Raw genomic sequence first — 55525 nt, 5'->3', positions numbered from 1 at the left:
GACGGTCACCGACACCGCGGCGCCATGCCTCTTCCGGCGGCGCCCAGCGCCGGTCGGGGTCGTCGGAACTCGGAGCACGGGAGTCGGGCGCGTCCGGAACGTGGTCGGAGGGCCGACTCGGGGCCATCGGCTGAGGTGCCGATCGTTCGCCGCTTGCGCCGTCGGACGTCGGGCGCAGGAGGGAATCGAAGTCGGGACGGGTCGACTCGTGCACCTGGCGTCTCGCTGCCTCGGCTCGCTGCTCCGCTTCATAGGCTTCGATCCGGGTGGGCTCGGGCCGGCGTTGCTCCGTCGCCGGTGCGACGGCATCGGACTGCGGCTTCCTGCGTTGGAACCAGCCGCGTCCACCGTTCGCCATGCCGTACTCCTGACCCATCCGAGACCGCACGACGAGCCCTGCGGTCGCTCCGAGTCCCCAGCCTAATCGCCGTCGCGGGTGCCGGCTGAGAGCCGTCGCCGCGGACGGTCGAACTGGTCGAATGCACCTCCGCGAGGTCCACGATCCGGCAGGTTTCTCGTGGAACGTCGACCTGGCCGAACCTCGACCCTTCGGCCGCGACGGAGCTTGAGATGGGGGAGACGGGCCCGATCTCCCTGCGGCGTCATGTCGTGACTCACCGAATGTCCGATGCCGCTCCGCCCGTCCCGGTTCGCCAACCTCAGCGGGACGACGTTCCACGTGAAACGCTTGCGAGCGCCCCGAACGATCGGCTCCGACGCCACGCGAGCGAGGATGCGGCGGCCATTCACTCCGCACGTTCAGCCGATCCTCCCTGGCACGGACCACCATCCGGATCATGTGCCCCCGGAGGTGGACGGGGAGCGAAGCCGCTACGGCTCGCGTGGTGCCGGCCGAGGACGCGCACGCGACGTCTCCGTCCAGTCGGCCGGTGGGAGGCGACCTGCGTGGCTCCCGTGGCGCACGCCACGCACGCTCGGTGCGCGGGACTGAATGGCAGAGCGTCGCCGGACGATCGATACAGCTTGCCGTGCGCACCGCCCGGGTCGACGCGCCTTCGGTGCGACCATCGCGAGCTCGTCGGCTCCGTCTGAAGGGGAGGCCGCGGCGCCATCAGCCGAATCCGGACCGCCCGCCGCGTTTCACGTGGAACCACCGTTGAGCGAAACGTCACGCACGACAGTCGAGGACAGCGCGAACGGCGGCGGTTCGTCGGATGCGGAGACGCGCCGATGCGAGTGTGCGGCCAGTACCTACTCGAGTCGTCCTTGGACGAAGCAGCAGAACCGCCCCGGCGATCGTTCAGTCCACAGCGCCCCGGACGGGCGTTCCGACGGATGACGCGTCGGACAGCACGGCGGAACCGAGACCTGATTGGCCGCATCGGAGACCTCGCGATGAGCGAACCCGACCGGCACGCCCCACCGCCGGCGTCCACGCTGCGGCGCGCTGCCTCCTCGAACTGGGCGTCGCCCGTCACCGCGCCTGAGCCGCCGCCCGCGTTTCACGTGAAACGGTGGCTGTGCAGTGCGGCGGCCCAGGATTGCCTCACCGCCCTGAGCACTCGACCGTCCGGATGGGCGGAACGTGTCGCCGGGGGCGCACGTGGCGGGCCCACCCAGTTCCGCCCGGCGCCGACCTCGCTCCATTCGATGCAGACGTCGGTAGGCGACGTCCCCAAGCCGCGTCCGCGGCGTACGGTCAAGACCGCAATCCCAGCCTCTGCACGAGGAGCCCGCGCGCGACGGACGTCCATCCCAGACAGACGACCGGGATGGCCGTCGTGCCTCAGGGCGACACTGAGGCGGTCCGGAACGCCCGCGCAGTTCCTGTCGCGCCGGGACACCGGCCCGTTTCACGTGAAACACGCACACCGCCGTCATCAGCTCACCGGGCCGTAGTCCGCCCTGATCGATCCGTCGGCCGCGTCCAGCGCAACGACGCCGCCGTACGGCAGGATCCACTGCGGCCGGGTGTGGCCGAACGGCGGCCCGACGCACACGACGGCATCCGGGTTGTACCGCGTGACCTCCGTGATGATCGCATCGCGCTGCGCAACGCGATGCGCGGCGCGGTCCTCCGAGGAGCGCATCACCTCGAGTGAGCTCGCCGGCGGCCGGGCCGCGACCACCCCGCTGAGCGGCTGCAGCAGGCCCCGCTCGCCCATGGCGCGCAGGATCCGTGTCACCCAGTCCGCGGGCGGCAGCAACTCACTCGTCTCGATCAGCAGGATCGAGCCCTCGAGCACCTCGGGGGAGAACGGGAACCGCCCGGCGACGAGCAGCTCGTCGAGGACCTCGAGGCATCCGCCCCACGTGGGGCCGCTGCGCGCACCGGTGCCACCGGCCCACGCCCACGGCTCGGTGCGCTCGCGCGCCCCGAATTCCGACAGCGAACGTGGGTCCGTCCACGGCACGCCGAAGTCCTCGGACTCGCCCGGTTCGACCACTTCGAGGATCCCGCCCTCCAGCAGCGCAGCGCGCAGCGAACGGGCATGCACGTCATCGACCCGTGCGCCCGCCCCCAGGTGGACCTGGGTGCTGCCGCCGTAGAAGCTCGCGACGCCGTTCGTCCAGAGCCAGTTGTGGAGATTCGTGTTGTCGCTGTAGCCGACGAACGGCTTCGGATCGCGCCGGACGGCAGCGGAATCCAGGTGGGGGATGACGAGGATCTCATCGTCCCCGCCGATCGTCGCCAGGACGGCCCGGATCGACGGGTCGGAGAACGCCGCCATCAGGTCCGCGGCTCGGTCGGCCGGACTCGCGTCCGGCCGACGGGTGGTCGGGTACTCGACGGGAACGAGTCCGGTCAGGTCCTCGAGCCTGCGCATCCCCTGCTCGTGGATCGCGGGGAAGTGGGCGGGCGCGGCCCACGCCGGCGAGAGGGCGGCGACGCGATCGCCCGCGCGTGCCTTGGGTGGCTGGACGACGCGATGACCGGGCATGTCGAGATCATCTCGCACAACGGGGCTCGGCGCATGGCCGCCGGCCGCTGGGAGGAACGTTCGAGACGCCGGATCCGGCAGGCGAAGCGCGCGCTACTCGGAGGGGACTCGGGCCCTGAACACCCTCGTCACATCGTCGACGACGCCCTCGCCGAGGACCATCACCTCGACGTCGGTCAATCGATACTTGCGGATCGCCTTCTCCGCCGCACCGATCTCGCCGTCGACGCCAGTGCCCTTCATGAGCACGAGTTCGCCACCGGGACGGAGCAGGGGAGCCGTGATCGGGATGAGCGTGCGGAGCGCGCTCACGGCGCGGGCCGTGACCTGGTCCAGTCGACCCGTGAGCTTGGCCTCCTCGGCACGGGCCCGGACCACGTCGACGTTCTCGAGGCCGAGTTCACCCACCTGCCGTTCGAGCCAGGCGACTCGGCGCTCCATCGGTTCGATGAGGGTCAGGTGCACGTCGGGACGGGCGATGGCGAGGACGAGGCCCGGAAGTCCTGCGCCGGACCCGACGTCCCCGACGCGACCCGGTCGGAGGAGTGGAGCCACCAGGCCCGAGTTCACGACATGGCGCGTCCACAGTCGAGGGAGTTCGAGCGGTCCGATCAGGCCGAGTTCCTCGCCGTGCGCCGCAAGGTTCTCGGTGAAGGCGCGTGCGACGTCGAGTCGGTCGCCGAACACCACGGCCGCAGCGGCCGGCTCGGGCTCGACGCCGGTCGGCTGGGCGGACTCCGCGTCAGTCATGTTCCACGTGAAACGTCGGCGGGTCAGCCGACGCGCGTGATGACGGTGTGACGGTCGGAGCCCTCGCCGCGCGATTCCGAGTGCAGGCCGCGCTCGGCGACGAGGTCGTGCACGAGCTTCCGCTCGTACGACGACATCGGCGGGAGCGCCGCCTCGGACGCACCGGCCTCGATGCGCTCCGCAGCGCGGGCGACCAGGCGTCCGAGCTCGTCGCGTCGCGCGTCGCGCGATCCGCCGACATCGAGGATGAGACGCGAGAAGGCGCCGGTCTTCGTCTGCACCGCGAGTCGCGTGAGTTCCTGCAGCGCGGCGACGGTCTCGGGACGGGAGAGCACAGCCAGGCTCGCGGGCTCGGCCGCGTGAACCGAGACGTAGGCGCGGCCGTTGCGCGCATCGATGTCGATGTCGCCGTCGAGGTCGCAGATGTCGAGGAGCTCCTCGATGTAGTCGGCGGCGATGTCGCCCTCCTCCTCGAGCTGCTCGAGGGTTCGGGTCGCGGTGTCGTGCTGGACGTCCGTCATCGCGGTCACTTCCTGTTCTGCTTCTTCGAGCGGTTCTTGCTCATGGGCTGCTGCCGCTGCGTCGTCGTCGGCTTCTGCGGCTCCGCCTCGTCGCCGTCCGACTTCGTCTCCACGACGAGCTTGCCCTTGCGGGCCAGCCGGGCCTCGCGGGCCTTGGCGGCATCGCTGCCGGGGGTCGGCATGTTCCGGATGACGATGAACTGCTGACCCATCGTCCAGAAGTTCGAGACGAGCCAGTAGAACATCACGCCGAGCGGGAAGGCCACACCCGAGAACGCGAAGACCAGCGGAAGCAGGTAGAGCAGGATGCGCTGCTGGCGGAACATCGGGCTCGCCTTGGTCTCGGGCGACATGTTCTTCGAGACGATCTGCAGCTGCGTGATGAACTGCGACGCCGTCATCAGGATGATCATCGTGACGGCCACGAACATGGTCGAGGCGCTGAACGGGTCGCCGGCGATCATCGCGTTCCACTCGCCGATGAAGGTCGAGTTCAGCGGGGCCCCGAGGAACGTCGCGTTCGAGAACTGCTCGGCGAGCTGCGGCGTCATCGCGCCGACTCCGCCCCGCTCGGCGTGGATGGACGCGTCGTTCAGCACCGAGAAGAGGCCGAAGAAGATCGGCATCTGGAGCAGGAGGGGCAGGCACGAGGAGAGCGGGTTCGTACCGGTCCGCTTGTAGAGCTCCATGGTCTCGCGCGACATCGCCTCGCGCGAGAACTGGTCCTTCTTGCCCTTGTACTTGTCCTGGATCTTCTTCAGCTGCGGCGCGACCTCGAGCATCCGCCGCTGGCTCTTGATCTGGCGGACGAAGATCGGGATGAGTGCCGCACGCACGACGACGACGAGGCCGACGATCGCGAGCACCCAGGTGAGGCCCGCGTCCGGGTCCATCCCGAGGAAGGTCCACAGCGAGTGGAATGCGACGAGGATCAGCTCGATGGCCCACTTGATGGGCCATAGGAGGATGCTGAAGATGTCCATGGGGGTGGGTCAGTCCTTCCGGGACGTGATGGGGGAGCGTTCGGGTGCGGCGGTGCTCGCCGCGACGGATGCCGCGCCGGCACCGTTCGACGCGTGGTCGTGGGCGCCGGCGGAGTGGTCGGATGCCTCGCGGCCGTGCCCGTGGCCGTGGCCGGCGTGCGCCTCAGCGGCCGAGGCGATGGCGGGGACGCCGGCACGCCGACGTCGGCTGTGGTCGACGTGCCGCCCCCGCGGGCCGGCCCAGTCGGCCGGGATGACGAGGCCGACGCGGGTGACGTGGAACCGACGGACACGCGGCAGGGGGACGTCGTCGATGCCGCCGGCGGTCCAGGGGTTGCACCGCACGATGCGCCAGGCGGTGAGCGCGGATCCGATCACCAGGCCGCGATGCTGCACCGCGCCGAGGCCGTACGCCGAGCAGGAGGGGTAGTAGCGGCAGACGTCGCCGTAGAGGGGGGAGACCACCGCCCGGTACGCGCGGATGAGCAGTACGCCCGCGTTGCGGGGCAGGAGCCAGACGAACCAGGCGAGGTTCTTCACGTCAGAGGTCTTCCACTGGGGCCGCCGTGGGCCGGGACGCGACGCGACGACCGGTGCGTGCGGCGAGCGCCGCGCCGAGCTCGTCGCGGAGTTCGGCGAACGCGGCCTCCGAGGCTGCGGGAAGTGCACGTACGACGACGTCGACGGCGGTGACTCCGCCGTCGACGAATTCGCGGCCGGCTGCCTTCAACCGCCGCCGCACCAGGTTGCGGCGGACGGCCGTGCCGACCTTCTTGGACACGATGAAGCCGAAGCGTGCGTCGGAGCCCGACTCCCGTGAGCGGATGTAGCTCACGGTGTGGGCACCGGCGACCTTCGCACCACGGCGCACGATGAACCGGTAGTCATCGGCGCTCGTGATGCGGTTGGCTTTGGCGAGCACCGAGGAACTTACGCGGAGAGCTCGGTGCGGCCCTTGGAGCGGCGGGCCGAGAGGATCGCGCGGCCGGCACGCGTGCGCATGCGGGCGCGGAAGCCGTGCTTCTTGGCGCGACGACGGTTGTTGGGCTGGAACGTACGCTTGCTCATCTTCTTCTCCGGCTGGGAAATTCCGCGCACGGACGCGTCACAGGTGCGCCGGCGGGGAGAACTCGGTGCCCGAAAGGGCTGCGGTCAACTGATTAAAACTACGGCTTGCGGATGCCACGGTCAAACCGAGCGCACTGCTGGACGAACATTCTCCACCGATCCACAGGTTGCCTCGCGGAACGACACGCCGAGCCCGGCCGGGATCCCCCGACCGGCATTTGTCGCAACAGGTCCGATTCGCTAGCGTGTGACTCCAGTTATCCCCAGCCTGTGCGGCGGAATCCCGCGGTTCTCGCAAGTCTGCCCACAGGCGGTGGACAACGTTGTGAACAGACGCCTTCGGGCCGCTCCGCCGAATCGCTCGGGGGAGCGACGAGCGGTCGCCGAACGGTGCGAGAGATTGCGGGGAGCGATGACGGAACAGCCCATCAGCGAGACGTGGGCGACGGTCCTCGAGCGACTCTCGGACGACGACGCGATCACGCCGATGCTGCAGGGGTTCCTCAGCCTGGTCGAACCCAAGGGCATCGCGGCGGGCACCTTCTACCTCGAGGTGCCGAACGACTTCACCGCGAGCATGTTGAACCAGCGCATGCGGGTGTCGCTCCTCTCGGCGATGACCGCGATCGAGGCACCCTCGCCGGTCACGTCCTTCTACGTGGTCGTCAACCCGGAACTCGAGGATCTGCGCCCGGCGGAGCCGGCCGCGAGCGGTCCGATGGGGCAGGTGCCATCCGTCGGCCCGGGCGGGCCGGGCATGGGCGGAGTCGTACCCCCGACGCTCGGCATGGACGGCGCGGACGAGGTCGCCGTCGGACCCCAGCCGATCTTCGACAGCGGAAGCGGCAACATCGACCGTCCCCGCGACGCGCGGCTGAACCCGAAGTACTCGTTCGACAGCTTCGTCATCGGCCAGTCCAACCGCTTCGCGCACGCGGCGGCCGTGGCCGTGGCCGAGGCGCCCGCGAAGGCCTACAACCCGCTGTTCATCTACGGCGACTCGGGCCTGGGCAAGACCCACCTCCTGCACGCCATCGGCCACTACGCCATGAGCCTGTACCCGGGCATCCGCGTCCGGTACGTGAGCTCCGAGGAGTTCACGAACGACTTCATCAACTCGATCGCCAACAACCGCGGCTCGCTCTTCCAGCAGCGCTACCGCAACATCGACATCCTGCTGATCGACGACATCCAGTTCCTGCAGGGCAAGGCCGAGACGCAGGAGGCCTTCTTCCACACCTTCAACACGCTGCACGACCACAACAAGCAGGTCGTGATCACGAGCGACGTCCCGCCGAAGCACCTGACCGGCTTCGAGGACCGCATGCGCAGCCGGTTCGAGTGGGGCCTCATCACCGACGTCCAGGCGCCCGACCTCGAGACCCGCATCGCGATCCTCCGCAAGAAGGCGCAGAACGAGCACCTCCAGGTGCCCGACGACATCCTCGAGTACATGGCGTCGAAGGTCTCGAGCAACATCCGCGAGCTCGAGGGAACCCTCATCCGCGTCACGGCGTTCGCGAGCCTGAACCGCACGCCGGTCGACATGCCGCTCGTGCAGACGGTCCTGAAGGACCTCATCACGGACGACACGGACAACGTCGTCGCGCCGGTCGACATCATCACGGCGACGGCCGACTACTTCAAGCTCACGGTCGACGACCTGTACGGGTCGAGCCGCTCGCAGGCGGTCGCGACGGCCCGCCAGATCGCGATGTACCTCTGCCGCGAACTGACGAGCCTCAGCCTGCCGAAGATCGGCCAGCTGTTCGGCAACCGCGACCACACGACGGTGATGTACGCGAACAAGAAGATCTCGGAGCTCATGAAGGAGCGACGCTCGATCTACAACCAGGTCACCGAGCTGACCGCGCGCATCAAGCAGAACGCCCGCTACCGCTGACCCGATCCGGTGACGGATGCCGCGCCCTCGCGCGGCTCGCCGGCGCGCCTCGCGACGGCTCGCGACGGCTCGCGCGCCGTCTCCGAGAGCCCGCCGACACGATTCCGCACAGGTGTGGAAAATCTGTGGATTGTTGACGAGCAACCGCGCCACGACTGTTGAGACGGCCCGTCGGCCTGTGCACAACTCAGTACACCGCTCGTCGACGACGGATGCCGCGACGACGTGTTTCCACACACCGTGCACAGGCTCGAGGGCCTCAGATCGGCACCAGTTCGCGGATCTCCGAACGCCATCCACAGTTTCCACACCGGTTAACACCGTTAAGAGATAGATGGATTAACCCACGGCGTTCGGCAACCTGGGATCGGGCGGGTCCAGCGCGCGGCGACGCCGCGTCCCGGCGCGCGAAATCACCCCGCCGGAATCGGGCGTCCGGATAGCATGGGAGCCACCCAGCACCTCCACGACGGGAGAACCGTGAAGTTCCAGGTCAATCGCGACGTCTTCAGTGAGGCCGTGTCGTTCGCCGTCAAGCTGCTGCCGCAGCGCACGACCCTCCCGATCCTCTCCGGGGTGCTGATCCAGGCCGAGGGCGACGGACTCGTCCTCTCCTCCTTCGACTACGAGGTCTCCTCGCGCACCGAGATCCAGGCCGACGTCGAGGAGCCGGGCACCGTGCTCGTGTCCGGCCGCCTGCTCGCCGAGATCGCCGGCCGCCTGCCCAACGCCCCGGTGCGCGTCTCGACCGAGGAGTCGCGCATCTCGGTCACCTGCGGATCCGCGAGCTTCACCCTGCTGTCCATGCCCGTCGAGGAGTACCCGTCGATCCCCGAGATCGGCGAGCAGACCGGCGTCGTGCCGGCCGAGGAGTTCGCGTCGGCCGTCGCACAGGTCGCGGTCGCGGCATCCCGCGACGACGTCACCCCCGTCATCACCGGCGTGCAGCTCGAGGTGCGCGAGACGAACCTGAGCCTCGTCGCGACCGACCGCTACCGTGTCGCGATCCGAGAGATCGACTGGGACGGCGGCGGCGTCGCCGGCGAGGGCGACGCCGCGACGACCGCGCTCGTCCCGGCCCGCACGCTGCAGGAGGTCGGGAAGACCTTCGGCCACTCGGGCACGATCTCGGTGGCGATCACGAGTCGCGACGACCGCGAGCTCATCGCGTTCTCGGCCGACCGCAAGACGGTCACGAGCCTGCTCATCAAGGGCAACTTCCCGCCCGTCCGCCGGCTGTTCCCCGAGACGGTCGACAACCACGCCGTCATGAACACGGCCGAGCTCATCGAGGCGACCCGTCGTGTCGCGCTCGTGCTCGAGCGCGAGGCGGCGCTCCGCTACTCGTTCACCGCCGACGGGCTCACGCTCGAGGCCATCGGCAGCGAGCAGGCCCAGGCGTCCGAGTCGATCGACGCGATCCTCACCGGCGACGACACGGTCGTCTCGCTGAAGCCGCAGTTCCTCCTCGACGGACTGCAGGCGGTGCCGAGCGAGTTCGTCCGGATCTCGTTCACCAAGACCGAGAACCCGAACAAGCCGGGTCCCGTGCTCATCACGAGCCAGACCTCGCGCGAGCAGGCCGGCGCCGACACCTACCGCTACCTCCTGCAGCCGAACCTGCTGCTCCGGTAGGCCGATCGCGCCGCGATGTCGGCGCGGGCGGGTACCGTGGTGGTTCGCGAGAAGGGAGCCGCACCGTGCACGTCGCGAGGCTCTCGCTCACCGACTTCCGCAACTACCGATCGGCCGAGCTGGCGTTCGAGCCCGGCGCCACGGTCATCGTCGGGCGCAACGGGCAGGGCAAGACCAACCTCGTCGAGGCGATCGGCTACCTCGCCACGCTGGGCTCGCATCGGGTCTCGAGCGATCAGGCGCTCATCCGATCCGGGGCGGATGCCGCGATCGTCCGCGCGCTCCTGTCGGCCGGGGGGCGCGAGGTGCTGCTCGAACTGCAGCTCAACCGGCAGGGCGCGAACCGCGCCCAGGTCAACCGGGGCACGGCGAAGCCCCGCGACCTGCCGCGCTACGCGCACACGGTGCTGTTCGCGCCGGAAGACCTGGCGATCGTGCGGGGCGAGCCGTCGGTCCGACGGCGCATGCTCGACGGGCTGCTCGTGCAGCGAGTCCCGCGGCTCGCGGGGGTCATGGCCGACTACGACCGGGTGCTCAAGCAGCGCAACTCGCTCCTGAAGAGCGCCCGCGCGCGCGGGATCGCCGCGTCCCAACTCACCACGCTCGACATCTGGGACGAACGGCTCGTCGAACTCGGCGCCGAACTCATCGACCGGCGCGAGGAGCTCGTGGCCGAACTCCGCGAGCCGCTCGCGGCCGCGTACCGCTCGATCGTCGACGACGACCATCGCCCCGAGCTGCAGTCGGTGCTCTCGATCGACGGAGCCGACCCCGACGCCGAGCCGGCGGATGCCGCGTCCGCGGCGCCCGACGGCGCGACCGACGCCGAGGCGTCCGTCCGGGCCCCCACGGCAGAACGGTTCGCCGCGGCGCTCGCGTCGATGCGACGGAGGGAACTCGAGCGCGGCGTCACCCTCGCCGGGCCGCATCGGGACGACGTGCTCCTCCTCCTCAACGGCCTCCCCGCGAAGGGCTACGCCAGCCACGGCGAATCCTGGTCGTTCGCGCTCGCGCTCCGGCTTGCGTCGGCCGAGCTGCTCCGCCGCGACTCGACCACCGGCGACCCGGTGCTCGTGCTCGACGACGTCTTCGCCGAGCTCGACCGGATGCGCAGGCAGCGGCTGGCCGCTGCGGTCGGCGGGTACGAGCAGGTCCTCATCACCGCGGCGGTGCTCGAGGACGTGCCCGAGCCGCTGTCCGACCGGGTGATCCGGATCGCGGGCGGCGAGGTCGTCGAGTCGCCGTCGACCGGGGGGCAGCCGTCGCACGACGAGCCCGCGCCATCCGCCCGACGCATGCCGTCGGAGGCATCCGGTGTCTGAGGCGGCGCGCACCTACCAGCACTTCCGCGAGATCTTCGGGGGCGAACCGCGGACCCGGCCCGGTCGGGCGCGCGTGCGCGCCCGCGAGGTCGAGGGCAGCGAGCCATTCACGCCGGGCCGCGACCCGAAGCCGCTCGGCGCGGCCATCGACGCACTGACGGCGCAGCTCGGCTGGACCGGCGCGCTCTCGCAGCAGGAGCTGCTCTCGGCGTGGCCCGAGATCGCCGGCGAGGACATCGCCCGGCACTCGGAGCCCATCGCGATCGAGGGCGGCGTCCTCCAGGTCCGGTGCGAGTCCACGGCCTGGGCGACGCAGCTCCGGATGATGCGCGAGGAGCTCATCCGCGCGATCCTCGAGCGGCACCCCCGGGCGGGCGTCGACACCATCCGTTTCCAAGGGCCGGATGCCCCCACCTGGAAAAGGGGTCCCAGATCGGTTCCAGGGCGCGGTCCACGCGACACCTACGGCTGAGAAGGCAAAATCGGTCACTTCGCCTCTCTCGAGCCCGCAGATCGGCGCGGAGCGGCTCGGGTGACGACCGGATCTTGATAGGATCGAGAGTCGCCAGAACGACGGTTTGGAGCCCGATTCACCCATGACAGCGGAACCGACGAAGGCCCAGGGTGCGCCTGAATACGGCGCGGACGCGATCCAGGTTCTCGAGGGCCTCGAAGCGGTTCGGAAGCGTCCCGGCATGTACATCGGCTCGACCGGGCCACGCGGACTCCACCACCTCGTCTACGAGATCGTCGACAACTCGGTCGACGAGGCGCTCGCCGGCTTCGCCGACGACATCGACGTGACGATCCTGCCCGACGGCGGCGTCCGGGTCGTCGACAACGGTCGCGGCATCCCGGTCGACACGCACAAGACCGAGGGTCGCTCCACGGTCGAGGTCGTGCTCACCGTGCTGCACGCCGGCGGCAAGTTCGGCGGCGGCGGCTACGCGGTGTCGGGCGGCCTGCACGGCGTCGGATCCTCCGTGGTGAACGCGCTCTCGAGCCGCCTCGAGGTCGAGGTGAAGCGGCAGGGGCACGTGTGGCGGCAGTCCTTCGCCGTCGGCGTGCCGACGGCCCCGCTGTCGCAGGACGAGGCGAGCAGCGAGACGGGCACAACGATCACGTTCTGGCCGAGCGCCGACATCTTCGAGACCGTCGAGTTCGACTACGAGACGCTCCGCACCCGGTTCCAGCAGATGGCGTTCCTCAACAAGGGGCTCCGCATCACGCTGACCGACATGCGGGCCGGCCACGTCGAGATCGACCCGGAGGACACCCCGACGACCGGTGCGATCACGATCCCCGTGCAGCGCACCGACACCTTCCTCTACGAGCGCGGGCTCGTCGACTACGTGGAGTACCTCAACAAGTCGAAGAAGGCCGAGCTCGTCAACGACGAGATCATCTCCTTCGAGGCGGAGGACACCGAGCGGCACATCGCGCTCGAGGTCGCGATGCAGTGGACGACGGCGTACACCGAGTCGGTGCACACGTACGCGAACACCATCAACACCCACGAGGGCGGCACCCACGAGGAGGGGTTCCGTGCGGCGCTCACGACGCTCGTGAACCGGTACGCGCGCGAGAAGGGCATCCTCAAGGAGAAGGACGACAACCTCTCGGGCGACGACGTTCGCGAGGGCCTGACGGCCGTCATCTCGGTCAAGCTGTCCGAACCGCAGTTCGAGGGCCAGACGAAGACCAAGCTCGGCAACACCGAGGCGAAGTCCTTCGTGCAGCGCGTCGTCGGCGACCAGCTCGGCGACTGGTTCGACCGGAACCCGAACCAGGCCCGAGACGTCATCCGCAAGGCGCAGCAGGCCGCCACCGCACGCATCGCAGCGCGCAAGGCGCGCGAGGCCACCCGCCGCAAGGGATTCCTCGAGACCAGCGGCATGCCCGGCAAGCTCAGCGACTGCACGAGCAAGGACCCGACCGTCTCGGAGATCTTCCTCGTGGAGGGCGACTCGGCCGGCGGGTCGGCGAAGACGGGGCGCAACCCCGAGACGCAGGCCATCCTCCCGCTGCGCGGCAAGATCCTGAACGTCGAGAAGGCGCGACTCGACCGGGCGCTCGGCAACGCCGAGATCCAGGCCATGATCACGGCGTTCGGCACGGGCATCGGCGAGGACTTCAACCCCGACAAGGCCCGGTACCACAAGATCGTCCTCATGGCCGACGCCGACGTCGACGGCCAGCACATCACCACGCTGCTGCTCACGCTGCTGTTCCGCTACATGCGTCCGCTCATCGAGATGGGCTACGTCTACCTCGCCCAGCCGCCGCTGTACCGCATCAAGTGGTCGAACGCCGACCACGACTACGTCTACTCCGATCGCGAGCGCGACGCGGTCATCGCCGACGGCCAGACGGCCGGCCGGCGCCTGCCCAAGGAGAACGGCGTCCAGCGCTACAAGGGCCTCGGCGAGATGAACCACCAGGAACTGTGGGACACGACGATGAACCCCGAGACCCGCACCCTGCTGCAGGTCACCATGGACGACGCGGCGGCGGCCGACGAGATCTTCTCGACGCTGATGGGCGACGACGTCGAGTCGCGCCGCGCATTCATCCAGAAGAACGCGAAGGACGTGCGTTTCCTTGACATCTGATCGCACGAGCCGCGTCAGCGGCGACTCGATCGAGGTCGAGTAGCCGGCCCTTCCGGCCGGCGCATCGAGACCCACACAGGCAGAAACGAGACACACGAGAATGACGGACGAGATCGACAACGGCGAGGGCTTCGGCGTCCACGGTCGCATCGACCAGGTCGACCTGCACCTCGAGATGCAGCGCTCGTACCTCGACTACGCGATGAGCGTCATCATCGGGCGCGCGCTGCCCGACGTCCGCGACGGGCTGAAGCCGGTGCACCGACGCGTGATCTACACGATGTACGACGGCGGGTACCGCCCCGACCGCGCCTTCTCCAAGTGCACGCGCGTCATCGGCGACGTCATGGGCCAGTTCCACCCGCACGGCGACAGCGCCGTGTACGACTCGCTCGTGCGGCTCGTGCAGCCGTGGGCGATGCGCTACCCGCTCGCGCTCGGCCAGGGCAACTTCGGTTCCCCGGGCAACGACGGCGCGGCCGCGCACCGGTACACCGAGACCAAGATGTCGCCGCTCGCCATGGAGATGGTGCGGGACATCGAGGAAGACACCGTCGACTTCCAGGACAACTACGACGGTCGCACGCAGGAGCCGACGGTCCTGCCGAGCCGCTTCCCGAACCTGCTCGTCAACGGCTCGGTCGGCATCGCGGTCGGCATGGCGACGAACATCCCGCCGCACAACCTGCGCGAGGTCGCCGACGGCGCCCTCTGGGCGCTCGAGAACCCGGATGCCTCGCGCGAGGAGCTGCAGGACGCGCTCATCCAGCGCATCAAGGGCCCGGACTTCCCGACGGCGGCGCAGATCCTCGGCGTCAAGGGCATCCACGACGCCTACCGCACCGGTCGCGGCTCGATCACGATGCGCGCGGTCGTCAACGTCGAGGAGATCCAGGGTCGCACCTGCCTCGTCGTCACGGAGCTGCCGTACCAGGTGAACCCGGACAACCTCGCGATCAAGATCGCCGACCTCGTGAAGGACGGCAAGCTCGCGGGCATCGCCGACATCCGCGACGAGTCCTCGGGTCGCACGGGCCAGCGACTCGTGATCGTGCTGAAGCGCGACGCGGTCGCCAAGGTCGTGCTGAACAACCTGTACAAGCACACCCAGCTCCAGGACAACTTCGGCGCGAACATGCTCGCCATCGTCGACGGCGTCCCGCGGACGCTGTCGATCGACGGGTTCATCTCGCACTGGGTCGACCACCAGATCGACGTCATCGTCCGTCGCACCGAATACCGCCTCCGGAAGGCGGAGGAGCGCATGCACATCCTGCGCGGCTACCTCAAGGCGCTCGACGCGCTCGACGAGGTCATCGCGCTGATCCGCCGCTCGGCGACCGCGGAGGACGCCCGCGACGGCCTCGTGAAGCTGCTCGACATCGACGAGCTCCAGGCCCGCGCCATCCTCGAACTCCAGCTCCGCCGCCTCGCGGCGCTCGAGCGCCAGAAGATCATGGACGAGGCCGCGGAGCTCGAGCGGCAGATCGCCGACTACCTCGAGATCCTCGCGACGCCGGCGCGCCAGCGGACCATCATCGCCGACGAGCTCCGCGAGATCGTCGACAAGTTCGGCGACGAGCGCCGAACGCACATCGTGCCCGGATTCGACGGCGACATGTCGGTGGAGGACCTGATCCCGGAGGAGGAGATGGTCGTCACCGTCACCCGCGGCGGGTACATCAAGCGCACGCGCAGCGACAACTACCGCTCGCAGCACCGCGGCGGCAAGGGCGTGAAGGGCGCGCAACTGCGCGCCGACGACGTGGTCGACCACTTCTTCGTCACCACGACGCACCACTGGCTCCTCTTCTTCACGAACATGGGCCGCGTCTACCGCGCGAAGACGTACGAGATCCAGGAGGCGGGCCGCGACGCCAAGGGCCAGCACGTCGCGAACCTCCTCGAGCTGCAGCCCGACGAGGAGATCGCCGAGATCCTCGACATCCGCGACTACCGGGTCGCGACCTACCTCGTGCTCGCCACGCGCGACGGCCTCGTGAAGAAGACCGACCTCACGGCGTACGACACGAACCGGTCGCGCGGCGTGATCGCGATCAACCTGCGTGAGGGCGACGAGCTCGTCTCCGCGATGCTGGTCGACGAGCACGACGAGATCCTCCTCGTGTCGAAGAAGGGCATGTCGCTCCGCTTCGAGGCGACGGATGACGCGCTCCGCCCGATGGGGCGCTCGACCTCGGGCGTGAAGGGCATGAGCTTCCGGTCCGGAGACGAGCTGCTCGCGGCATCCGTCGTGCCCCATTCGAACGGCGACGACGGGGCGGATGCGCCGGCGGATGCCTCGGGGCAGAAGCACAGCGCGGCGAACACGTACGTCTTCGTCGTGACCGAGGGCGGGTACGCCAAGCGCACCCGGATCGAGGAGTACCGCAAGCAGCAGCGCGGCGGCCTCGGCATCAAGGTGGCCAAGCTGAGCGAGGATCGAGGCGACCTGGCGGGTGCGCTCACGGTCGCGCGCGAGGACGAGGTGCTCGTGGTTCTTGCCAGCGGCAAGGTGGTACGCTCTGACGTCGCCGAGGTCCCGGCCAAGGGCAGGGACACGATGGGCGTCGTGTTCGCGAAGTTCGTCGCGGACGATCGCATCATCGCGATCGCGAAGAATTCCGAGCGGAACCTGGTGGAAGAGGCCGCAGAGTCCGAAGCGGCGGAGACCGCGGGAGAGGAGTGAGCGTCATGAGCAGTGTCGCCGAGAAACTGGCCGGCAAGTCCAACCGGAAGCCCCCGGCCAAGCAGGTGCGCCTTCGCCTGGTGTACATCGACTTCTGGTCGGCCGTGAAGCTGTCCTTCCTGGTGGCCGTGTGCCTCTCGGTCGTGAACATCGTGGCGACGTTCCTCGTCTTCACCATCGTCCAGTCGACGGGCCTGTTCGAGAACCTCAACAGCCTGGTGCAGGATGTCGCCGGCGCGGGCACCGACCTGCGCTCGATCCTGTCGGTCGGCAACGTCATGGGCTTCGCCGTCGTGGCATCGCTGCTGAACCTCGTCGTGACCACCGCGCTCGGCGCGGTCGTGGCCGTGCTGTACAACCTCAGCGTCAAGATCACGGGCGGGATCCTGGTCGGCTTCACCAACAACTGAGTCGCGCCGGACGCGCCAGCGTTCGGCCGGCTCAGGTCGAGTCGCGGCCCCTTCCGGGCCGCCGTATCGAGACCTCGACGGAGAGGTCACCGGCTCGATTTCACGATCCCGAACCCTTCGGGTAGTCTTTCCTTCGGCCGAAATTCGGGGATATAGCTCAGGCGGTTAGAGCGCTTCGCTGATAACGAAGAGGTCCGAGGTTCAAGTCCTCGTATCCCCACTCCGATAACTCCACACCCGGGTGCCCCAGGGCATCCGCCACGGGGCCTTAGCTCAGTTGGTAGAGCGCCTGCTTTGCAAGCAGGATGTCAGGAGTTCGAATCTCCTAGGCTCCACAGTCCAGTCCCCTGATCGGTCCGCCGGTCGACGGTCGTTCCGCTGCCATCGGCGCCCGTCGAGAATTTCTCGTCGAGGTGCATCCGATCCCGCTCCGATCCCGGAAGTAATGGGTGTCGGGTGGAAGGCACCCGCAGACAGAAGGGGAAGTCCAATGAAGCGCATTCTCGCCACCGGATTCATCGTCGGCCTCGCTGCGGTCGGTCTCGCTGCCGCCCCGGCGAACGCGGCGCCCAACGACGCCGCCTGCTTCGGCCAGATCCACAAGACCATCAACACCGAGGGCGCCCTCGGGTTCACGAACGTCGGCGACGTCGTCAAGGCGGTCGGCGGGCAGACGAAGAACGAGATCGCTCGCGGCCTCTGCGGCGACTGAGTCCCGGGGCTTCTCAGGACGGGCGGCGGCTCGGAACCTTCGTTCCGGGCCGCCGATCGTCTCCCGGCACCCTTCCGCGTCGCGAGACGCCAGACTGGGGGAGTGCCTCATCGCTCCGACCAGCGGATCGCCGCCGTCGCGTCGCGCCTCCGCTCGGCGGGCAGTGTCTTCGCCGAGGACGAGGCGGTCATCCTGGTCGAGGCGGCGGCGGATGACGCCGAGCTCGAGCAGCTCGTACGCCGTCGCGTCGCGGGCGAGCCGTTGGAGCCGATCGTCGGTTGGGTCCGGTTCGGCCGGCTGCGGCTCTCAGTCGGACCGGGCGTCTTCGTTCCCCGGCAGCGGAGCCTGCGGCTCGCTCGCCTCGCCGTGCGCCGCGTTCGAGCGACGCAGGCACCGGTGATGCTCGAGCCGTACTGCGGGGTGGCGCCGCTCGCGGCGATCGTCGCGGCATCCGTTCGGGGCGTCGAGGTGCACGCGGCGGACCGGGACCGGAACGCGCTCGCGATCGCCCGGCGGAACCTGCCGGCGGGCGCCGGCGTGCACGTCGCGGACGCGCTCGAGGGCCTGCCGGACGCACTGATCGGCAGGATCACGACCATCGGGGCCGTACCCCCCTACGTGCCGGAGTCGGACCTCGCGCTGATGCCGCGCGAGGCGCGTGAGCACGAGCCCGCTGCGGCACTCGTCGGCGGCGGCCCGGACGGCCTCGATCACGCCCGGCGGCTCGTCCGCACGGCTCGCCCGTGGATGGCCGTCGGCGGCTCGATGCTCCTGGAACTCCATGCGGCGCAGCTCCCCGTCGCGGCCGCGGAGGCCCGAAGCGCGGGCTGGCGGGCTCGCGTGCACCCGCCGAACGCGTCGCGCACTGGAGTGCTCGAGCTCATCGCAGGGTAATACAGTGGCGGGATGGACATCCGCATCGCCGCGTACGGGGTCATCATCCGGGACGGCGAGATCCTGCTCTCCCATTGGAACGAGCACGGTCGTTCCGCGTGGACGCTGCCCGGCGGCGGGATCGAGGGCGCGGAGCATCCGCTCGAGGCGGCCAGGCGCGAGATCCGGGAGGAGACCGGCTACGACGCCGAGATCGACCGGCTGCTCGGCATCGACACGATGGTCGTGCCGGCGGCGAAGCGCCACCACGGAACGGTGCCCCTGTACGCCATGCGCATCGTGTACCGCGCACACGTCGTCGGCGGGCTGCTGGCGAACGAGGTGGGCGGCTCCAGCGATGAGGCGAGGTGGTTCCCGCTCGACGAGATCGGCTCGCTGAAGCGGGTGAGCCTGCTCGACATCGCGCTTCGCATGAACGCGGAGGAGCCGGCGGACGGCGCGCCGACGCGCGGCTGAGCGACGACGCCCGGGGAGACGGGCGACGGCCCCGTCCGGCGAGCGGACGGGGCCGTCGTGTCCGGTCCGGATGCGACGTCCATGATGATCAGAGCGTCCGGGCCACGAGGGCGAGGGTGCTGAAGTTCCCCTCGCGGAGTCGGTCGGCCTCGCGCTGGAGTCGAGCCGCGCGTGCGAGATCGTCGACGCGGGCCAGCTCGGTGCGGGACCGGCGCGCCTCGGCGGCGCGGCTCCAGGCGAGCAGCGCCAGTCCGGCACGGCGTGCGAGGCGCTCCTGCAGGCGGCCGGATCCGGCCGCCAATCGTTGCGAGGTCGTGCTGGTCGCGGTAAGTGAGGTGTTCACGGTGTGTTCCTTCATCGGGTGGGGCGGATGGCGCGCGCGGGTGCGACGCGCCGGGAGGTGACGTGAGGGCTCCCGGAACATCGCGCCGCGGCATCCGTCGCCCGTTGAGGGCGTCACGATGCGGTGCGCGAAGGCGTGGCGGGAGAGGACCGGCGATCGGCACGCGTCCTCGACGGGACGCGGATCCTTCGGATCGGAGGCCGGTGGGACGGGTGTCGCCCGCGATGCGGGCATGACTCGTCAGGCGGTGGACCTGCTGCCGGCCGTCATGGCCGAGCGGTCAGCGCGGGAACGCGCGAGCTAGCAGGTCGCGAACGGAGCGCCGAGGAAGGCGACCGCGCGAATGGGCGACTGGATTCGCTGCATCATCATGGGGTCTCGCCTCCTCTCCTGTGCCGTGCCCTGCCGTGATCGGCGGGGCCGAGTCACGACCATAGCGTCGTTCGCTCCTCACACGCAAGGGGAATTCCCCATTCCGTCGGAAATCAGTGCGAGCCCTGAGCCCGCGGACGTGCCCGGAGACGACGACGGCCCCCATCCGGAGCGGATGGGGGCCGTCGGAAGACCGTGGAGTCAGATGACGGGCGACGGTGCCGAACCCGAGTCGGACGCCACGCCCGGCTCCTCGTCGGCCACCCACAGCTCGTCATCGGCGCGGAACGTCTGCCAGACCGCGTACGCGACGCCGACCGCTGCGACCACGCCGGCACCGATCGCGAGGTACGTGCCCACACCGGGACCCTGCTTGCGCTTGACCTCGGCTGCGGCGCGCGGCGAGACGCGCTCGAGCGCACGACGGACCCGCGTGTCGTTGGCGATGTCTCCGATCGACAGCAGCGAGCCGAGCGCGCTGCCGAGCGAACGCTCGACCTGGTCGCCCGCGGTGCGTGCATAGCTCCGAGCCTGGTCGAAGCCCGGCCGGACATAGGACTGGTAGCCCGTGCGCACCCGCGGAACGACCTCCTCCTGCGTGAGCAGGTTGATCTGGCGGCTCGCCTCCCGGGCGACCTTGCTCGCGTGGCCCAGCACGTCCTGCTGGTTCCCCCACAGATCCTCTGCACTGCTGCGCAGCCGCTTGAGTTCCTTCCGGCGCTTGCGTGACAGGCTCATCTCGACCTCCATCGTTGTGCAGCGAACTCCTCCATCCTGCCACCGAACGGGCTGGATGTGGGGTGGGAAGCCCGGGGGTTGCCAGCCTCGTGCCGAATCGTGCATGAGAGAATCGTCGGTATGCCGAATCCCACCGCAGTCGCGACGATCACCACCAACCACGGCGACATCAAGGTCGACCTCTATGGCAACCACGCACCGAAGACGGTGAAGAACTTCGTCGGCCTCGCGACCGGCGAGATCGAGTGGACCCACCCCGCCACGGGCCAGACCACCACCGACCCGCTGTACGACGGCGTGGTGTTCCACCGCATCATCCCCGGCTTCATGATCCAGGGCGGCGACCCGCTCGGCCAGGGCATCGGCGGACCGGGCTACCGCTTCGACGACGAGATCCACCCCGAGCTCGACTTCACCGAGCCCTACGTCCTCGCGATGGCCAACGCCGGCATCCAGGGCGGCAAGGGCACGAACGGCTCGCAGTTCTTCATCACGGTCGGTCCGACCACGTGGCTGCAGGGCAAGCACACGATCTTCGGCAAGGTGACGGATGCCGCGAGCCAGGGCGTCGTCGACAAGCTCGCCTCGGTCCCGACCGACGGCCGCGACCGCCCGCTCGACGACGTCGTGATCGAGAAGATCACCGTCGAGCAGGCCTGAGCCCGACCCCGGTGAGCGACCCGGCGCCCGAGCGCGCGAGCACCTGCTATCGGCATCCCGACCGGCTGAGCTTCGTGCTGTGCCAACGCTGCGGTCGCACCATCTGCGGGGAGTGCCAGACCCCCGCGCCGGTCGGCGTCATCTGCCCCGAATGCATGCGCGAGCAGCGCGCGTCGGCACCGCGGACGAAGCCCGCGGTGCTGACGCGCGCTCGCTCCGCCGCCGGCCGGGGCGCACCGGTGGTGACGTATTCCATCATCGGCATCACCCTCGCGGTCTACCTGCTGCAGCTCATCCCCGGGCTCGCGATCACGGACCGCCTCCTCTACGCGGGCGTGTACTCGCTGCCGTTCAACTTCGAGCCCTGGCGCATGATCACGTCGATGCTCGTGCACTCGACGCAGCTCATCTTCCACGTCGCGCTCAACATGTACACGCTGTGGATCTTCGGGCAGCTCCTCGAGAACGTGCTCGGCCGCTGGCGGTTCCTGGCGCTCTACCTCATCTCCGGCCTGGGCGGGTCGGTCGCGGTGCTATGGCTCTCCGATCCGCGGGTCGGCGTCGTGGGCGCATCCGGCGCGATCTTCGGCCTCATGGGCGCGTTCCTCGTGATCCAGCGCCGTCTCGGCGGGAACGCCACGCAGCTGCTGATCCTCGTCGGCATCAACCTCGTGATCGGGTTCGTGCCCGGGTTCAACATCGCGTGGCAGGCGCACCTGGGCGGCCTCGTCGTGGGCGCCCTCGTCGGATTCATCTACGTCGAGACGCGCAAGCGCGACCAGCAGCGCCTCCAGGTGATCCTGCTCGCGGCGCTCGTCGTCGTCCTGCTGATACTCAGCCTCAGGTACTTCCTCTTCCCCATCTTCTGAGCCCGACCCGGTCTCCCTCGCATCGCCCCCGCTGCGATCGCCGCGACCCGTCGAACCGGGGTTATCCACAACACTGTCCACAGTTGGGGAGAGTTACACCGGTGTGATTCCACACGATGTCCGGAATTCAGGGCTTTCCACGTCTCCACAGGGTGTGGACGGTGTGGAGAAACCTGTGGAAGGTGTGGATAACTCTGTGCAGAGATGAGGAAAGCGGGGCGGATGCCGCAGCATCCGCCCCGCTTCGAGGTCGTTCGGGCCGGCGTCAGCGCCAGCGCGTGGTCATGAGGAAGCCGATGAAGGCGATGCCGAAGCCGACGAGGATGTTCCACGAACCGAGCGCGGCCACCGGCAGCGCACCCTGGCTCACGTAGAAGAGGATGATCCAGACCAGGCCGAGCAGCATGAAGCCGAACATGACGGGCTTGAACCAGACGGGATTCGGCGCGTCCTCGCCGCTCGGCTGCTCCGCGCGCGCGGGCTTCGAAGAATTGGTGCGTGCCATGCCGGAGATTCTACTGCACCGAGTCCGGACCGGAATCCGAGTGCCGGCGGGCGGGCTCGCCCCGCGCAATAGACTCGCGCACATGTCGATGGATGCCACGTCGGAGCCCGCGCCGCGACGGCGGCGGGTCGGCGTCATCGGCGTGCTCGGCGAGGTGCTGCTCACCGGCGGTGCGCTCGTGCTGCTGTTCCTCGGCTGGCAGATGTGGTGGAACGACGCGATCACGGGCGCGCAGCAGTCGGCTGCGGCATCCGACCTCTCGCTCGACTGGCAGGAGCAGGCCCGTGCGCACGGCGACGGGGCGACCGACGACCTCGCGGACGAGATCGTGGTGGAGGACGGCATGGAGCCGCCGCCGGTCGACGAGGGCGCGCATCCGTACGGGGAGGCGTTCGCCGTCATGTACGTGCCCAGGTTCGGCGCCGACTCGCAGCGGACGATCGCCGAGGGGACCGGGCTCGACGTGCTGAACAGCGTCGACCTCGGCGTCGGCCACTACGAGGGCACGCAGATGCCGGGAGCCGTCGGCAACTTCGCGATCGCCGCGCACCGCAGCGCGTACGGCGGCGGAATGCACGAGATCGACCGCCTCCGGCTCGGCGACGGCATCTTCATCCAGACCGCCGACGGCTGGTACACGTACCGGTTCCGCGACCTCGAGTACGTCACGCCCGACACCGTCGGCGTGCTCGCGCCCGTGCCGCACCGGCCCGACCTCGCCCCGACCGACCGGATCATCACGCTGACGAGCTGCAACCCGCTGTACTCGACGGCGGAGCGGATCATCGCGTACGGCGTGCTGGAGTCCTGGCGGCCGGCCTCCGCCGGTCCGCCCGACGAGATCGCGGCAGCGGTCGCGGAATGGGGGCGATGAGCGTGTACGCGGCCTTGTGGCGTATCCTGCCGGGACCGGTCTGGTTCCGCGTCATCCTCGTGCTGGCCATCCTCGCCGGCGTGATCTTCGTCCTCTTCACCTGGGTCTTCCCCTGGGTGGATGGGATCGTGAACCCAATCGACGTCACGGTGGAGCAATGACCCGGATCCTCGTCATCGACAACTACGACAGCTTCGTCTACACCCTGAACGGGTACCTGCAGGAGCTCGGCGCCGAGACCGACGTCGTCCGCAACGACGACATCGCCGTCGAGGACGTCGCCGAGCGGATCGCCGAGTACGACGCCGTGCTCATCTCGCCCGGTCCGGGCAAGCCCGCCGACGCGGGAGTCTCGATCCCGGTCGTCGAGGCCGCGCTCGCCTCGGGCCAGCCCATCCTCGGCGTGTGCCTCGGGCACCAGGCGATCGCCGAGGCGTTCGGTGCCGTCGTCACGAACGCCGAGGAGCTCATGCACGGCAAGACCTCGCAGGTCGTCCACGACGACAGCCCGTTCTACGACGGCGTCCCGCAGCACTTCACGGCGACCCGGTACCACTCCCTCGCGGTGGTCGACGGCACCGTGCCCGACGACCTGGTCGTCACCAGCCGCACCGAGGGCGGCGTCATCATGGGGCTTCGCCACGCGACGGCACCGATCCTCGGCGTCCAGTTCCACCCCGAGTCGGTGCTCACCGAGGGCGGCTACCGGATGCTCGGCAACTGGCTCGCGCTCGCGGGGCTGCCCGAGGCGCGCGAGCGCGCGCAGTCGCTCCACCCGCTCGTGCGCGCGAGCTGAGGCCCGGGCCGAAGCGGTCGCTCAGCCCGCGCAGTAGACGAGCTCGACCGCGGACTTCTGCGGCACGTCTCCGGGTGCCGGCGACTGGCGGATGACGGGCGAGCCCGGCTCGGACGCGCAACTCGAATCGGGCACGGGCGTCGGCGTCAGCTGAAGCGACGACGTGCCGAGGTACGACGACGCCGCCTGCAACGACTGCCCGGTGAGGTCGGGCAGCGTGACGTTGCCCGACGAGATCGTGAAGTTCACGGCGCTGCCCTGATCCACCGACGAGCCGCCCTCCGGATCGGTCGAGATGACGACCCCGGCACCCACGGTCGGCGAGTTCTGCCGCGTCTCCGATCCCGCGGCGAGGCCGGCGTCGGTGATGGCGGTCTTCGCCTGGTCGAGCTGCATGTTGACGACGTCGGGCACCGAGACCGCCTCGCGACCGGTGGACACGAACACGCTGACCGGCGTGCCGGTGTCGACGATCTCGCCCGCGGCCGGCTCGGTCTCGATGACCTGCCCCGCGGGTACCGTGTCGCTCACCCGATCCATCCGGGTGGGCGGCAGCGTGAGCGCCTGCAGCTCGTTCGCCGCTTCCTCCCACGTCGAGCCGCTCAACTGCGGGACCTCGCGGGCGTTCGAGGGGAGCGTGTCGCTCGGCTGGAGGTTGAACGCCCAGTACATGACGGCGACGACGATCACGACGACCGCGATGATGCCCGACCAGATCCAGATCGCAGGCGGCCGGCGCTGGGTCCGCGTCATCGTGTCGTCCTCGGTGAGCTGGCGCAGCGCGAGCTCGGACGTCGACAGCGAGCCCGTGGGCGTTCCGAAGAACAGCGCCGTCTCGTCGGTCTTCTTCGGGACGGGGATCCGACCGGATGCCGCGGCCTCGACGTCGGCGCGGAACTCGGCCGCCGTCTGGTACCGGGTCGTGCGGTCCTTCGCGAGGGCGTGCATGACGACCGCGTCGAGCGCCGGGGAGACCTTCGGGTTGATCACGCTCGGCTTGACCGGCCGCTCGCTGACGTGCTGGTAGGCCACGGCGACCGGGGTGTCGCCGCGGAACGGCGGACGACCGGTGAGGAGCTCGAACAGCACGACGCCGGTGCTGTAGAGGTCGGTCCGCGCATCGACGGTCTCGCCCTTGGCCTGCTCGGGCGAGAAGTACGATGCGGTGCCGAGGATCGCCGTGGTCTGGGCGACGGTCGTCGCCGAGTCGGACACGGCCCGGGCGATCCCGAAGTCCATGACCTTCACCTGGCCGCCGGTGGTGATCATGATGTTGCCGGGCTTGATGTCGCGATGCACGACGCCGGCGCGATGCGAGTACTCGAGCGCCGTGAGCACCCCGTCGATCACCCGGGCGGCGGCCGTCGGATCGAGCGGACCGTCGTGGATGATGTCCTTCAGCAGGCGCCCCTCGACGTACTCCATGACGATGAAGGGCAGCTGCACCTCGTGACCGGACGAGTCGAGCACCGTCTCCTCGCCGGCGTCGAAGACGCGGACGATCGTCGGGTGCGCCATCCGCGCCGCCGACTGCGCCTCCTGCCGGAACCGCATCCGGAACGCCGGGTCGGTGGCGAGCTGCGGCTTCAGCAGCTTGATCGCGACCTGTCGCCCGAGACGGCTGTCGGTTCCGACGTGGACGTCGGACATGCCACCGCGACCGATGAGCGCACCCACGCGGTACCGACCCGCGAGCATGCGTTCGTCATCGTTCACGGTGTCTCCGTTCGTGTAGGGCTCGTTCCGGGGATGCTAGGGCTGGATGGTCACCGCGGCGGCCGGCGAGAACGGCGAGTCGAGCTGGCCGCAGAAGTACCGGTAGGTGACCTCGAAGTCCTGGTTCCCCGCCTGCACGTTGACGCTCGTCGTGCCCGCGCCGACCGGGCTCGGCGCCGTGGCGTCGTTCGTCACGGCGACCTCGTAGCCGCTCAGCTGCTGCCCGGACGGGCAGGTCGCCGCGGGCCAGCTCACCTGGACGATCCCGCCGGATGCGACGTCCGCCGGGTTGACGGTCGGCGCGTTCGCCGGCGCGCTCGGGGTCTCGGGTGCGCCGAGGTAGGTGACCGTGATGGTGGAGCCGATCTGGACAGGACCGCTCGGGTTCACGTCGGAGACCGTGTTGGCCTGGTCGGGGGTGGTCGCCGGCGCGCCCTCCTGGGTGCTCACGACGAAGCCGAGGCCCTCGAGCTCGGTGCGGACGTCGTCGACGTTCCGGCCGATGTAGGCAGCGCGGTCGACCTGCTCCGTCGTCGGGGCCGCGGTGGTGGTCTCGGGCGGCGGCGCACTCGACGAGGTCGGCGGCGCCGTCGTCGCGGTGGTCGGCGGTCCGCTGGACGTGGACGCGGCGGGGCGGTTGCCGCTGTTCAGCGCGAGCGCGATGAGCGTGCCGATGAGGACGAGCGCGAGCAGGATGATGAGGACGATGAGCGGCCACGTCCACGGGCTGCGCTTGCGCTCGGTCGGCTGCTCCTCCTCCTCGCCCTCGGGCACGCCCGCACCGGCGGCGAGCACGGTCGTCGCGGCGGTGGGAGCTCCCGACTGGGGCATCAGCATGGTGGCCGCGGTCAGGCCGGCCGCCGCGCCGAGCACCGCCGGGACGGCCGCGGCCGCGGCCTGGACGTCGCCGCGGCGCAGGGCGGTGGCCGCGCGCGCGAGGTGCGCCGCGGTCTGCGGACGATCCGCCGGGTTCTTCGCGATGCACGAGTAGACGAGGTTCCGCACCGGCTCGGAGACCGTGACGGGCAGGTCGGGCGGGGTCTCGTTGATCTGCGCCATCGCGATCGCGACCTGCGACTCGCCCGTGAACGGGCGGCGACCCGCGAGGCACTCGTACGCGACGATGCCGAGCGAGTAGATGTCGGTGGTCGGCGAGGCCGGGTGGCCGGACGCCTGCTCGGGCGAGAGGTACTGCACCGTGCCCATGACCTGGCCGGTCGCGGTGAGCGGCACCTGGTCGGCGATGCGCGCGATGCCGAAGTCGGTGATCTTCACGCGGCCGTCAGGCGTGATCAGCAGGTTGCCCGGCTTGATGTCGCGGTGCACGAGGCCGGCCGCGTGCGCGGCCTGCAGTGCGGCGGCGGTCTGCGCGACGATGTCGAGGACCTTGTCGGTCGAGAGCACGTGCTCGCGCTCGAGAATGGTCGAGAGCGCCTCGCCGGGGACGAGCTCCATCACGAGGTAGGCGCTGCCCTCCTCCTCGCCGTAGTCGAACACGTTGGCGATGCCCTCGTGGTTCACGAGCGCGGCGTGACGCGCCTCGGCGCGGAAGCGCTCGAGGAAGCCCGGGTCGCCGAGGTATTCGTCCTTGAGGATCTTCAGCGCCACCTGACGGCCGATGACCAGGTCGGTGGCCTGCCACACCTCGCCCATGCCGCCGATGGCGATCCGGGACTGCAGCTCGTACCGTCCACCGAAGGTGAGCCCAGCACTCGGTCTCATTTGTTCAGCACCGCCTCTAGTACCTGTTTCGCCAATGGCGCGGCAATCAGATTGCCGAACCCCTCCTGACCAAGCCCTCCGCCGTCTTCCACGAGCACCGTGATCGCATACTGAGGGTCGTCGGCGGGGGCAAAACCTGTGAACCACAAGGTGTAGGGATCGTCCTCGCCGTTCTCCGCTGTACCCGTCTTACCGGCCACGCTGACGCCGTCTATTCTTGCATTACTCGCAGCACCGTTCTCGACGCCGTTGACCATCATCTCGGTCATGGTCCGGGCCGTCGACTCGCTGATCGCACGTCCGAACTGCGTGGCGTCGAACTCCTCGATCGGGCGGAAGTCGGGCGCCGTGATCGACTCGACGAGGTCGGGGTCCATCACGATCCCGCCGTTGGCGATCGCGGCGGAGACCATCGCCATCTGCATCGGCGTCGCTCGCACGTCGCCCTGCCCGAAGCCGCTCAGCGCGGTCTGCGGCGCGTCGGGGTTCGCCGGGTACGTGCTCGTCTCGGTGGGGTTCGGGATCGAGAAGTTCGAGTTGAAGCCGAACTTCTCGGCCTGCGCACGGATCGCGTCGTCGCCGAGCTCCAGCGCGAGTTCGGCGAACGGGATGTTGCACGACAGCCGGAGGGCGGTCGCGAGCGTGACCTCGGAGCCGCCGCCGCAGGTGCCGCCGCTCGAGTTCCGCACGACCGAGCTCGTCTCGGGGAGGGTGAACTCCGCTGGGTTCGGGAAGGTGCTGTCGGGCGTGTACTGGCCGGACTCGAGCGCGGCGGCGGTCATCACCAGCTTGAACACCGATCCGGGCGGGTTCATGTCGCCGCCGGTCGCGCGATTGAAGAGCGGGTCGCCCGGGTCCTCGACGAGGTTCCGGTAGGTCTGGTCGACCTCCTCGCCGTTGTGCACCGCGAGGCTGTTCGGGTCGTAGGTGGGCTTCGTGACCATCGCGACGATGCGGCCGCTGCTCGGCTGCGTCACGATGATCGCGCCCGTGTAGTCGCCGAGCGCGTCCCACGCGGCCTGCTGGGCCACCGGGTCGATGGTGACCTCGACCGAGGCGCCCATCGGGTCCTGCCCGGAGATGAGCCGGTTCAGCGAATCGAAGAACTGCGACTCCGACGTGCCGCTGAGCTCGGCGTTCAGCGAGCCCTCGAGACCGGTCGCCTCGCCGTTCACCGGGATGAAGCCGGTGACCGGTGCGTACAGCGGACCGTTCGCGTAGATGCGCTGGAACTTGTAGTCGTCGTCGGACGGCTCGGAGAACGCGATCGGGTCGCCGCCGACGAGGATCGGCCCGCGTTCGACCGAGTAGCTCTGGTAGAGCGTCCGCGCGTTGCGCGGGTCGGCGGCGAGGTTGTCGGCCTGCGCGTACTGGATGATCGTCGACGCGACGAAGAGCGTGAGGAACATGAGGAGGGAGACGATGGTCACCCGCTTGAGTTCGCGGTTCATCCGTCGATCACCAGCCTCGGGTGGTTGCGGACCGTGTCGGAGAGCCGGAGCAGCAGCGCGACGATGATCCAGTTGGCGACGAGCGAGGAACCACCGGCCGCGAGGAACGGCGTCGTCAGGCCCGTGAGGGGGATGACCCGGGTCACGCCGCCGACGACGATGAAGACCTGGAGGGCCACGACGAACGAGAGCCCGACGCCGAGGAGCTTGCCGAAGTCGTCCTGCCCGGCGAAGCCGATGCGGAACCCGCGGGCCACGAAGAGCACGTACAGCGCGAGGATCGCGAAGAGGCCGGCGAGGCCGAGCTCCTCGCCGAGGCTCGCGATGATGTAGTCCGACTGGGGGACGGGCGTGAGGTCGGGGCGCCCCTGGCCCAGGCCCGTGCCGATCAGGCCGCCGTTGGCGAGGCCGAACAGGCCCTGCACGAGCTGGAACGAGCCGCCCTGCGCGTCGTAGACGGCGGGGTCGAACGCGTTGAGCCAGTTCTGGAAGCGTCCGTTGACGTAGTCGAGGGTCTGGCTGGCGATGATCGCGCCGGCGAAGAACATGCTGAGGCCGAGCACGACCCACGAGAGCCGGCTCGTGGCGACGTACAGCATGACGAGGAAGAGCCCGAAGTAGAGGAGCGCCGTGCCGAGGTCGCGCTGGAAGACGATGACCGCCATCGACAGCGCCCAGACCACGAGGAGCGGGCCGAGGTCGCGTCCGCGCGGGAACCGCATGCCGAGGAAGGTCCGGCCGACCATCGAGAGGGAGTCTCGATTGCGGACCAGGTAGCCCGCGAAGAAGACGGCCAGCGCGATCTTCGCGATCTCGCCCGGCTGGAACGTGACGAGGTCGCCGATCCCGATCCAGACGCGCGCGCCCCCGCGGGTCTGGCCGAGCCCCGGGACGAGGGGCAGCAGCAGGAGGACGATCGCGATGAGCCCCGAGAGGTAGGTGTAGCGGAACAGCGTGCGGTGGTTGCGGATCAGCAGGATCGTCGCGAGGGCCGCGACGATCGCGATCACGCTCCACACGATCTGGCGGACCGCCGCGCTCTCCCATCCGGCGTCGCCGTAGGCGATGTCGATGCGGTAGATCATCGCGATGCCGAGTCCGTTCAGCACGGTCGCGATCGGCAGGAGGAACGGATCGGCGTCGCGCGCCACGAAGCGCATCGCGACGTGCAGGCCGAACACCAGTACCGAGAGCCCGGCACCGAGCAGCACGAGCTGGGTGTCGATCCGCCCGAGCGCGCCGAGCTGCACGAGCACGATGGCGCCCGCGTTGATCACGCACGCGACGATGAGCAGGCCGAGCTCGAGGTTCCGCAGCTTCTGCGGCATGCGGATTCGGCGGACGCTCCCCGTCGCGGGAGCGCGCTCGGGCGCGCGGGCCGCGCTTCGGTCAGTCAACGGACTCCTCCAATCGGTCCGTGATGCGCATGGCCTCCTCGAGCGTGCCCGCCGTGATCGTCTGCTCGACGCGCTGCTGGTCGTACGCCTTCAGGTCGGCGATGTCGACCGGCGTCTCCGAATGGAGTCGGTGCAGGGAGATCGGGCCGAGGTCCTGCTGGATGCCCTGGTAGATCGCGACGCGGCCGTTGTACTCGCCGACGTAGTACCGCGTCTGCGTCCACTGGTATCCGAGCGCGGTCACGGTGACGATCGCGCCGATGAGCAGCGCGATCCAGACGCCCCACATGATGCGCCGACGCCGGCGCCGGCGCTCGTCCTCCTCGATCAGCTCGTCGAAGTACTCCTCGGAGTCGGGCTCGAAGTGCGTCTCCTGCACGGGGTGCGGGCGGAAGGGCGTGAGGCGGATGCCCGGTCGGCGCGCCGGCTCGGGCGCGGTGCCGAAGGCGAGCGGTGCGGCGGCCGAGCCGACGATCAACGGCGGCGTGTCGGGTGCGGGCGGGTCGCCGATGTCCACGACGACCACGGTCACGTTGTCGGGGGCGCCGCCGTCGAGCGACGCCTTCACCAGCCGGTCGGCGACCTGCTTGGCACCGGCGTCCGCCGAGAGCATCTCGTGGATGTCGTCGAAGGAGACGACGCCCGAGAGCCCGTCGGAGCACAGCATCCACCGGTCCCCGGGATGGGTGTCGATCACCATGGTGTCGATCTCGGGGGATGCCTCGACGTCGCCGAGCACGCGCATGAGCACCGACCGGCGCGGGTGGACCATGGCCTCCTCGGCCGTGATGCGGCCCGCGTCGACCAGTCGCTGGACGAACGTGTGGTCGGTGGAGACCTGGCTGAGCTCGCCCGAGCGGAGGAGGTAGACGCGCGAATCGCCGATGTGCGCGATGACCACGCGGTCCTGCTGCACCAGCATCGCACTCGTCGTGGTGCCCATGCCGGTCAGCTCCGAGTGCTCGGCGACCGTCTCCTCGAGGTTCCGGTTCGCGGAGAGGAGCGCGGACTCGAGCGCCGCCGCGGCGTCCGCCGACGAGTCGTAGTCGGCGTCGGCGTCGGCGATGCGCCGGGTCGCGATGGCGCTCGCGACGTCACCGCCCGCGTGGCCGCCCATGCCGTCGGCGACGAGGAAGAGTCGGCGGCCGGCGTAGCCGGAGTCCTGGTTGCTCGCGCGGACCCGACCGACGTGCGAGACCGCCGCGCTCGCCTTGACGCTGGCCATCGGCTACCGTCGCAGCTCGAACGTCGTCGCTCCGACCTTGACGGTGGCTCCGAGCGGGATGGGCATCGGCACGGTGACTCGGGAGCCGTTGAGGAACGTGCCGTTCGTGGAGTCGAGGTCCTGGATCATCCAGCGCCCGTTCCACAGCATCAGCCGCGCGTGGTGGGTCGACGTGTAGTCATCGCGGATGATGATCGCCGAGTCGCTGGAGCGGCCGATGGTGATCTCGTCGCGGCCGAGCGGGAACTCCGCGCCCGACTTCGCCCCGGACGTGATGACGAGGCGCGAGGCGTTGTCGGAGGTGGCGTCGCCGCCGCCCGCGGCGGGCGGGGGAGCCGGCTTCGAGACCGCGGAGGTCGGGGCCGTCGCGCTCGCCGCCGGGGCGGGGCCGGCCGACGCGGCTGCGGCATCCGGCTGCAGCTTGCGCACGCGCTGGCCGAACAGGTCGCTGCGCAGCGAGTAGACGATGGCGAACACGAACACCCACAGGAGCAGCAGGAAGCCGAGCTGCAGGACGAGCAGCGTGAGTTCACTCATCGGTCGGGCCCCCAGAATCCGCCGTCGTCGCGGCGCTGGGAAGCCGGGTCGACGCGGCGTGCGGCCGCGGTGTCGGTCGGGTCGGCTTGGGCGAGCACCCGGAACACGATACGCGAGCGACCGATCGTGATGACCGAATCGGGCTCGAGCACCGACTCCTTGACGGGCCGGCCGTCGAGCTGGGTGCCGTTCGTGGAGCCGAGGTCGCGCACGCGCGCCCGCTGGCCGTCCCACTGGACCTCGGCGTGGCGGCGCGAGGCGCCGGAGTCGTCGAGCGTGAGGTCGGCCTCGCTGCCTCGGCCGATGACCGTGCGGCCCTTGAGGATCGGATGCCGCCGGCCGTCGACGTCGAGCACGGGCGTCCAGGCGACGCGGCCCTTCACGTTCTGCGACTCGACCGACACCATGCCCTCGGACAGGGACGGGTCGGGGTGCAGCACGATCGTGATGCCGCCGGCGAACTGGAACCGCTGGTTCGCCGCGTGCTTCTGGACGAGGTCGGTGAGCTCGTCGATGAGCGCCGGGCCGAGCGAGTCCATGCGCTGGTGGTCGGCGGGGGACATCCGCACGATGAAGCGGTTCGGCACGAGGACGCGGTCCCTCGAGACGACCGCGGCCTTCGTGTCGATCTCGCGCTTCAGCGCCGCGGTGATCTCCACGGGCTGCAGCCCCGAGCGGAAGGTCTTGGCGAACGCGCCGTTGACCGCGCGCTCGAGACCCTTCTCGAAGTTGTCCAGTAGGCCCACAGGTCTCCCGTCCGGTGCGTTTTCGACTCACATGCTAACCGCAGCCCGTGCGAACCCGCCGGGCCGCGGGCGGAACGATGCGGTTCCGAGAGCTTCGGCTCAGTCGTAGACCGCGGCCTGGTCCTCCTCGTCGAACTCGAGCGACAGCGTCGGGATCGAGGCGGTGAGCAGCGTGCCGTCGGCACGGCGCGCCCCGCGGACGTTCTGCATCGTCGGCGCGCCGACGCGTCGCGCGCCGTGGCCGTCGAGTCGCACCGTCACGGGGGTGTCGGCGGTCACGACGACCTCCTCCCCGCGGACCTCGAGCAGCATCGAGGCATCCGGCCCGCCCGTCTCGAGCTGGAACCGGATGGCCTCCTCGGTCAGGTCGACCCGGACGCGCGCGCCGCGGATCGTGAGCCGGAACGACAGTCGGTCCCACCCGTCGGGGAGCCGCGGATCGAACGTGAACCGCCCGTTGTGGTCGCGGAACCCGCCGAAACCGGACACGAGCCCCGCCCAGACGCCGCCGGTGGAGGCCACGTGCACGCCGTCGGCGGCGTTGTGGTGCAGGTCGGCGAGGTCGACGAAGAGCGCCGAGCGGAAGTAGCGCAGCGCCAGCTCGTGGTACCCGACCTCCGACGCGATGATCGACTGCACGACCGCCGACAGGGTCGAGTCGCCCGTCGTGAGCGGGTCGTAGTACTCGAAGTCGGCGAGCTTCTCCTCGGTCGTGAAGCGGTCGCCCTGGAGGTAGAGCGCGAGCACGACGTCGGCCTGCTTCAGCACCTGGAAGCGGTAGATGACGAGCGGGTGGTAGTGCAGCAGCAGCGGGAGCCGGTTGTCGGGCGTGTGCTCGAGGTCCCACAGCTCCTTCTCGAGGAACGCGGCGTCCTGCGGGTGCACGCCGAGCATGTCGTCGAACGGGATGTGCATGTACGCCGCCGCGCGGCGCCACCCCGCGACCTCCGCCGGGGTGACCCCGAGTCGCTCGACGAGCCGCTTGTGCCCGTGCGGGTCGAGCACCTGCAGGTTGTCGACGGCGGATGCCGCGGCCGCGAGGTTCGCGCGCGCCATGACGTTCGTGTAGAGGTTGTCGTTCACGACGGTCGTGTACTCGTCGGGCCCGGTCACGCCGTGGATGTGGAACACGTCGTCGGTGTTCGTTCGCCAGAACCCCAGGTCCTCCCACATGCGCGCCGTCTCGACGAGGATGTCGATCGCGCCGCGTGCGAGGAAGTCCTCGTCGCCGGTCGCGGCCACGTACTGGCAGAGCGCATAGGAGATGTCGGCGTCGATGTGGTACTGCGCCGTGCCCGCCGCGTAGTACGCGCTCGACTCGAGGCCGTTGATCGTTCGCCACGGGAAGAGGGCCCCGTGCTGGTTCAGCTCGAGCGCGCGGGCGCGGGCGGGCTCGAGCATCCGCTGCCGGAAGCGCAGCACGTTCCGCGCCACGATGGGCGCGGTGTAGCTGAGGAACGGCATGACGTAGATCTCGGAGTCCCAGAAGTAGTGGCCGCCGTAGCCGGAGCCCGAGACGCCCTTCGCGGCGACGCCCCCGCCGTCGGTGCGGGCCGTCGCCTGGACGAGCTGGAACAGGTTCCAGCGCGTCGCCTGCTGCAGTTCGGGCTGGCCCGCGATCTCGACGTCGGAGCGCGCCCAGAAGTCCTCGAGCCACGATCGCTGCTGAGCGAAGAGCTCGGCGACGCCGAGCTCGGCACCCCGGTCGAGCGTGCGCTCGCACCGGTCGACGAGTTCGCGCGCCGGCACCTTCCGGGCGGTGTGGTAGCTGATGAGCTTGGTGATCCGGATGGGCACGCCCTGCCGCGCACTGACGCGGTAGATGTGCTTGGCGAGGTCGTCGCCGATCGAGCCGCTCTCGCTGAACTCGTTGTCGGTCGTGATGGAGTGCTGCGCGCCGACCGCGATCGCCATCTTGGAGTTCGTCGTCTGGTACCCGAGGACGTAGCGTCCGTCCTCCGACCGCTTCTGCACGCGCGGCTGCAGCACGCGCTCGGTGAAGGTCTCGGCCTTGCGCGGGTCGAAGGCGCCGGGCGCCTCGGTGACGCCGCTGCGGTACTCGTCGCGCCCGTCCTGGCGGTTCAGCATCTGGCTCGAGATGGTGACCGCGGCATCCGCATCGAGCATCTCGACCTCGTAGTCGATGACGCCGAGGTGCCGGTCGGTGAAGCTCACCATGCGCCGGCTCGTGATGAGCACGCGCTTGCCCGACGGCGTGCGCCACTCGATGCGGCGGCTCACGACGCCGAGCCGGAAGTCCAGCCGTCGCTCGTACCCCATGATCTCGGCCTCGGTGATGACGAGCGGCTCGTCGTCGACGTAGAGGCGGATGACCTTGGCGTCCGGCGCGTTCACGATCGTCTGCCCGACGCGCGCGAAGCCGAACGCCTCCTCCGCGTGGCGGATCGGCCAGGTCTCGTGGAAGCCGTTGATGAACGTGCCGTGCACGTGTCCGTCGCGTCCCTCCTCGACGTTGCCGCGGAGGCCGAGGTAGCCGTTGCCGACCGCGAAGAGCGTCTCGGTGCGGCCCATGTCGTCGACGCCGAACTCGGTCTCGACGAGCGCCCACTCGTCGACCGGGAAGATCGTGCGGTTCAGCGGATCGGTGTCGGCGAACCTCATGCGCGGTCCTCCTCTTCTGGCACGGCGGCTGCGGCGGCGGTCGGGGTCTGCGGGTCGGCCGCGTCGTTGACGATGGCGGATGTCTCGCCCGCGCGCTCGAGCGCCGGGATCAGCTCGTCGAGCTCGTCGACGATCACGTCGGCCCCGAGCTCGGTGAGCGCCTGGCGCCCCACGCCGCGGTCGACGCCCACGACGAGCGCGAACGGACCGCTCGCGCCGGCCTTGACCCCCGACTCCGCGTCCTCGATCACGGCGCACTCCTCGGGCGCGAGGCCCAGGAGCTCGGCCGCGCGCTCGAACATGTCGGGGGCCGGCTTGCCGACGATGCCCTCGCGTGCCGCGACCGCACCGTCGACCACGACCTCGAAGCGCTCGGCGAGACCCGCCGCCTCGAGCACCGCGGGCGCGTTCTTCGAGCTCGACACGACCGCGACATCCCCGCCCGCACGCTCGATCGCGTCGAGCAGCGCGACGCTCGCGGGGTAGGGCTCGACGCCCTCCTCGGCGAGGGTCGCGTTGAAGGCCTCGTTCTTGCGATTGCCGAGCCCGTGCACGGTCTCCTCGGTCGGCGCGTCGGACACCGCTCCCTCGGGCAGGCGGATGCCGCGGCTCTCGAGCAGCGACCGCACGCCGTCGTACCGCGGCTTGCCGTCGATGTACGCGAAGTAGTCGGCGTCGCGGTAGGGCTCTGCGCCCTGCGCCTCGAGGAACGGAGCGAACAGCCGCGCCCACGCGTGCATGTGCACGATCGCGGTCGGCGTCAGCACCCCGTCGAGGTCGAACAGCCAGCCGCGGATGCCGCCGAGGTCGACATCGTGCGGATCGACGGGCGCATGCGCGTCGCGAGGGTGGGTCACGGGCGATCCTTTCAATCGGGGGTGGGTCGGGCGCCGGTGCCGTGGTGCAAGGGTATGCCCGCGTCGGCGGCGGCGCGAGATGTGGCGGTGGTTCTGAGCGGATGCCAAGGCGCCGCGTCGGCCGCCCGGTCCGCGTCGCGCGGCCGCGCGTGCGGGGGCGGCCCGCGGCATCCGCTCGATTCTGGCGCGCCGACCACCTGTGTTAGTCTCGGTTGGCTGGTTCGCACCTCGTGCGAAGCGGTATGCGCAAGTGGCGGAATAGGCAGACGCGCACGGTTCAGGTCCGTGTGCCCGTGAGGGCGTGGGGGTTCAACTCCCCCCTTGCGCACCACCAATCGAGGAACGGCTCGATCCCGATGGGATCGGGCCGTTCTCGTGTCAGCCCGCTCGCTGCTCGTGGATGGCCGTGCTGAAGCTCGCTCCGTTGAGTTCGAGGTAGGCGTGCAGTTCCGTGATCGAGAGCGTCATCGCGTTCCGGCGTTCCAGCGCCGTCGTGACGTCGTCGACGAATCCGGGGTCGAAACTGATGAGCGGGATCTCCTCGGCGCGGTGGATCCGCTTGCCCGCCCACGCCGCGGAGACCTTCGCCGGATCGCGGTGCGTGTAGACGGCGACGCGGTCGGCGAGCTTGGCGCCGCGGTGCAGGCGTTCCGCATCCGGGGCGCCGACCTCGATCCACGCGACCATGCGTCCGGTGAGGTCGTGCACGAGCACCGCGGGTTCGTCGACGGCGGCGACGCCCTCGCTGAAGGCGATGCCCTCCTCGTACTCCAGGCAGTAGGCGAGCAGGCGGGTCACCATGAACGCGTCCGTCTCGGAGGGGTGTCGCGCCACGCGGAGCGTCAGGTTCTCGTAGACGCCGCGGTCGACGTCCGCGAGCTGCACGTCGAAGGTGTGGATCGTCGCACCGAGGGCCATGGTCCACGAGCCTACGGGCACTAGGCTGCGGGGCATGCGCCGGGTCCTCCGCTCGTTCATCCTCCCGGCGGTCGGCGCGATCGCGGTGCTCGCCGCGGCCGGTCGGATCGTCCGACTCGTCGGCGGCGACGACCCCCGCGAGGACCGCGCGGTGCGCGCGCTCCAGGCCGCGTCCGGCCATCGGCCCGGCGGCGCCGGCGACGGCGACGAGCCGGTCGACTCGGCCGACCCGCGGGGGCCGCTCGATCGGATCACCGCACCGCTCTCGTGGTACTCGGGCGTGCCGCAGACGATCGCGAACGGCGCGCTCTGGTGCGGCGTCACCTGGTGGCTGACGCGCGACCGGCGATCCGCCGTCGCCCCCGGCGCGGCGCTCGCGCTCGAGACCGCCTGCTTCGTGGCATCCGCCGCACTCGTGGGGCGACCGCGACCGCAGGGCGTCTGGCGGCCCGAGCCGCCGCACGCGACGTCGTCGTTCCCGTCTGGGCACACCGCGGCATCCGTCGCCCTGCACACGACGCTCGCCGACCTGCTCGACCGGCACGGAGCGCGCGGCGCGCGGGTGCTCGGGCCCCTGCTCCGGTACGGGATTCCCGGGGCCATCGCGTTCTCGCGGATCCATCGCGGGCAGCACCACATCTCGGACACGGTCGCGGGCGCGCTGCTCGGTCGCTGGAGCGCCGGAGTCGTCCGGCGGGGGCTGCTCTGACGTCGTCGGCGGGCGAGTGTCCCCGACCGTGATGCGATCGATATTCGCGCGACCTACCCTGTTCACATGGCACCCGTTCCGCGGCGCACGGCCGCTCGACCCGCGATCACGTCGACGTCCCGGCGGGGGGTCCGCGGCGGGCTCGCGGTGGCCGTCGTCGCCGCGATGGCGTTCGCGCTGAGCGCGTGCACGTTCGGCCAGGACGACGTCGAAACCGGCCCGATCGACGGCGGCGACTTCGCCGACGACGGCTGCACGAGCGTCGTCGTCGCGACCTCCTCCGAGAAGGTGAACATGCTCGACGCCCTGGCCGCGGCGTTCAAGGAATCGCCGGAGCACGCGGGGCTCGACGAGTGCGCCACCATCCGTCCGGTCAACGTGTCGTCGGGCGACGCGACGCGGTTCCTCACCGCCGGCGGCGACTGGCCCGACGAGGACACGCGGCGCTGGCCGACCCTCTGGTCGCCCGCATCGACCGTGTGGACCGAGCGGGTCGCGGCCGCGGCATCCGCTTCGCTCGTCGGCGAACCGGAGTCGTTCACCCACACGCCGATCATCTTCGCGATGCCCGAGACGATGGCGAAGGCGCTCGGCTGGCCCGACGCCGAGATCGGCATCTCCGACTTCGAGGCGCTGTGCGCCGACCCCGACGGCTGGAGCAGCGCTGGCAAGCCGATCTGGGGCTCGTTCAAGATCTCGAAGACCAACCCGAACACGTCGACCACGGGCCTGTCGGCGATCCTGATGCAGTCCTACGAGGCATCCGGCAAGACGACCGACCTCACGGCGGCGGATGTCGCGGGCGCCGAGGAGTTCTCGCGGGTGTTCGAGGAGTGCGTGATCCACTACGGCGACACGACGGGCAAGGTGCTCACGACGCTCTACGACGAGACGCAGAACGGCGCGGGCGGTTCCGGCTACGTCTCGGCCGTGGCGCTCGAGGAGACCTCGATGCTCAACTACAACCAGGGCAACCCCGACTCGCACACCGTGCAGCCCGGCGAGACCCTGACGCCGCCGAAGGAGAAGCTCGTCGCGATCTACCCGTCGGGCGGGTCGATGTGGTCGGACAACCCGATCACCGTGCTCGGCGCCGACTGGGTGACCGACGCGCAGCGCATCGCGGGGGAGGCCTTCGTCGAGTTCCTCGCCACCGAGCCGGCCCAGCGCATCCTGCCCGAGTACGGGTTCCGCCCGCTCGACGAGTCGGTGCCGCTCGGGGACCTCTTCACCGAGCAGTACGGCGTCGATCCCGCGGGGCCGGCGATCACGCTGCCCCGACCGGCCGTCGACGTCGTCTCGGCGGCGCTCGACCAGTGGACGCAGATCCGGAAGCCCTCGTCGGTGCTCGAGCTCATCGACGTGTCCGGCTCGATGGACGACCCGATCGGCGACGGCCGGTCGAAGCTCGACGGCGCGATCGAGGGCGCCCAGGCGACGCTCGGCCACTTCCGCGGCACCGACGAGGTCGGCATGTGGGCGTTCACCACGGGCGTCGACTCGACGGCCGGCGAGAACCTGATCGTGCTGCGGGACGTCTCGGCGCTCGGGTCCGACCGCGAGACGCTGAGCGCGTCGATCGACGACCTGCGCTACGCCAACCGCGAGGGCACGCCGCTCTACGATGCGATCGCCGTCGCCTACGACGAGATGGTCGCGCGCGCGGAGCCCGGCCGCATCAACGCGATCGTCGTGCTCTCGGACGGGCAGGACACCGACTCGTCGATCTCGATCGACTCGCTGATCGCGAAGATCGGCGGTTCGTCCCGCGAGGGCGGCGACTCGGCGCCGGTGCGGATCTTCCCGATCGCATACGGCGAGGGCGCCGACACCGGCTCGCTGCAGCGGATCGCAGAGGCGACCGGCGGCCAGTGGTTCGACGCGTCGGATGCCGCGAAGATCGACCTCGTGTTCGCGTCGGTCATCAACAACTTCTAGGGGCGACGGATGGGAGCCCTGTTCTTCGCCGCAGCCGACGGATACGTCGACGACGCATCCGAGGCGCTGCAGTCGACCCCGGTCTACGTCTCGTCGGAGGTGGACGGGGCGTCCGCCCTGCAGGACGCGCTGCTGGCGCAGGTCGGCGACGACCCGATCGCCGTCGCCGTGTTCTCGGACAACGCCGCGCTCGAGGCATCCGGCCCCGAGATCGTGTCCCAGCTCGCCGAGACGACCGGCTACGACACGATCATCGTCGCCGTCGGCGACGACCTCTCCGCCGGGTCGCGCGTGCTCGACGCGGGCGAGGCGATGCAGATCGCGAACCAGGCGGAATCGGGCGCCGACAGCCTCGGCGCTGCGCTCACCGAGACGGTGCAGGGCGTGCAGGCCGCGGACGAGCCGGCACCCCTCGTCGGAGGCGGCAGTGGCGACGGCGGCGGCCTGGGCCTCGGGCTCGGGCTCGTGATCGGTGCGGCGGTGCTCGTCGCGGCGGGCGGGGCGGTGTTCGGGGTGATCCGGGCGCGTCGGCGCCGCGCGAGCAGTGCCGGGAGGCTCCCGGATCCGATCAGCCGGCACGTGGCGAACCTGCGGTCGCTGGCCGCCGAGTACGCGCAGGTCGGCGCGCGCGGCAACGCGGTGGCCGCGCAGACCGCGAACGAGATGATGGGCATCGCCGAGAACATCGAGGAGCTGTTCGTCAGGCTCGACCGAGCGGGCGGCGGCGCGGGCGCCGGACAGCGCGGGATCGCCGCCATCGAGTACGACGACACGCTCCGCAAGCTCACCGCTGCCCTCGACCGCGACTACCTGCTCGACATCCTCACCCACCCGCATCTCTGGGACGATCCCGAGGATCGGGTCCGCGAGGTGCGCGAGGCGGTCGTCGCGGTCTCGGGCGAGCTCGTGCAGAACATCAAGCAGGTGAACGCCCGTCGCGGGCTGCACTTCCAGGTGTCGCTCGACGGCCTCATCGGGGGTCGCAAGGAGCTGCAGGAGTGGGAGCGCGCCTTCGAGCGGGCGTCGGATGGTTCGGTGGGCGAGCTGCCGCCGGGCGGGCGGGCGTCGGGCGCGCAGGAGGACGTCCCGCCTCGGTCCGGTGACTGACCCCCGAGCCGCCTATTGCTTCCGGTACCGCGCCCGGAGCACGAGGTCGGGGTCGTGCTCCGCATCGGGGGCGATGTCGATCGTGACCGTCGCGATCGTGCCGTTGAACTCGCCTCTCGGTGTGAGGTAGTCCTCGACGACCGGGTCGAGGCTGTCGCAGCCGATGTCCATCCCCTCGTCGAACGAGAACAGGCCGGGCACCGTCCGGTCGACTCGCCCGCTCCCGATCGACTCGCCGTCGCAGAGGAGCGTGACCTCACCGCCCTTGCCGGCGCCGCCGCCGTCGTAGTCGAAGCGCATCTCGAGGACGTGCTCGCCGCCGGGTACCGGTGCCGCGCTCCGCACGGTCGACGTGTGCATGCCGACGAAGTTGTGGGCGTAGCCGAGCAGGCCGTCGCGGAAGTACAGCGCCCATCCGCCGAAGCTCCCGCCCTGCGCGACGAGGGCGCCCTGCGCGGGAGCATCCGTCTGCAGCGTCGCGACCGCCGTGACGGTGAACGAGCGGTTCTTCACGTTGAGCACCGTGTTCTCGTTCAACCGGGACATACCCGGCCGCAGCGTGAGGCGGGTGCGCCCTCGCATCAGGTCGGGCCGGCCGGCGACGACCGGGTCGAACCGCTCGCGCTGCCGGTCGTCGATCGGGAGAACGTTGTACTTCGCCCCCTCGATCAGGAACCGCTGCTGCAGTTCAAGGAGCTTCTCCGGATGCTCCGCGGCGAGGTCGTGCGCCTGGGTCCAGTCGTCGGGTCCGTAGAGCTCCCACGTGTCATCCGCCAGCGCCGGGACGACGTCGTCCGGGTCGGGCCACGGCAGCCAGTGCTGCGTGACCGCGGTCCAGCCGTCGTGGTAGATCCCGCGGTTGCCGCCGATCTCGAAGTACTGGGTATGGTGGCGTTCCGCCGCCGCCGAGTCGTCGACGGCGTACTTGAAGCTCACGCCCTCGAGGGCCCTCTGCGGGACGCCGTTGACCTGCGCCGGCTCGGGCAGGCCCGCGTACTCGAGGATCGTCGGAACGATGTCGATGACGTGCGTGAATTGCGAGCGCCGTTCGCCCGCGGGAACCCGTCCGGGGTAGCGGACGACCATGCCGGTGCGCGTGCCGCCCCAGTGCGATGCGACGATCTTGCTCCACTGATACGGGGTGTTCATCGCGTGCGCCCAGCCCGACGGCATGTGGTTGAACGCCCTGGGGCCGCCGATGTCGTCGAGCCTCGGCTTGATGTCGGCCGTCGTCATGAGGACGTTGTTCTGGTACGCCATCTCGTTGAACGTGCCGTATGCGCCCGCCTCGGCCGACGCCCCGTTGTCGCCGAGGATGTAGAACACGAGCGTGTCGTCGAGGACCCCCTGCTCCTCGAGCGCGTCGAGCAGGCGCCCGACCTGCTCGTCGGTGTGCGTCGCCATCGCCGCGTACGCCTCGAAGAGTCGCGTTCCGACGAGACGGTCGTCGTCCTCCAGGTCGTCCCACGCGGGGATCTTCTCGTTCGGCGCCGTGAGCTCTGCATCGGGCGGGATGACGCCGAGTTCGCGCTGTCGTTCGAACGTGAGCTCGCGCTCGCGGTCGTACCCGTGGTCGAACCGGCCGCGGACCGCGTCGAGGTAGCGCTTCGGGACGTGGTGCGGCGCGTGCGTCGCACCGAAGGACAGATACGTGAACCACGGCTTGTCCGGCGTGAGCGCGGCGAGTCCGCCGAGCCACGCGATCGCCTGGTCGACGAGGTCCTCTGAGAGGTGATACCCCTCCTCGGGCGTGCGCGGCGGCTCGATCGGCCGGGTGCCGTCGACGAGCGCCGGGACCCACTGGTGCGTGTCGCCGCCGATGAAGCCGTAGAACTTCTCGAACCCCTCGCCCGTCGGCCACCGGTCGAACGGACCGGACGGGCTGGTCTCCCACGGGGGCGTCTGATGGTGCTTGCCGAACATGCCGGTCGAATAGCCGTTCATGCGCAGGACCTGCCCGAGCGTGGCGCAGTCGTCGGGACGCACGCCCGTGTAGCCCGGGAAGGAGGTCGCCACCTCGGCGAGGGCGCCCATCTCGGCGGTGTGGTGGTTCCGCCCCGTCAGCAGCGCCTGGCGCGTCGGGGAGCAGAGGGCAGTGGTGTGGAAGCGCGTGAACCGCGTGCCCTCGGCGGCGACCCGCTCCGCGACCGGCATCTCGCACGGGCCGCCGAACGCGCTGCTCGCGCCGAAGCCCATGTCGTCGATCAGGATGATCAGCACGTTCGGCGCGCCGGCCGGGGGTCGAAGCGGAGCCGCAGGTGCGGGCTTCGCCGCGTCTCGTGCATCGACCGGGGTGTCCGCAGCAGCGCGCGCCCTCCTGATCGGGAGGCGGTGCCGGTCCGTCCCGTCCGACTCGTCCGATGCCATGGTTCCGCTCCTCACCGACCCGGGGCCCGAGTCGCGCGCGACCGGGCTGAGATCGTTCCCCCACGACGCGCCTCGAGACGAGAGCGTCGTGATCGATCCTGTCATCCCGACGCGACGGGGTGGGCGAGGCTGGTCCGACCGGACCCGACTCTCGCGGGGCCGATCAGTCGAGCGGCGAGCGCCAGCGGAGGCCCGGGAACCGGGCGAAGTCGCGGTCGAGGCTGATCCACGTGGCGCCGGCCTCGATGGCGGTGGCCGCGTGGGCGGCGTCGGGAACGAGGTTGCCGCGCGCCGAACCGGTGCGGCAGAGGTCGACGAGGATCTGCCAGTGCCGGGCGCCCGGGCTGACCCGATGGATCCCGGGCGCCTCGCGCAGCGCCTCCGCCTGCCCGAGCGCGATCTCGAGCGGGGTCGGGTCGACGAAGACGCGGGGGTGCGTGACGACGCGGACGAATCCCGCGAGCACGGCGTCGGTCAGGCCGAGCGCCTCGCGCCCGGTGGCGGCGGACTCGAGCCAGGCGCGCAGCCGCTCATGGTCGGGGGCGTCGGTGCGATGCGCGCCGACCAGCACGTTCACGTCGGGGATGAGCACGGGTTCACCGCTCCATCCGGTCGAGCAGGTCGGCGGAGTCGGCGAGGTCGACGCCCGGGCGGAGCCCGGTGCCCTCGAACGGCGCCACGGCGAACGGCTGCGACTCCGCGCGCGCGTCGAGCCGGGCGAGGTGTTCGCGGAGCGCCTGCTCGAGGAACGACGTGAACGTCTGGCCCTCGGCGCGCGCGCGTTCCCGGACCGCGCGTGCGAACTCGTCGGGGAGGATGATCGTGGTGCGCATATGCCTGAGCATACGCGTGTGCGCATCGATATGCGCATCGCCTCCACGCGTCGTCGACGGATGCCGCGGCCGTGGCGGTCATCGGAGGGGCGTCGGGTCCGATAGGCTCATCCAGCCGGTCGGAAGAGCGGCACCGGGGCGGCGGAGCCGCCCCGACGCGGATGTAGCGCAGTTGGTAGCGCGTCACCTTGCCAAGGTGAAGGTCGCGGGTTCGAACCCCGTCATCCGCTCCATTCCCTGTCAAGGTCTCGTCGGCCGATGCGGTTCGCCATACGCTGGGCGGACGAACGACCGCGATCGGATTGGACCGCGCATGCGCACACGGGACCGCTGGACGATCGGAACCGTGCTGCTCGTCGCGGTCGGCCTGGCCGGGTGCACGGAACCCGCGGCGCCGCCGACGGCGAGCGACCCCGCGACATCCGCCGCCGACATGGCCGAGGCCGCCGCCTACTGCGAGGAGCAGGGCGGCGAGGTGCAGCAGCGCCAGCCCGCCTGGCAGACGAACCTCGACGAGGAGGACTGGGTGCCCCTCGGCGACCCGGTCGCGGTGTGCCGCTTCCAGACGCTCGACGACGATGCCGACTCGCGCATCTACGTCGACCTCGTGACGATCACCTCCGACGAGCCGACGCTCGCGGCGCTCGCGTACCTGTCGAGGACCGAGATCCCCGACGACCCACCGGGGAACCCGGCGTCCGCGCTCTGCTCATCGCTCGGCGGCACGACGAGCTTCGGCTCGGGGACTGCCGGCGGAGGACTCACCGCACCGGACGACCCCGACGACCCCGTGGTCGCGCCGTGCACGTTCGCAGACGGCTCGTTCATCGACGAGTGGGGCATCGCCTACTACGCCGAGGGCACGGTGCGCGGCATCGACCTGGCGGGCGTCTTCAGTTTCGACCGGTCGACGCTGCCCGAGGTCTTCTGAGGCGCCGGGGCGGCTCGCCTGCCGGCGTGGTGCCCGACACGGCCCCCGAGGCCGCCTCCTCCGGCGCGAAGGTCCCGAGCTGCTCGACGAGGTAGCCGCCCGGGTAGCTCCGGATGCGCTTCAGGTCTCGGGCGTACTGCGGCCTCCGGCGCGCCGGGAGCAGGGAGACGATCCGGCCGCGGAGCCGGAGCGCGCCGTGCGACGCGCGTACGGCGAAGCGCGACGGTTCGGGGTAGCCGAAGGCCGCGCGGAGGTGCGGGTCGAGGATCGCGATCGAGAACGCACGCACCATCCGCCGCGCCATCCGAGGGTAGAAGGTGACGAGCAGGTCGAGCGTCGCGTCGGCGACGACCCGGGTGCGGGGGTCGAGGCGGAAGTGCTCCGCTTCGTACGCGTCCATGTACTCGGCGAACGCCTCGTACGTCTCGGGATCTCGCGGATGCCCATGAGCCGGCCGAGCCGCCGGTAGTACTGCACGGCGGCGTCGATCTCGACCCGCGACTGCCGGCGCCAGCCGTACGCGGCGATCCAGCGGATCGGCGTGACGACGAAGGTCGCGAGGACGTAGCGCAGGTCGTCGTTCGAGATGTCGTACCGGCCGTGCATGCGGTTCATGCGGCGGACCGCGGCTCGGCCGTCGTCGGACTAAATGCCCTCGACGGCGATCGCGTCGAGGATGAGCACGGTGTCGTCGTGGCGCTTCTGCGCGTCGCGCTCGAACTCGCCGGTCTCGTACAGGAGTCCGCCGATCGAGGGCACCGCGTAGGTGCGGAACAGGGCGAAGCTCAGCGACTGCTGCAGGTCCCACGGGAACTCGAGCGTGCCGTCGACGCGCGTGATGCGCTCGTACTCGGTCGCGGGATCGAGCCGTTCGAGTTCGTGCAGCCGGCGATGGCTGCGTCCGATGCGCATGCGCCGAGCGTAGCGGGGTCGTCCCGCCTCGTCGTCGTCCCTGCGTCGCGGTCCGCCGGGCCCAACGACCCGGTCGCATCGCTCGCGATGGGATTGGCTGGATGAGCGGCGAGGCCGGCCGGGCCGGGTGCCGATGGGAGGTGGCGACGATGATGTGGGACTACGGCTTCGGCGGTTGGTGGATGTGGCTTCCGGGGCTCCTGTTCGGCGCGCTCGTCATCGGCGGCATCGTGGTGCTCATCGTGCTGCTCGTGCGGTCGGCTTCCGGGCACGGCGGAACCGGTGCCGCTTCCGGGTACGGCGCGCCCGGGGGAGTGCAACCCGACCGCGCGAAGCAGATCCTCGAGGAGCGGCTCGCCCGCGGTGAGATCACCCCCGACGAGTTCCGCGCGCTGATGGCGACGCTCGACGAGGGGCGTCGCGGCGGCCGGACGGGGTAGACCGCGGCGGCTCCCGCCGGCGGGTGCGTCTCGCAGGCGGATTACCTACCATCGATGCACCGGCCGGAACGGACGGGAGGCGATGGCGGATGTTGGACGACCCGCGACGCGATGCGTGGCAGTACCGCCTGCAGCGATGGGAGCGCGAAACGGCGCCCTCGCGCGAGGCCGCCGCCGACGCCCGCGACGACGAGGTGACGGATGCCGCGGAGCCGGAGCCGGAGCGGCCGCCGGAGCCGGAGCGGCCCGCCGACCGGACGACGGCCGGATCCCTGGCCGCCGAACGGGCGGCGTACGTCGAGGTCGTGATCCAGCAGGCGATCCGTCGGGGCGAGTTCGACGACCTCCCGGGCGCGGGCAAGCCGCTCCCGGGACTCGGCCGCCACGATCCGGACTGGTGGATCCGCCGCAAGATCGAGACCGAGCGGCTCACCGGGCTCGGGCCGCCGGCGCTCACGCTGCGCGTCGAGGCGGCGGAGCTCGAGGAGCGCCTCGATCGCCTCAACCGCGAGCACGACGTGCGGGCGGCGCTCGACGAGTTCAACGCCCGGGTCGTCGAGGCGCGCCGGCAACTGCTCGGCGGGCCGCCGGTCGTCACTCCCACGCGCGACGTCGACGCCGAGCTCGCGGCCTGGCGCGTCCGGCGGGACGAGCGACGGCGGGTCGCCGCCGAGGAGGCGGACCGGGCGCACGCCGAGGAGGCCACCGCGAGGCGCGCGCGTCGGCGATGGTTCCGGCGCGGCTGACCGCGGCGGCCGAACGCGACCCGACGCGACCGCGGTGGGTGCTCAGTCCTGAGCGTCGAGCCGGAGCGTCACGCCTCGCACGTCGTCGCCGAGCACGGTCGCCATGATGTGCGCCGCGTGGTTGGGGCCGTACTTGCGCGAGTACTCGGCGTCGAGGGCCTCGTGCAGGCCCGCGTCCTCCGACGGGACGTCGACGAACGCGACGTCGCGGATCACGCCGGCCGACTTGATCCGGCCGACTCCGGCCTCCCTGGCTCGTCGGTACCATCCGTTCTCGGGTCCGTAGGCGGACCGGACGAACAGTTCGTCGCCGACCCGCGCGACCCACACGGTCGTGAACGGGCGCAGCGACCCGTCGTCGCGCACCGAGGCGATCTCGAGCTGGTCGGCCGCGCCCACGCGGTCGAGTTGGTCGTCGGTCCAGCCGTGCATGTTTCGGTCCTCTCTCGTACGGGAGCGGCGGGCGGAGCTCACACGAGCGTCGGCTCCTCGCCGAGCGGTTCGATGAGCGATGGGTCGTGCGGGTCGATCCGGCGGTGGTTGTTCACCCGCGGGTCGACCTCGTACTCGGAGATCGTCGGCGCCACGCGATCGGACTGCGCGATGAGGAAGTCGATCATCGCGGACGCGTCGGCGGGCGAGAGCTTCTCGGGATCGAGGTAGTGGTCGATCGCGTCGAGCGGCAGGTAGACCGGCATCCGGTCGTGCACCTCGCCGGAGGCGTCGCGCGCCTCGCGCGTGATGATCGAGGTCGACACCTCCCACGTGCCGTCGTCGAGCTTGCGCGCGGTGGAGATGCCCGCCGCGGCGAGCAGTTCGTCGGGGCCGTGCAGGTAGTGCGCGCGCTTCTTGCCGGGCTCGCCCGTCCACTCGAAGTAGCCGCGCATCGGCACCACGCACCGCCCCGAGGCGAACGCGCCCTTCCACAGCCCGTTCGTCGCGACCGTCTCGATGCGGCTGTTGAACTGCGGCCGCTTCGAGTCCTTCATGAAGGCGGGATGGAAGTCCCACCGCGCGGGTTCGAGCCGACGGACGAACTCGCCCGTGTCGCTGCGGGCGCGTTCGCGCACGATCGGCACCGTGTCGGTCGGCGCGAGGCTGTACGACGGCCGCCAGTCTGCGAAGTCGTTCTCGGCGTCGAAGACCGCGGTGAGGTCGTCGGCCTGCTGCGAGACCACGAATCGTCCGCACATGTCGGGTCGCCCTTCGATTTCCGGATGTCGCGAGCCTACGCCGCGCCGCCGACGCCCGTCACGGGCCCACCATCCGAGTCGACCGGAAAACGCATCCTGTTGGAAACGCGTTCGCATCGGTACCGTGAGACCCAGAGATCGGCCCGTCCGGGGCCGGCGATCCGCACGACGACGTGCGGATCGTCCTTCGGAGGGTGTCGACCGACATGTGAAGCACGTTTCGTGAAGCGAACAGAGAGGGCACCACCGATGAGATCCTCACCAAGACCCGTGCCGTGGCGCAGACGCGCGCTCGCGGCATCCGGAGCACTGCTGCTCGGGGCGTCGTTGATGACGGCCACGGCAGCGGCCGCCGGAGACGACCCGCGCGAGGGCCTCGGCGGCGGCCTCGAGAACGCCGAGATCGCCGCGAGCGGCGTCGAGCTGCTCGAGAACCTGCCGCTCCCGGCGGGCTTCGTGATCAACTCCGACCTGGCGTTCACGGGCGACAAGGCCGTCGTCGGCAGCTTCTCCGGCTTCCAGGTCTTCGACATCTCCGACCCGGCGGCACCCGTGCTCGAGACGGCGTTCGTGTGTCCGGGTGGCCAGGGCGACGTCTCGATCCACGGCGACCTGATGTTCATGTCGGTCGAGGCGACGAACGGTCGCATCGACTGCGGAACGCAGGGCGCGCCGGGCGGGGTGAACCTCGAACGGTTCCGCGGCGTGCGGATCTTCGACATCAGCGACCTCTCGAACCCGGTGCAGCTGCCGGGCGTTCAGACCTGCCGTGGTTCGCACACGCACACGATCGTGACCGACCCGGATGACGCGGCGAACGTGTACATCTACAACTCGGGCACCTCGACCGTGCGCTCGCCCCTCGAGCTCGAGGGCTGCGAGAACGCGGCGCTGACGACCGACCCGGTCACCGAGGGCAACCCGACGCAGTGGCGCATCGACGTCATCCAGGTGCCGCTCGCGGCACCCGAGACGGCGGCGATCGTCAGCCAGCCCCGCATCTTCACCGATGTCGACTCGGGCGCGTACAACGGCCTGCAGAACACGCTGCCGGGCACGGAGCAGCACCCGAGCGGCAGCTTCTACAGCCCCACTCCCAACACCAACACGTGCCACGACGTGACGGCGTTCCCCGAGATCGGGCTCCTCGCCGGAGCCTGCCAGGGCAACGGCATCCTCGTCGACATCAGCGACCCGGTGAACCCGGTGCGCATCGACGCGGTGTCCGACCCGAACTTCTCGTACTGGCACTCCGCGACGTTCAGCAACGACGGCAGCAAGGTGATCTTCACGGACGAGTGGGGCGGCGGCACCGGTGCACGATGCCTCGACACGCACCTGCCGGAGTGGGGCGCCAACGCGCTGTTCGACATCGTCGACGGCGAGCTGGAGTTCGCGAGCTACTACAAGCTCCCGGCGGCGCAGACCGCGGCCGAGAACTGCGTGGCGCACAACGGCTCGATCATCCCGGTGCCCGGCCGCGACGTCATGGTGCAGGCGTGGTACCAGGGCGGTGTGTCGATCATCGACTTCACCGACACGGCGAACCCGGTCGAGATCGCGTACCTCGACCGCGGCCCGATCAATCCGAACGCGCTCGTCCTCGGCGGGTACTGGTCGACCTACTGGTACAACGGCAACGTGCTCGGCAGCGAGATCGCGCGCGGCTTCGACAGCCTCGCGCTCTCGGAGACCGACATGATGTCGGCCAACGAGATCGCCGCCGCCGGTGAGATCCAGCTCGACGTGTTCAACGCGCAGACGCAGTCGATGCTCGTCCACGCGCCGAGCTTCGCAGTGGCCGGGTCGTACGTCGACCAGGCTGAGCGATCGGGTGACCTCACCGCCAAGCAGCTCGCACAGGTGCGCAAGCACCTGGCCGAGGCCGAGGCGCTCGAGGCCGACGGTTCGAGCAACCGGGCCGTGATCGCGCAGCTCGACAACGCCATCAAGAAGTCGGGCGCTGCGTCCGACTCGGCCGTCGTCCAGGCGATCGCCGCGCTGAAGGCGACCTTCAGCTGATCGACCGGTGGGGAGGCCTCCGGGTCTCCCCACCGCTGAACGACGAGGCCCGGTGCTCCGAGGAGCACCGGGCCTCGTCAGGTTCCGGGTGGTGGGCGATCAGGACGCCAGCTCGGCGAGCATGCCCTGCATCCGGGCGATCTCGATGGCTTGGTCGCCTTCGACGTCGGCGGCGAAGCGCGACACCGAGATCTCGTTGCCGCCGCCGGCGGACCTCAGGTCCGCGACCATCTCGAGGGCGCCGGCGTGGTGCTGGATCATGAACTCCAGGAAGAGCCGCTCGAACTCCTCGCCGTCGGCCGCCTCGAGCTGCTCGAGCTGCTCGTCGGTCAGCATGCCGGGCATCAGTTCGCCGCCGTGCGCATGGTCGCCCTCAAGCGGGGTTCCACGGTCCCGCAGCCATCCGGCCATGTAGTCGATCTCGTCCGACTGGCTCACGCGCATGCGCTCGGCCATGAGCCGGAGATCGCGATCGTCCGTACGGTCGTCGACCCACTCCGTCATCGTCACGGCCTGGTCGTGGTGCAGGATCATCATCTGCATGAACTCGACGTCCGCCTCGGTGTGCTCCGGCGGTGCGATCTCGGCGGCCTCCTCGGGCGAGAGGGTGCGGTTCTCCTCGCCCGGAGCGCCCAGCTGGACCACGGGGCCGGACGACTGCGGGGCGTCGCCGCCCGCGGTGCAGGCGGTCAGGCCGAGCGCGAGCAGGAGCGCCGCCGCGCCGCCGAGAGACCGAGCCCAAGCCGCCATCCGAGTACCTCATCCACGTCGAAGGGAACGTCACGCGTGCGGTCGGGTCGCCCCGCCGTGCCGCAGGTCACGTCAGGCTAACCCGGATCACCGGCGTGCGCGAACGGCGAGCCCGCGGCATCCGCCCGCCGCCGCCCACCCGGGTGCAGGATGAGCGCATGACCATCGGACTGCGCGCCGACGTGCTGCGCCCCACGGACTCGGAGCGCGCCGATCGCGTCACCTACGTCGAGCTCTTCTTCGACCTCGTCTTCGTGTTCGGGCTGACCCAGCTCGGCGCGTACCTGTACGAGAACCAGACGCTCCTCGGCGCGCTCGAGGGGGCGATCATGGTCTGCGCGCTGTGGTGGGCCTGGGTGTCGACCACGTGGGTGACGAACTGGCTCGACCCGGTGCGGCTGCCCGTGCGCGTCGCGGTCATCGCGCTCGCGTTCGTCGCGTTCGTGATGAGCGCCGCGATCGTCGAGGCGTTCGGCGACCGCGCCTGGGCCTTCGCACTCGCGTACATCGTGCTGAAGCTCGGCCGGGCCGCGTTCATGGTCTGGGCGACGGCGCGGCACGACGCGCAGGTCTCGCGGGAGTTCGGGAACGTGCTCGTCTGGGCGCTCGCCGGCTCGGTGCTGTGGATCGTCGGCGCGCTCCTGCCGCTGCCCGCCCAGCTGCCGTTCTGGGCGGCGGCGCTCGGGCTCGAGCTCGTCGGCAGCATCCTCGGCTATCCCGTGCCGGGCCGGGGCCGCATGGAGATCGGGCGGTGGGATGTCTCGGGGGCGCACATCGCCGAGCGCACCGCGCTCTTCGTGCTCATCGCGCTCGGCGAGGGCCTGCTCGTGACCGGCTTCGCGTTCGTGGCGGAGGAGGCGTCGGCCGACCGCGTGATCGGGGTCGCGACGGCGTTCGTCGCGGCCGCCGCCTGCTGGTGGATCTACTTCGACCACGGTGAGCGGATCGGCTCGGAGGCGATCGAGGCGGCGGACGCGCCGGGGCGCGTGGCGCGCACGGCGTACTCGTGGGTGCACCTGCTCATCGTCGGCGGCATCGTGCTGCTCGGCGTGGGCGACAAGGAGGTCCTCGGGCATCCGCACGAGCAGAGCGTCGCCGCGGTCGTGACGGTGCTCGGCGGGCCGCTGCTGTTCCTCGTCGGCACGGTGCTCTTCCGGCGGGTGCTCGAGCGCCGCTGGATGCGCGCCCAGCTCGCGGGCATCGCCGCGCTCCTGCTCGCCGCGCTCGCCACCCCGTGGCTGGATCCGCTCGGCACCGGGGTGATGGCGGCGCTCGTGCTCGTCGCGACGGCGGTCGGCGAGAGCATCGAGCGCGTGCGGCGCCGCGCGCCGAAGGGCGGGTGAGCGGGCCGGCGGACCGTCGTTGCCGATTCGAGACTTGACCGGATTGCGTTCTGTATACAAAATACTGAGTGCTGGGATGCTCCCGGTGAAGTACCGATGACGGAAGAGGTGGGGCGCGATGCGCCGTGCGAACTCAATGACGAGGCGTCTGCTCGCGATCGGAGCGGTCGGCGCGATGACGGTCGGCCTGGCGGCCTGCAGCGGTGGCGGAGGAGGCTCGGACGAGAACACCGTCGTCTGGTCGACCTGGGGCACCCCCGAGGAGCTGACCCGCTTCGAGGAGTTCAACGAGGAGTTCATGGAGCGCCACCCGGACATCACGGTGGAGCTCCAGCCGGTCGCGAGCTACGGCGACTACCACTCCAAGCTCCTTGCGCAGCTCACGAGCGGCACCGCTCCCGACGTGTTCTACATCGGCGACGACAAGATCGGCCAGTTCGTCGACGCCGACGTGCTCCTGCCGCTCACCGGGCTCATGGAGTCCGACGTCAGCGAGACGCACCCGGACGACTTCTTCCCCGGCCTGTTCGGGGCGGCCGAGACCGACGGCGAGATCTACGCCGCGCCGAACGACTCGAACCCCGACGTGCTCTGGTACGACACGCAGGCCCTCGAGGCGGCGGGCATCACCGAGGACCCGGCGACCCTCGCCGAGAACGGCGAGTGGACCACCGAGAAGTACCTCGAGATGAACGACGCGCTCGCCGAGGCCGGTCTCGTCGGCTCGATGTTCTGGAACTACTGGGCGACGCACTACAGCTGGATCTCGGCCCAGGGCGGCACCGCCTACGACGAGTCGGGCGCGTTCGTCGGCAACGACGACGCCGCGACCGTCGACGCGGTCGAGACGCTCGGCGACTACTTCCAGGACGGCACGTTCGTCGTCGCCGACACGATGCCCGAGGGCGCAGGCGCCGACAGCGTGTTCGTGACCCACAAGGCCGGCTTCTTCGCCCAGGGCCGTTACACGATCGGCACCGTGTCGAGCGCCGGCGAGCAGGACAGCTACGACATCGTGCGCTGGCCCACGCCCGACGGCCAGGCCGCGCCGACCGGCGTCGCCACCTCCTACCTCGCCATCAACGGCAAGACGGATGCTACGGACGCGGCGTTCACGTTCTGGACCGAGTTCCTCTCGGCCGAGGGCCAGGTCTTCCGCCTCTCCGGCGGCGGCAACGCGGTGCCCTCCATCGCCGGTGCCGACGAGGTCGTGCTCGAGGACGGCTACCCGGCCCACGCGCAGACCTTCCTCGACATGCGCGACATCGGCTTCGAGGACTACGCGCCGGAGGCGCGCGTGCCGGGTCTCTCGACCGACATCAGCGACCTGTTCCTCAAGCTGTACGAGGGCAAGTCCGATGCGCAGTCGACCCTCGACGAGGTCGCCGGCCTCGTCGCGGAGAAGACCGCGGAGTGAGACCGAGATGGTGATCACCACGGGCGGCGCGGCCGGAGCTCCGGCCGCGCCGCCCGCGCACCCCGCGGCGGGTGGCGCACCCACGATGGCCGCGGCAGCCCCGGGATCCGTTCGCCCGGGGCGCCGTGCGCCACGGCGCGAGGCCGCCTGGCGCCGCCGCGACCGTCGATGGGGCTACGTGTTCGTCGGCCCGCAGCTCATCGGCATGGCGCTCTTCGTCCTCCTGCCGTTCGTCGCGAGCCTCGTGCTCGCCTTCGCATCGTGGGACGGCCTGACCGAGCTCGAGTGGGTCGGATTCGAGAACTTCACGGCTCAACTGCAGGACGAACTGCTGCTGCGCTCGATCGTGAACACGCTGCTGATCGCGCTCATCACGGTGCCCGTGGGCCTCGGCCTGGCGGTGGTCGTCGCGGTCGCGCTGGAGAAGCTGCGCACCCGGACGCTGTACCTGATCCTCTTCTTCGCACCCGTCGTCACGAGCACGGTCGCCGTGGCCATGATCTGGCAGCAGCTGTTCCGCGCCGACGGAGTGCTGAGCGGCGCGATCGCGACCGTGTTCGGCGTGGCGCCGCCCGACTGGCTCGGCGACCCCCGCCTCGCCCTCATCGCGGTCTGCATCGTCTCGATCTGGTCGTCGCTCGGCCTCAACGTGATCATCTTCCTGGCCGGGCTGCAGAACATCTCGCCCTCGGTCATCGAGGCGGCCCGCATCGACGGTGCCGGAGCGTGGCGGCTCTTCCGGAGCATCCGCCTGCCCCTGCTCTCGCCGATCGTGTTCTTCTCCTCGATCGTCGCGTTCATCTCATCGCTGCAGACGTTCGACACCGTGTTCGTGCTCACCGCGAACGCCGGGCCCGACAACGCGACGCGCACGATCGTCTACCACATCTACGACCTGGGCTTCGGGCGGTTCGAGTTCGGACCGTCCAGCGCCGCCTCCGTGATCCTGCTGCTGCTGACCCTGGTCATCACCGCGATCCAGTTCGGCGCGCAGAAGAAGTTCGTGCACTACGAGGACGATTCCGCATGACCGCCGCAGACCTCGAGTCGACGCTCGTCGGCCGCCCCGACCTCGAACGCCCCCGCCGCCGGGCCGCCGGCGGCGGGACTCGCCGCACCCTCGGCCGCGTGGCCATCCACGTCGCCCTCGTCGTCGCGGGCCTCGCCATGGTGTTCCCGTTCCTGTGGATGCTGCTCACCTCGTTCAAGACGCTGCCGCAGCTGCTCCAGGACCCGCTCAGCCTCTGGCCCGACCCGTGGACGATCGAGAAGTACGTCGACGCGTGGAACGCGGTGCCGTTCGGGCAGGCGTACCTCAACAGCATCTACATCTGCGTGCTGTCGGTCGTCGGCACGCTGCTCACGGCGTCGATGGCCGGGTACGCGTTCGCGCGCATCCGGTTCCGCGGCAGTCGGATCCTCTTCATCGTGTTCCTCGCGACCCAGATGATCCCCAAGCAGGTCACGCTCATCCCCTTCTACCTGCTGATGGCGAAGTTCGGCTGGGTGGATTCGCACCTCTCGCTGATCGTGCCGGCGATGCTCGTGAACCCGTTCGCGGTGTTCCTTATGCGCCAGTTCGTGCTGAGCCTGCCGAAGGAACTCGAGGAG

General features: G+C 70.2%; 53 protein-coding genes, 4 tRNA genes and 1 pseudogene (1 of these 58 only partly in view). 30 read left to right on the top strand and 28 right to left on the bottom strand.

The annotated features are described in order from the left end of the window. Positions 1 to 1841 precede the first annotated feature (1841 nt). The 7 genes from GLX25_RS02030 to rpmH all read right to left on the bottom strand — a co-directional run bounded on the left by GLX25_RS02030 (position 1842) and on the right by rpmH (position 6225). Complete coding sequence (locus GLX25_RS02030; protein ID WP_155840491.1) at positions 1842 to 2903, bottom strand: S66 family peptidase; 1062 nt, start codon at positions 2901 to 2903, stop codon at positions 1842 to 1844. Positions 2904 to 2996: 93 nt separating this feature from the next. Further along, positions 2997 to 3653 (bottom strand): 16S rRNA (guanine(527)-N(7))-methyltransferase RsmG, encoded by a 657-nt coding sequence (gene rsmG, locus GLX25_RS02025; protein WP_155840490.1) that lies wholly within the window; start codon positions 3651 to 3653, stop codon positions 2997 to 2999. Positions 3654 to 3676: 23 nt separating this feature from the next. Beyond that, positions 3677 to 4174, bottom strand: a complete 498-nt coding sequence (locus GLX25_RS02020; protein ID WP_155840610.1) for a Jag family protein — start codon at positions 4172 to 4174, stop codon at positions 3677 to 3679. 5 nt (positions 4175 to 4179) lie between these two features. Continuing rightward, positions 4180 to 5157, bottom strand: a complete 978-nt coding sequence (yidC, locus tag GLX25_RS02015; protein ID WP_155840489.1) for a membrane protein insertase YidC — start codon at positions 5155 to 5157, stop codon at positions 4180 to 4182. Positions 5158 to 5166: 9 nt separating this feature from the next. Next, a complete protein-coding gene (gene yidD, locus GLX25_RS19470) occupies positions 5167 to 5697 on the bottom strand; it encodes a membrane protein insertion efficiency factor YidD (RefSeq protein WP_166548344.1) in 531 nt (176 codons plus the stop codon). Between the two features lies 1 nt (position 5698). Then, complete coding sequence (gene rnpA, locus GLX25_RS02005) at positions 5699 to 6079, bottom strand: ribonuclease P protein component (RefSeq protein ID WP_166548343.1); 381 nt, start codon at positions 6077 to 6079, stop codon at positions 5699 to 5701. An 8-nt stretch (positions 6080 to 6087) separates the two neighbouring features. Then, positions 6088 to 6225, bottom strand: a complete 138-nt coding sequence (gene rpmH, locus GLX25_RS02000) for a 50S ribosomal protein L34 (protein ID WP_064002918.1) — start codon at positions 6223 to 6225, stop codon at positions 6088 to 6090. A gap of 412 nt (positions 6226 to 6637) precedes the next feature. Here rpmH and dnaA point away from each other — a divergent pair, with 412 nt between their 5' ends. From dnaA to GLX25_RS01940, 12 genes are all read left to right on the top strand, one after another. Then, positions 6638 to 8128 (top strand): chromosomal replication initiator protein DnaA, encoded by a 1491-nt coding sequence (gene dnaA / locus GLX25_RS01995; protein ID WP_155840488.1) that lies wholly within the window; start codon positions 6638 to 6640, stop codon positions 8126 to 8128. Positions 8129 to 8608: 480 nt separating this feature from the next. Then, on the top strand, positions 8609 to 9763 hold the full coding sequence (gene dnaN / locus GLX25_RS01990; RefSeq protein ID WP_166548342.1) for a DNA polymerase III subunit beta: 1155 nt from the start codon (positions 8609 to 8611) through the stop codon (positions 9761 to 9763). Positions 9764 to 9828: 65 nt separating this feature from the next. Then, entirely contained in the window at positions 9829 to 11085 is a 1257-nt protein-coding gene (gene recF / locus GLX25_RS01985; RefSeq protein WP_166548341.1) for a DNA replication/repair protein RecF, read from the top strand. After that, positions 11078 to 11557: a DciA family protein gene (locus GLX25_RS01980; RefSeq protein WP_166548340.1), complete on the top strand. Its 480-nt coding sequence runs from the start codon at positions 11078 to 11080 to the stop codon at positions 11555 to 11557. Before recF ends, GLX25_RS01980 begins: the two co-directional genes overlap by 8 nt. 124 nt (positions 11558 to 11681) lie before the next feature. Continuing rightward, a complete protein-coding gene (gyrB, locus tag GLX25_RS01975; protein ID WP_155840486.1) occupies positions 11682 to 13697 on the top strand; it encodes a DNA topoisomerase (ATP-hydrolyzing) subunit B in 2016 nt (671 codons plus the stop codon). Positions 13698 to 13797: 100 nt separating this feature from the next. After that, a complete protein-coding gene (gene gyrA, locus GLX25_RS01970; protein ID WP_155840485.1) occupies positions 13798 to 16386 on the top strand; it encodes a DNA gyrase subunit A in 2589 nt (862 codons plus the stop codon). Positions 16387 to 16391: 5 nt separating this feature from the next. Continuing rightward, on the top strand, positions 16392 to 16796 hold the full coding sequence (locus GLX25_RS01965; protein ID WP_129233062.1) for a DUF3566 domain-containing protein: 405 nt from the start codon (positions 16392 to 16394) through the stop codon (positions 16794 to 16796). A 146-nt stretch (positions 16797 to 16942) separates the two neighbouring features. After that, positions 16943 to 17016: transfer RNA gene (locus tag GLX25_RS01960), tRNA-Ile, on the top strand. A gap of 42 nt (positions 17017 to 17058) precedes the next feature. Continuing rightward, positions 17059 to 17131: transfer RNA gene (locus GLX25_RS01955), tRNA-Ala, on the top strand. Positions 17132 to 17286: 155 nt separating this feature from the next. Continuing rightward, positions 17287 to 17508 (top strand): hypothetical protein, encoded by a 222-nt coding sequence (locus tag GLX25_RS01950; protein WP_155840484.1) that lies wholly within the window; start codon positions 17287 to 17289, stop codon positions 17506 to 17508. Positions 17509 to 17610: 102 nt separating this feature from the next. Then, the gene (locus GLX25_RS01945; protein ID WP_205719800.1) at positions 17611 to 18402 is read left to right on the top strand and encodes a class I SAM-dependent methyltransferase; all 792 of its coding nucleotides are present in this window, start codon (positions 17611 to 17613) and stop codon (positions 18400 to 18402) included. A gap of 12 nt (positions 18403 to 18414) precedes the next feature. Continuing rightward, positions 18415 to 18858 carry an NUDIX hydrolase gene (locus tag GLX25_RS01940; RefSeq protein ID WP_155840483.1) on the top strand — a complete coding sequence of 148 codons (444 nt, stop codon included), beginning with the start codon at positions 18415 to 18417 and terminating at the stop codon, positions 18856 to 18858. An 88-nt stretch (positions 18859 to 18946) separates the two neighbouring features. Here GLX25_RS01940 and GLX25_RS01935 read toward each other — a convergent pair whose 3' ends face one another. Beyond that, positions 18947 to 19201 (bottom strand): hypothetical protein, encoded by a 255-nt coding sequence (locus GLX25_RS01935; protein WP_155840482.1) that lies wholly within the window; start codon positions 19199 to 19201, stop codon positions 18947 to 18949. A 573-nt stretch (positions 19202 to 19774) separates the two neighbouring features. Continuing rightward, positions 19775 to 20311 (bottom strand): hypothetical protein, encoded by a 537-nt coding sequence (locus GLX25_RS01930; protein WP_155840481.1) that lies wholly within the window; start codon positions 20309 to 20311, stop codon positions 19775 to 19777. 120 nt (positions 20312 to 20431) lie between these two features. Here GLX25_RS01930 and GLX25_RS01925 point away from each other — a divergent pair, with 120 nt between their 5' ends. Continuing rightward, on the top strand, positions 20432 to 20971 hold the full coding sequence (locus GLX25_RS01925; protein WP_155840480.1) for a peptidylprolyl isomerase: 540 nt from the start codon (positions 20432 to 20434) through the stop codon (positions 20969 to 20971). A 242-nt stretch (positions 20972 to 21213) separates the two neighbouring features. Continuing rightward, positions 21214 to 21840 carry a rhomboid family intramembrane serine protease gene (locus tag GLX25_RS01920; RefSeq protein ID WP_309299135.1) on the top strand — a complete coding sequence of 209 codons (627 nt, stop codon included), beginning with the start codon at positions 21214 to 21216 and terminating at the stop codon, positions 21838 to 21840. A gap of 265 nt (positions 21841 to 22105) precedes the next feature. Here the strand turns inward: GLX25_RS01920 and GLX25_RS01915 are convergent, their stop codons facing one another. Then, entirely contained in the window at positions 22106 to 22345 is a 240-nt protein-coding gene (locus GLX25_RS01915) for a cell division protein CrgA (RefSeq protein WP_129234281.1), read from the bottom strand. Positions 22346 to 22427: 82 nt separating this feature from the next. On the opposite strand from GLX25_RS01915, the gene GLX25_RS01910 reads away from it, so the two are divergent. From GLX25_RS01910 to GLX25_RS01905, 3 genes are read left to right on the top strand one after another with little or no spacing between them, the layout of a single operon-like run. Continuing rightward, positions 22428 to 23219 carry a class E sortase gene (locus tag GLX25_RS01910; protein WP_240898053.1) on the top strand — a complete coding sequence of 264 codons (792 nt, stop codon included), beginning with the start codon at positions 22428 to 22430 and terminating at the stop codon, positions 23217 to 23219. Next, complete coding sequence (locus tag GLX25_RS18295; protein ID WP_166548281.1) at positions 23216 to 23380, top strand: hypothetical protein; 165 nt, start codon at positions 23216 to 23218, stop codon at positions 23378 to 23380. Before GLX25_RS01910 ends, GLX25_RS18295 begins: the two co-directional genes overlap by 4 nt. Continuing rightward, a complete protein-coding gene (locus GLX25_RS01905) occupies positions 23377 to 24015 on the top strand; it encodes an anthranilate synthase component II (protein WP_155840479.1) in 639 nt (212 codons plus the stop codon). Before GLX25_RS18295 ends, GLX25_RS01905 begins: the two co-directional genes overlap by 4 nt. A 21-nt stretch (positions 24016 to 24036) precedes the next feature. Here GLX25_RS01905 and pknB read toward each other — a convergent pair whose 3' ends face one another. The 9 genes from pknB to GLX25_RS01860 form a co-directional block, all read right to left on the bottom strand. Further along, a complete protein-coding gene (gene pknB / locus GLX25_RS01900) occupies positions 24037 to 25713 on the bottom strand; it encodes a Stk1 family PASTA domain-containing Ser/Thr kinase (RefSeq protein WP_155840604.1) in 1677 nt (558 codons plus the stop codon). Between the two features lie 54 nt (positions 25714 to 25767). Further along, positions 25768 to 27453 (bottom strand): serine/threonine-protein kinase, encoded by a 1686-nt coding sequence (locus tag GLX25_RS01895; RefSeq protein WP_155840478.1) that lies wholly within the window; start codon positions 27451 to 27453, stop codon positions 25768 to 25770. Beyond that, positions 27450 to 28904 carry a peptidoglycan D,D-transpeptidase FtsI family protein gene (locus GLX25_RS01890; RefSeq protein ID WP_155840477.1) on the bottom strand — a complete coding sequence of 485 codons (1455 nt, stop codon included), beginning with the start codon at positions 28902 to 28904 and terminating at the stop codon, positions 27450 to 27452. Before GLX25_RS01890 ends, GLX25_RS01895 begins: the two co-directional genes overlap by 4 nt. After that, on the bottom strand, positions 28901 to 30232 hold the full coding sequence (locus GLX25_RS01885; RefSeq protein WP_155840603.1) for an FtsW/RodA/SpoVE family cell cycle protein: 1332 nt from the start codon (positions 30230 to 30232) through the stop codon (positions 28901 to 28903). Before GLX25_RS01885 ends, GLX25_RS01890 begins: the two co-directional genes overlap by 4 nt. A gap of 61 nt (positions 30233 to 30293) precedes the next feature. Next, complete coding sequence (locus GLX25_RS01880; RefSeq protein ID WP_155840476.1) at positions 30294 to 31526, bottom strand: PP2C family protein-serine/threonine phosphatase; 1233 nt, start codon at positions 31524 to 31526, stop codon at positions 30294 to 30296. A gap of 3 nt (positions 31527 to 31529) precedes the next feature. After that, positions 31530 to 32063 (bottom strand): FHA domain-containing protein FhaB/FipA, encoded by a 534-nt coding sequence (locus tag GLX25_RS01875; RefSeq protein ID WP_155840475.1) that lies wholly within the window; start codon positions 32061 to 32063, stop codon positions 31530 to 31532. Beyond that, entirely contained in the window at positions 32060 to 32809 is a 750-nt protein-coding gene (locus GLX25_RS01870) for an FhaA domain-containing protein (protein ID WP_166548338.1), read from the bottom strand. The genes GLX25_RS01875 and GLX25_RS01870 overlap by 4 nt, the downstream gene beginning before the upstream one ends. Before the next feature lie 99 nt (positions 32810 to 32908). After that, positions 32909 to 35431, bottom strand: a complete 2523-nt coding sequence (locus tag GLX25_RS01865) for a glycoside hydrolase family 65 protein (protein WP_155840474.1) — start codon at positions 35429 to 35431, stop codon at positions 32909 to 32911. Continuing rightward, positions 35428 to 36228, bottom strand: coding sequence for an HAD family hydrolase (locus tag GLX25_RS01860; protein ID WP_271192361.1), 801 nt, complete (start codon positions 36226 to 36228; stop codon positions 35428 to 35430). Before GLX25_RS01860 ends, GLX25_RS01865 begins: the two co-directional genes overlap by 4 nt. A gap of 304 nt (positions 36229 to 36532) precedes the next feature. Between GLX25_RS01860 and GLX25_RS01855 the strand changes: the two genes are divergently transcribed. Then, positions 36533 to 36619: transfer RNA gene (locus GLX25_RS01855), tRNA-Leu, on the top strand. 47 nt (positions 36620 to 36666) lie between these two features. Here the strand turns inward: GLX25_RS01855 and GLX25_RS01850 are convergent. Next, a complete protein-coding gene (locus GLX25_RS01850; protein ID WP_155840472.1) occupies positions 36667 to 37206 on the bottom strand; it encodes a YaeQ family protein in 540 nt (179 codons plus the stop codon). A gap of 34 nt (positions 37207 to 37240) precedes the next feature. Between GLX25_RS01850 and GLX25_RS01845 the strand changes: the two genes are divergently transcribed. The 3 genes from GLX25_RS01845 to GLX25_RS01835 all read left to right on the top strand — a co-directional run bounded on the left by GLX25_RS01845 (position 37241) and on the right by GLX25_RS01835 (position 40960). Then, the gene (locus GLX25_RS01845; protein ID WP_166548337.1) at positions 37241 to 37915 is read left to right on the top strand and encodes a phosphatase PAP2 family protein; all 675 of its coding nucleotides are present in this window, start codon (positions 37241 to 37243) and stop codon (positions 37913 to 37915) included. Between the two features lie 66 nt (positions 37916 to 37981). Beyond that, on the top strand, positions 37982 to 39853 hold the full coding sequence (locus tag GLX25_RS01840) for a substrate-binding and vWA domain-containing protein (protein ID WP_240898052.1): 1872 nt from the start codon (positions 37982 to 37984) through the stop codon (positions 39851 to 39853). A 9-nt stretch (positions 39854 to 39862) separates the two neighbouring features. Further along, positions 39863 to 40960, top strand: coding sequence for a hypothetical protein (locus GLX25_RS01835; protein WP_155840470.1), 1098 nt, complete (start codon positions 39863 to 39865; stop codon positions 40958 to 40960). A 12-nt stretch (positions 40961 to 40972) separates the two neighbouring features. On the opposite strand, the gene GLX25_RS01830 is transcribed toward GLX25_RS01835, so the two are convergent. The 3 genes from GLX25_RS01830 to GLX25_RS01820 all read right to left on the bottom strand — a co-directional run bounded on the left by GLX25_RS01830 (position 40973) and on the right by GLX25_RS01820 (position 44160). Continuing rightward, on the bottom strand, positions 40973 to 43180 hold the full coding sequence (locus GLX25_RS01830; protein WP_205719799.1) for an arylsulfatase: 2208 nt from the start codon (positions 43178 to 43180) through the stop codon (positions 40973 to 40975). A 310-nt stretch (positions 43181 to 43490) separates the two neighbouring features. Then, positions 43491 to 43919: a type II toxin-antitoxin system VapC family toxin gene (locus GLX25_RS01825; protein ID WP_166548336.1), complete on the bottom strand. Its 429-nt coding sequence runs from the start codon at positions 43917 to 43919 to the stop codon at positions 43491 to 43493. Positions 43920 to 43923: 4 nt separating this feature from the next. Then, a complete protein-coding gene (locus GLX25_RS01820) occupies positions 43924 to 44160 on the bottom strand; it encodes a ribbon-helix-helix protein, CopG family (protein ID WP_155840468.1) in 237 nt (78 codons plus the stop codon). Between the two features lie 157 nt (positions 44161 to 44317). Between GLX25_RS01820 and GLX25_RS01815 the strand changes: the two genes are divergently transcribed. Both GLX25_RS01815 and GLX25_RS01810 read left to right on the top strand, forming a co-directional pair. Next, positions 44318 to 44393, top strand: a tRNA-Gly gene (locus GLX25_RS01815). An 80-nt stretch (positions 44394 to 44473) separates the two neighbouring features. Then, complete coding sequence (locus GLX25_RS01810) at positions 44474 to 45091, top strand: hypothetical protein (protein ID WP_155840467.1); 618 nt, start codon at positions 44474 to 44476, stop codon at positions 45089 to 45091. Here the strand turns inward: GLX25_RS01810 and GLX25_RS18690 are convergent. Both GLX25_RS18690 and GLX25_RS18285 read right to left on the bottom strand, forming a co-directional pair. Beyond that, positions 45054 to 45697 (bottom strand): annotated as a pseudogene (locus GLX25_RS18690) (oxygenase MpaB family protein). The gene GLX25_RS01810 and the pseudogene GLX25_RS18690 sit on opposite strands and share 38 nt — an antisense overlap. A gap of 39 nt (positions 45698 to 45736) precedes the next feature. Next, complete coding sequence (locus GLX25_RS18285; protein WP_166548334.1) at positions 45737 to 46003, bottom strand: hypothetical protein; 267 nt, start codon at positions 46001 to 46003, stop codon at positions 45737 to 45739. A 101-nt stretch (positions 46004 to 46104) separates the two neighbouring features. Here GLX25_RS18285 and GLX25_RS01800 point away from each other — a divergent pair, with 101 nt between their 5' ends. Both GLX25_RS01800 and GLX25_RS01795 read left to right on the top strand, forming a co-directional pair. Continuing rightward, complete coding sequence (locus tag GLX25_RS01800; protein WP_240898050.1) at positions 46105 to 46443, top strand: SHOCT domain-containing protein; 339 nt, start codon at positions 46105 to 46107, stop codon at positions 46441 to 46443. 89 nt (positions 46444 to 46532) lie between these two features. Further along, positions 46533 to 47189, top strand: a complete 657-nt coding sequence (locus GLX25_RS01795; protein WP_155840466.1) for a DnaJ family domain-containing protein — start codon at positions 46533 to 46535, stop codon at positions 47187 to 47189. Positions 47190 to 47231: 42 nt separating this feature from the next. Here the strand turns inward: GLX25_RS01795 and GLX25_RS01790 are convergent, their stop codons facing one another. Both GLX25_RS01790 and GLX25_RS01785 read right to left on the bottom strand, forming a co-directional pair. After that, positions 47232 to 47621 carry a DUF2255 family protein gene (locus GLX25_RS01790; RefSeq protein WP_155840465.1) on the bottom strand — a complete coding sequence of 130 codons (390 nt, stop codon included), beginning with the start codon at positions 47619 to 47621 and terminating at the stop codon, positions 47232 to 47234. 38 nt (positions 47622 to 47659) lie between these two features. Continuing rightward, positions 47660 to 48382, bottom strand: coding sequence for an SOS response-associated peptidase (locus GLX25_RS01785; protein ID WP_155840464.1), 723 nt, complete (start codon positions 48380 to 48382; stop codon positions 47660 to 47662). Between the two features lie 330 nt (positions 48383 to 48712). Here GLX25_RS01785 and GLX25_RS01780 point away from each other — a divergent pair, with 330 nt between their 5' ends. Further along, the gene (locus tag GLX25_RS01780; protein WP_166548333.1) at positions 48713 to 50404 is read left to right on the top strand and encodes an LVIVD repeat-containing protein; all 1692 of its coding nucleotides are present in this window, start codon (positions 48713 to 48715) and stop codon (positions 50402 to 50404) included. Positions 50405 to 50503: 99 nt separating this feature from the next. Here GLX25_RS01780 and GLX25_RS01775 read toward each other — a convergent pair whose 3' ends face one another. Continuing rightward, positions 50504 to 51154, bottom strand: a complete 651-nt coding sequence (locus tag GLX25_RS01775) for a DUF305 domain-containing protein (protein ID WP_155840462.1) — start codon at positions 51152 to 51154, stop codon at positions 50504 to 50506. A 158-nt stretch (positions 51155 to 51312) separates the two neighbouring features. Between GLX25_RS01775 and GLX25_RS01770 the strand changes: the two genes are divergently transcribed. The 4 genes from GLX25_RS01770 to GLX25_RS01755 form a co-directional block, all read left to right on the top strand. After that, positions 51313 to 52497 carry a low temperature requirement protein A gene (locus tag GLX25_RS01770; RefSeq protein WP_155840461.1) on the top strand — a complete coding sequence of 395 codons (1185 nt, stop codon included), beginning with the start codon at positions 51313 to 51315 and terminating at the stop codon, positions 52495 to 52497. 136 nt (positions 52498 to 52633) lie between these two features. Then, the gene (locus tag GLX25_RS01765; RefSeq protein ID WP_240898049.1) at positions 52634 to 53914 is read left to right on the top strand and encodes an extracellular solute-binding protein; all 1281 of its coding nucleotides are present in this window, start codon (positions 52634 to 52636) and stop codon (positions 53912 to 53914) included. Between the two features lie 7 nt (positions 53915 to 53921). Then, positions 53922 to 54944, top strand: coding sequence for a carbohydrate ABC transporter permease (locus tag GLX25_RS01760; protein ID WP_240898048.1), 1023 nt, complete (start codon positions 53922 to 53924; stop codon positions 54942 to 54944). Continuing rightward, positions 54941 to 55525, top strand: the 5' portion of a protein-coding gene (locus GLX25_RS01755) for a carbohydrate ABC transporter permease (RefSeq protein ID WP_155840459.1). It continues 327 nt past the right edge of the window; 585 of the gene's 912 nt are visible here — the first part of the coding sequence; the start codon lies at positions 54941 to 54943; the stop codon falls past the right edge of the window. Before GLX25_RS01760 ends, GLX25_RS01755 begins: the two co-directional genes overlap by 4 nt.

The sequence above is a fragment of the Agromyces luteolus genome (genome assembly GCF_009729855.1).
Taxonomy (GTDB): domain Bacteria; phylum Actinomycetota; class Actinomycetes; order Actinomycetales; family Microbacteriaceae; genus Agromyces; species Agromyces luteolus.
Note: the sequence above shows the minus strand (reverse complement) of the source record. Positions and strands in the feature narration are given on the sequence as shown.

What these genes read in the sequence shown, in the direction of transcription:
- GLX25_RS01780 (WP_166548333.1), top strand. Translation starts at nt 48,713, where the DNA reads ATGACGGCCACGGCAGCGGCCGCCGGAGACGACCCGCGCGAGGGCCTC.
- GLX25_RS01775 (WP_155840462.1), bottom strand. Translation starts at nt 51,154, where the DNA reads ATGGCGGCTTGGGCTCGGTCTCTCGGCGGCGCGGCGGCGCTCCTGCTC.
- GLX25_RS01915 (WP_129234281.1), bottom strand. Translation starts at nt 22,345, where the DNA reads ATGGCACGCACCAATTCTTCGAAGCCCGCGCGCGCGGAGCAGCCGAGC.
- GLX25_RS01765 (WP_240898049.1), top strand. Translation starts at nt 52,634, where the DNA reads ATGACGAGGCGTCTGCTCGCGATCGGAGCGGTCGGCGCGATGACGGTC.
- GLX25_RS01770 (WP_155840461.1), top strand. Translation starts at nt 51,313, where the DNA reads ATGACCATCGGACTGCGCGCCGACGTGCTGCGCCCCACGGACTCGGAG.
- GLX25_RS18295 (WP_166548281.1), top strand. Translation starts at nt 23,216, where the DNA reads ATGAGCGTGTACGCGGCCTTGTGGCGTATCCTGCCGGGACCGGTCTGG.
- gyrB (WP_155840486.1), top strand. Translation starts at nt 11,682, where the DNA reads ATGACAGCGGAACCGACGAAGGCCCAGGGTGCGCCTGAATACGGCGCG.
- GLX25_RS01845 (WP_166548337.1), top strand. Translation starts at nt 37,241, where the DNA reads ATGCGCCGGGTCCTCCGCTCGTTCATCCTCCCGGCGGTCGGCGCGATC.
- GLX25_RS01905 (WP_155840479.1), top strand. Translation starts at nt 23,377, where the DNA reads ATGACCCGGATCCTCGTCATCGACAACTACGACAGCTTCGTCTACACC.
- GLX25_RS01810 (WP_155840467.1), top strand. Translation starts at nt 44,474, where the DNA reads ATGCGCACACGGGACCGCTGGACGATCGGAACCGTGCTGCTCGTCGCG.
- GLX25_RS01850 (WP_155840472.1), bottom strand. Translation starts at nt 37,206, where the DNA reads ATGGCCCTCGGTGCGACGATCCACACCTTCGACGTGCAGCTCGCGGAC.
- yidC (WP_155840489.1), bottom strand. Translation starts at nt 5,157, where the DNA reads ATGGACATCTTCAGCATCCTCCTATGGCCCATCAAGTGGGCCATCGAG.
- gyrA (WP_155840485.1), top strand. Translation starts at nt 13,798, where the DNA reads ATGACGGACGAGATCGACAACGGCGAGGGCTTCGGCGTCCACGGTCGC.
- GLX25_RS01785 (WP_155840464.1), bottom strand. Translation starts at nt 48,382, where the DNA reads ATGTGCGGACGATTCGTGGTCTCGCAGCAGGCCGACGACCTCACCGCG.
- GLX25_RS01795 (WP_155840466.1), top strand. Translation starts at nt 46,533, where the DNA reads ATGTTGGACGACCCGCGACGCGATGCGTGGCAGTACCGCCTGCAGCGA.
- GLX25_RS01760 (WP_240898048.1), top strand. Translation starts at nt 53,922, where the DNA reads ATGGTGATCACCACGGGCGGCGCGGCCGGAGCTCCGGCCGCGCCGCCC.
- GLX25_RS01965 (WP_129233062.1), top strand. Translation starts at nt 16,392, where the DNA reads ATGAGCAGTGTCGCCGAGAAACTGGCCGGCAAGTCCAACCGGAAGCCC.
- GLX25_RS01835 (WP_155840470.1), top strand. Translation starts at nt 39,863, where the DNA reads ATGGGAGCCCTGTTCTTCGCCGCAGCCGACGGATACGTCGACGACGCA.
- GLX25_RS01895 (WP_155840478.1), bottom strand. Translation starts at nt 27,453, where the DNA reads ATGAGACCGAGTGCTGGGCTCACCTTCGGTGGACGGTACGAGCTGCAG.
- GLX25_RS01930 (WP_155840481.1), bottom strand. Translation starts at nt 20,311, where the DNA reads ATGAGCCTGTCACGCAAGCGCCGGAAGGAACTCAAGCGGCTGCGCAGC.
- GLX25_RS01940 (WP_155840483.1), top strand. Translation starts at nt 18,415, where the DNA reads ATGGACATCCGCATCGCCGCGTACGGGGTCATCATCCGGGACGGCGAG.
- GLX25_RS01820 (WP_155840468.1), bottom strand. Translation starts at nt 44,160, where the DNA reads ATGCGCACCACGATCATCCTCCCCGACGAGTTCGCACGCGCGGTCCGG.
- pknB (WP_155840604.1), bottom strand. Translation starts at nt 25,713, where the DNA reads ATGCTCGCGGGTCGGTACCGCGTGGGTGCGCTCATCGGTCGCGGTGGC.
- GLX25_RS02020 (WP_155840610.1), bottom strand. Translation starts at nt 4,174, where the DNA reads ATGACGGACGTCCAGCACGACACCGCGACCCGAACCCTCGAGCAGCTC.
- GLX25_RS01800 (WP_240898050.1), top strand. Translation starts at nt 46,105, where the DNA reads ATGAGCGGCGAGGCCGGCCGGGCCGGGTGCCGATGGGAGGTGGCGACG.
- GLX25_RS01865 (WP_155840474.1), bottom strand. Translation starts at nt 35,431, where the DNA reads ATGAGGTTCGCCGACACCGATCCGCTGAACCGCACGATCTTCCCGGTC.
- GLX25_RS01950 (WP_155840484.1), top strand. Translation starts at nt 17,287, where the DNA reads ATGAAGCGCATTCTCGCCACCGGATTCATCGTCGGCCTCGCTGCGGTC.
- dnaA (WP_155840488.1), top strand. Translation starts at nt 6,638, where the DNA reads ATGACGGAACAGCCCATCAGCGAGACGTGGGCGACGGTCCTCGAGCGA.
- GLX25_RS01840 (WP_240898052.1), top strand. Translation starts at nt 37,982, where the DNA reads ATGGCACCCGTTCCGCGGCGCACGGCCGCTCGACCCGCGATCACGTCG.
- GLX25_RS01925 (WP_155840480.1), top strand. Translation starts at nt 20,432, where the DNA reads ATGCCGAATCCCACCGCAGTCGCGACGATCACCACCAACCACGGCGAC.
- GLX25_RS02030 (WP_155840491.1), bottom strand. Translation starts at nt 2,903, where the DNA reads ATGCCCGGTCATCGCGTCGTCCAGCCACCCAAGGCACGCGCGGGCGAT.
- rsmG (WP_155840490.1), bottom strand. Translation starts at nt 3,653, where the DNA reads ATGACTGACGCGGAGTCCGCCCAGCCGACCGGCGTCGAGCCCGAGCCG.
- GLX25_RS01910 (WP_240898053.1), top strand. Translation starts at nt 22,428, where the DNA reads ATGTCGATGGATGCCACGTCGGAGCCCGCGCCGCGACGGCGGCGGGTC.
- GLX25_RS01890 (WP_155840477.1), bottom strand. Translation starts at nt 28,904, where the DNA reads ATGAACCGCGAACTCAAGCGGGTGACCATCGTCTCCCTCCTCATGTTC.
- GLX25_RS01880 (WP_155840476.1), bottom strand. Translation starts at nt 31,526, where the DNA reads ATGGCCAGCGTCAAGGCGAGCGCGGCGGTCTCGCACGTCGGTCGGGTC.
- GLX25_RS01875 (WP_155840475.1), bottom strand. Translation starts at nt 32,063, where the DNA reads ATGAGTGAACTCACGCTGCTCGTCCTGCAGCTCGGCTTCCTGCTGCTC.
- GLX25_RS18285 (WP_166548334.1), bottom strand. Translation starts at nt 46,003, where the DNA reads ATGCGCATCGGACGCAGCCATCGCCGGCTGCACGAACTCGAACGGCTC.
- rpmH (WP_064002918.1), bottom strand. Translation starts at nt 6,225, where the DNA reads ATGAGCAAGCGTACGTTCCAGCCCAACAACCGTCGTCGCGCCAAGAAG.
- GLX25_RS01790 (WP_155840465.1), bottom strand. Translation starts at nt 47,621, where the DNA reads ATGCACGGCTGGACCGACGACCAACTCGACCGCGTGGGCGCGGCCGAC.
- GLX25_RS01885 (WP_155840603.1), bottom strand. Translation starts at nt 30,232, where the DNA reads ATGCCGCAGAAGCTGCGGAACCTCGAGCTCGGCCTGCTCATCGTCGCG.